Origin of the sequence: Pseudomonas sp. SCPG-7 (assembly GCF_002156405.1) — a bacterium.
GTDB classification, from domain to species: Bacteria; Pseudomonadota; Gammaproteobacteria; order Pseudomonadales; family Pseudomonadaceae; genus Aquipseudomonas; species Aquipseudomonas parakoreensis.
Genome location: NZ_MVOO01000025.1, coordinates 1 through 44,443 on the forward strand (window position 1 = coordinate 1; position 44,443 = coordinate 44,443).

Annotated in this window: 16 protein-coding genes; 10 read left to right on the forward strand and 6 right to left on the reverse strand. The window is 62.9% G+C overall.

The genetic code is table 11. The features are described 5' to 3' along the window. Window positions 1-125: 125 nt before the first annotated feature. From B1722_RS26810 to B1722_RS26825, 4 genes are all read right to left on the reverse strand, one after another. Window positions 126-1,085: an alpha/beta hydrolase gene (locus B1722_RS26810; protein WP_086794919.1), complete on the reverse strand. Its 960-nt coding sequence runs from the start codon at window positions 1,083-1,085 to the stop codon at window positions 126-128. A 67-nt stretch (window positions 1,086-1,152) separates the two neighbouring features. Further along, window positions 1,153-16,149 carry a non-ribosomal peptide synthetase gene (locus B1722_RS26815; protein ID WP_086794920.1) on the reverse strand — a complete coding sequence of 4,999 codons (14,997 nt, stop codon included), beginning with the start codon at window positions 16,147-16,149 and terminating at the stop codon, window positions 1,153-1,155. Next, window positions 16,149-28,469 carry a non-ribosomal peptide synthetase gene (locus tag B1722_RS26820; RefSeq protein WP_086794921.1) on the reverse strand — a complete coding sequence of 4,107 codons (12,321 nt, stop codon included), beginning with the start codon at window positions 28,467-28,469 and terminating at the stop codon, window positions 16,149-16,151. The genes B1722_RS26815 and B1722_RS26820 overlap by 1 nt, the downstream gene beginning before the upstream one ends. A gap of 229 nt (window positions 28,470-28,698) precedes the next feature. Further along, window positions 28,699-29,433 carry a thioesterase II family protein gene (locus tag B1722_RS26825; RefSeq protein WP_086794922.1) on the reverse strand — a complete coding sequence of 245 codons (735 nt, stop codon included), beginning with the start codon at window positions 29,431-29,433 and terminating at the stop codon, window positions 28,699-28,701. A gap of 133 nt (window positions 29,434-29,566) precedes the next feature. On the opposite strand from B1722_RS26825, the gene B1722_RS26830 reads away from it, so the two are divergent. Continuing rightward, window positions 29,567-30,700, forward strand: coding sequence for a cupin-like domain-containing protein (locus B1722_RS26830; RefSeq protein ID WP_086794923.1), 1,134 nt, complete (start codon window positions 29,567-29,569; stop codon window positions 30,698-30,700). A 183-nt stretch (window positions 30,701-30,883) separates the two neighbouring features. Here the strand turns inward: B1722_RS26830 and B1722_RS26835 are convergent, their stop codons facing one another. Beyond that, a complete protein-coding gene (locus B1722_RS26835; RefSeq protein WP_086794924.1) occupies window positions 30,884-32,056 on the reverse strand; it encodes an MFS transporter in 1,173 nt (390 codons plus the stop codon). A 334-nt stretch (window positions 32,057-32,390) separates the two neighbouring features. On the opposite strand from B1722_RS26835, the gene B1722_RS26840 reads away from it, so the two are divergent. The 5 genes from B1722_RS26840 to B1722_RS26860 all read left to right on the forward strand — a co-directional run bounded on the left by B1722_RS26840 (window position 32,391) and on the right by B1722_RS26860 (window position 38,485). Beyond that, window positions 32,391-33,938 (forward strand): family 2 encapsulin nanocompartment cargo protein terpene cyclase, encoded by a 1,548-nt coding sequence (locus B1722_RS26840; protein WP_086794925.1) that lies wholly within the window; start codon window positions 32,391-32,393, stop codon window positions 33,936-33,938. 87 nt (window positions 33,939-34,025) lie between these two features. Beyond that, window positions 34,026-34,826 (forward strand): glucose 1-dehydrogenase, encoded by an 801-nt coding sequence (locus tag B1722_RS26845; RefSeq protein ID WP_041068237.1) that lies wholly within the window; start codon window positions 34,026-34,028, stop codon window positions 34,824-34,826. Continuing rightward, the gene (locus tag B1722_RS26850; RefSeq protein ID WP_086794926.1) at window positions 34,819-36,645 is read left to right on the forward strand and encodes a glycoside hydrolase family 15 protein; all 1,827 of its coding nucleotides are present in this window, start codon (window positions 34,819-34,821) and stop codon (window positions 36,643-36,645) included. The genes B1722_RS26845 and B1722_RS26850 overlap by 8 nt, the downstream gene beginning before the upstream one ends. Window positions 36,646-37,036: 391 nt before the next feature. Further along, window positions 37,037-37,426, forward strand: a complete 390-nt coding sequence (locus B1722_RS26855) for a hypothetical protein (RefSeq protein WP_086794927.1) — start codon at window positions 37,037-37,039, stop codon at window positions 37,424-37,426. A gap of 165 nt (window positions 37,427-37,591) precedes the next feature. Then, window positions 37,592-38,485 carry an alpha/beta fold hydrolase gene (locus B1722_RS26860; RefSeq protein WP_086794928.1) on the forward strand — a complete coding sequence of 298 codons (894 nt, stop codon included), beginning with the start codon at window positions 37,592-37,594 and terminating at the stop codon, window positions 38,483-38,485. Here the strand turns inward: B1722_RS26860 and B1722_RS26865 are convergent. Continuing rightward, window positions 38,454-39,437, reverse strand: coding sequence for a GlxA family transcriptional regulator (locus B1722_RS26865; RefSeq protein WP_041068229.1), 984 nt, complete (start codon window positions 39,435-39,437; stop codon window positions 38,454-38,456). The two genes, B1722_RS26860 and B1722_RS26865, sit on opposite strands and share 32 nt — an antisense overlap. 89 nt (window positions 39,438-39,526) lie before the next feature. On the opposite strand from B1722_RS26865, the gene inhA reads away from it, so the two are divergent. The 4 genes from inhA to B1722_RS26885 all read left to right on the forward strand — a co-directional run bounded on the left by inhA (window position 39,527) and on the right by B1722_RS26885 (window position 43,593). After that, window positions 39,527-40,213: an isonitrile hydratase gene (inhA, locus tag B1722_RS26870; RefSeq protein ID WP_041068227.1), complete on the forward strand. Its 687-nt coding sequence runs from the start codon at window positions 39,527-39,529 to the stop codon at window positions 40,211-40,213. A 231-nt stretch (window positions 40,214-40,444) separates the two neighbouring features. Then, window positions 40,445-41,236, forward strand: coding sequence for a CPBP family intramembrane glutamic endopeptidase (locus B1722_RS26875; RefSeq protein ID WP_041068225.1), 792 nt, complete (start codon window positions 40,445-40,447; stop codon window positions 41,234-41,236). Window positions 41,237-41,338: 102 nt separating this feature from the next. After that, on the forward strand, window positions 41,339-42,904 hold the full coding sequence (locus tag B1722_RS26880) for a PAS domain-containing methyl-accepting chemotaxis protein (protein WP_003223402.1): 1,566 nt from the start codon (window positions 41,339-41,341) through the stop codon (window positions 42,902-42,904). A 176-nt stretch (window positions 42,905-43,080) separates the two neighbouring features. Further along, the gene (locus tag B1722_RS26885) at window positions 43,081-43,593 is read left to right on the forward strand and encodes a hypothetical protein (protein ID WP_041068223.1); all 513 of its coding nucleotides are present in this window, start codon (window positions 43,081-43,083) and stop codon (window positions 43,591-43,593) included. Window positions 43,594-44,443: the final 850 nt, after the last annotated feature.

Genomic DNA, 44,443 nt, shown 5'->3' on the forward strand with positions numbered 1-44,443 from the left:
GCGAGGGCCGAACGTCAGGGTAAAGCCCTTTGGTTACTTTGGGGCGTTTGCCAAAAGTGACCCGCCGTCAGGGCGGAACCCTAGGTGGCCGTTACCGCAGCAACGGATATTCCCCCCCACCCCGGTCAAGCCAAAGCAAACACCTCCACCAAGCGCCCAGCAATCAACCCCAGCGCCTCTTCAGCCTCATCAACAATCGCCCCCATCCGCATAAAGTCATGGGTCATGCCGGCGTAAACCTGCAAATCCACAGCAACCCCCGCCGCCTGCAAATGCCGGGCATACGCCACCCCCTCATCATGCAACGGATCACACTCGGCCAACACCATCAGCACCGGTGCGACATCGGCCGGAACTTCACCGAGCAACGGCGAGAAACGCGGATCGAAACGATCACTGGCATCACGCTGATAGTGCGCGTAGAACCACTGCAGCGAAGCCTTCTCCAGCAGATAGCCTTCGGCAAAACGCTCGATCGACGGCGTGCTGCGACTGGCATCTGCAACGGGATAAATCAACACCTGCAAACGCGGCTGCACAGCGGCAGCCGTCAGTTGCGCAGCCAGCACCGTGGCCAGGCTGCCACCGACGCTGTCACCAGCAATCGCCAGCCGCGCCGTGTCGATGCCCAGATCAGCCGCACTCGCCAGCAGCCAGTCCCAGGCATCGCGGGCATCATCGGCCGCTGTCGGAAAGCGATGTTCCGGCGCCAGTCGGTACGCCACCGACAGCACCACGCAATCAGCCAACGAAGCCAACGCGCGGCACAGCGAATCATGCGAATCGAGGCTGCCGACCACATAGCCGCCGCCATGGAAATACAACAATGCCGGACGACCGGCGCCCGCCTGCAACGGATGATTGCTGTAGATCCGCGCGTGCAACAGTGCGCCGTCACGCACCGGCAATTGCAGCTCATCCACCACGGCCAGTTCTTCACCGCCGGCGTCCATCAGCAACGAAGACTGATCAAATTGTTCGCGGGCCTCGCTCGGGGTCAGCTCATGCATGCCGACGCGTTTGCCACTGGCCCGGCCGTTGCCGACCAGTTGCAGAAATGCGGCGATATCAGGATTCAATGACATTCAAATCTCCAAACCGATCGGGCGCCATCAGCGCCCGATCGGTTTTACTTGGGTTTCACAGCAGGTTTCAGGACATGACTACTGATTCAACGATCTGGCCGAGCATTTCTTCAGCCTCGGACAGGAAAGTTTCATCGCGCGGGATCTGGAAGTGCCCGCAATCCAGCCATTCACAGCCCATGCCCGGCTGGTCGAGTTGCGCCGCCAGCTCCAGTGCCTCGGCTTCGCGACCCAAGGTCCACCAGCACGTCGGGTTGACGGTCAGCGGCGCACAGCGCTCAAGCTTGAGCGACAACTGCTTGAGCCGGCGCGCCACGCTGAACACCTGCGCCAGTTCTTCGGCGCCCAGCGCCACATAGGTCGACGCCCCGCGCTCGGCGCTGATGGCACGCTGGAACAGCGCACGCAGGTTGTGCGGCGTTTCTTCACCGTCGATGGACAGGCCCGGTGCGGCGTCCGGCAGCGTCACCTGCAGGAAGTCGCGCAGGTCGGTTTGCCAGTCATCGACAGCCCCGGCGTCAATCGCCGCCGACGGCACGAAGCTGTCGACCAGCCCGACAAACTTGACCTGTTGCCCGGCCTGCTCCAGTTGCGCGGCGATCAACATCGCCAGCGTACCGCCCAGTGACCAGCCCAGCAGGTGGTAAGGCCCCTGCGGCTGTTTCTGACGAATCTGCGCCAGGTAATCACTGGCCATCTCCTGCAGCGAGGTGTCGTTGAAAGCCGGATCCAGCAGCATCCGCGACTGAATCGCCAACACCTGGCGTTGACCGCTCAAGCGCCGCGCCAGCGGCTCGTAGTCGAACACCGTGCCGAAACCGGCGTGCAGGCAGAACAGCGGCGCCACGCCCGCGACCTCGGCGTTCATCGCCAGCAACCCGGAGGCTTTTTCCGCCGTGCCCTGAACACTCGCTACCAGTTCGCCGATGCTCGGCTTCTGCATCAGATCGCGCAGTTTCAGGCTCAGGCCCTGAGCCTTGAGCACGCGGCTGCGGGCCACCACTTGCAGGCTGAGGATCGAGTCGCCACCCAGTTCGAAGAAGTTGTCGCTGAGCCCGACCCGTTCGATTTTCAGCACCTCCTGCCAGATCTTCGCCAGGGCTTTTTCCAGCTCGGTGCGCGGCTCGACGTAGGCCAGACGCTGTTCGGCGTCCGGATTCGGCAGGGCCTTGCGGTCGAGTTTGCCGTTCGGCGTCAGCGGCATGCGCTCAAGCACCATCAGGTGTGCCGGCACCATGTAATCCGGCAGACTCGCCTTGAGTTGCTCGCGCAGACGTTCGCCCAAGCCGTCGGCTGGCGTCTCGGCAGTGGCCAGTACATAGCCAAGCAGCTGTTTGCCGCTGAGACCCTCGCGGGCCACCACGGCGGCGTCACGCACGCCCGGCTGCTGTTTGAGGCGCGCTTCGATTTCACCCAGCTCGATGCGGAAACCACGGATTTTCACCTGATGGTCGATCCGCCCGAGATAGTCGACAGTGCCGTCGGCACGCTGGCGCACCAGGTCGCCGGTGCGGTACAGGCGACTGCCGTCGGCGCTGAACGGGTTGGCAACGAAACGTTCGGCGGTGCCACCGGCACGCCCCAGATAACCGCGAGCCAACGCGCCACCCAAGTACAACTCACCGGCAATGCCGGCCGGCAGCGGGTTGAGATCGCTATCGAGCACATAACCGCTGCGCTCGCCGACCACGCTGCCGATCGGCGCATAGGCCGCGCCGCATTGATCGTCGACCGCGGCCTTCCAGATCAGCGGCGTGACCACCGTTTCAGTCGGGCCATAGCCGTTGATGATGTACTGCGGTTGCAGCGCGCGTTTGGCCAGTTCGAAACTCGCCACCGGCACCGCATCCCCGCCGAAGCAGTAGATCCGTACCGGCGGCGGATTGCCGTGCTGTTCGGCGTGTTCGGCCAGTTGCTGCAGGTACACCGGCGGGAACGCGGCCACGGTCACACCATGCTGATGCAGGGCGTCGTAGGTCTGTTCGGCCGTCCACAGGCTGTCGTCGCGAATCAGCAAACGGGCGCCGTGCGTCAGGGTGGTCAGCCAGCGCTCATGCGCGCCGTCGAAGGCGAACGACATGAAGTGCAACTCGCAATCGGCTGCGCTCATTTCGTAACGCTGACCGATCGCCTGGCAGTGCATCGCCAGCGGCCCGTGCGCCACGCCGACACCTTTCGGCTGACCGGTGGAGCCGGAGGTGTAGATCACGTAAGCCAGGTTGCCCGGCTGCACCGCGACCTGCGGCGCCGAATCCGGCTGAGCGCGCAGATCCAGCTGATCGAGTTCCAGCACCTGCAGGTTGGCCTGGGTCGGCAGCACCTGACGCAGACTCGAATCGCTGAGCAGCAAAGCGATGCCCGAATCGTGCATCAAATAGCTCAAGCGTTCGCGCGGATAGGTCGCGTCCAGCGGCACGTAGGCACCACCGGCCTTGAGCACCGCCAACAGCGCGACGATCATGTTTTCGCTGCGTGGCAGGGCCACACCGACCCGCACTTCCGGACCGACACCTTCGGCGATCAGCGCATGCGCCAGACGATTGGCCCGCGCGTCGATCTGCGCGTAGCTGAAGGCTTGCTCATTGAAGATCACGGCGGTTTGTTCGGCACGCTGTGCGGCCCAACCGGCAATGCGCTGGTGCACCAGCGTGGTCTGCGTTTGCGCGACAAGATCCTGCGCAGGCGCGACCTGTCCGGTCGGCAGACCGATGCGTCCCAGCGCCTGCCCGGCGTCCTGAACCAGTGCGGTGAGCAGGCCTTCCATGTTGCTGCGAATGCCTTCCACGGTCGCCAGATCAAAATGTTCGCGCAGGAACATGTACTCGGTCACCAGCCCGTCTTCGAGGGTGACCATCAGGTCCATCGGGAAGTTGGTCAGGCCCGAGTTGTTGATCTCGCCAAACTTCAGCGAATCATCGCGCCACTCGCGCAGCGCCTGATCGATCGGGTGGTTCTCGAACACGATGATGCTGTCGAACAGCGACTGCCCGGCACGTCCGCCCCAACGCTGGACGTCGGTCAACGGGGTGTACTCGCGCTCGCGCAGTTCCAGGTTGAAATCCTGCAACTCGCGCAACCAGGCGCCCACGGCCTGCTCGGCCGGCACGTCCTTGATCACCGGCAAGGTGTTGATGAACAGGCCGAGGATCGATTCCGAGGCCGGCAAGCTCGCCGGACGCCCCGCCACCGTGGCGCCGAACGCCACGCAACGCTGGCCGCTGTACCGGCTGAGCAGCACCAGCCACGCGCCCTGCACCAAGGTATTGAGGGTGACCTGCTGCGACTGGGCAAAGGCTTTCAACTGTTCGGTGCGGGCCTCGCCGAGACGGCTGTACAGCGCCTGGTGACCGCGACCGCTGCCGGTACGCGTCACCGCGTCTGCCAGATAGGTCGGCTCATCGAGCCGGCTCAGGTGCTGACGCCAGAAACTTTCGCTGGCGTTCGCGTCCTGCTGTTGCAGCCAGTTGATGTAACCGCGATACGGCACCGCTTCCGCCAGTGGTCGCCCGGAATACTGGCTCAGCACCTCACCGATCAACTGCGAACTGCTCCAGCCGTCGATCAGAATGTGATGGTAGGTCCAGATCAGTTGATAGCTGTGCTCGCCGACTTGCACCAGCGTCAGCCGTTGCAGCGGTGGCCGATCGAGATCGAAACCCTTGGCCCGCTCGGCATCAGCCAGACCTTGCAAGGCTTCGGCCGAATGATCCTGCTCACGCCAGTCAAGCAGACTGAACGGCAACTGCGGATCGGCGAGTACGAATTGCAGCGGCTCGGCCATGTCCTGCCAGAGGAAGCCGGTGCGCAGAATGTCGTGGCGACGGCTGACGGTTTCCCACGCGGCTTGCAGACGCAGCGGCTCAAGGCCCTGCACCGGAACGCTCAACTGGTTGACGTACAGGTCCGATTCCGGCGAATTCAGGCCGAGGAACAGCATGCCCTGCTGCATCGGCGACAAGCGATAGAGCCCGTCGAGCTGCCCGTCCGGCAATGGCAGTTGCGCCACTTGCGCCTCGCTCAAGCCGTGCAGCGGCAGGTCGATCAGCGCCGGCTCCGGCGCCTCACGCCCTTCGGCAGTCTGCACGCACAAGGCCAGTTGCTGAATGGTCGGTTGCTGGAACAGGTCTTTCGGGCTCAGCTCCAGCCCTTGCTGACGGGCGCGACTGACCACCTGAATCGAGATGATCGAGTCGCCACCCAAGGCAAAGAAACTGTCGTGGGTGCTGACCTGTTCAAGGCCCAATACCTCTTTCCAGATCTCCACCAGCACCTGCTCGGTAGCATTCGCCGGTTCGACATGCAGCTGCGCGGCGCTCAGCTCCAGTGCTGGCAGGCGCTTGCGATCGATCTTGCCGTTGGGAGTCAGCGGCAGCTGCGCCAGCCACAGGCGATGGCTCGGCACCATGTAATCCGGCAGGGTTGCGCCCAGCCAGTTGCCGAGGGTTTGCTGCAGTGCGGCCTGTTGCTCGGCGCTGGCGTCGATAATCGCCGGATCGCTCGGCACCAGATAGGCAATCAGTTGCTGACTGCCCGACACTTCGCTGGCGACGACCACCGCTTCACGCACGTCGGCATGCGCCTGCAGACGCGCTTCGATTTCGCCCAGTTCGATACGCAAGCCGCGAATTTTCACCTGATGGTCGATCCGGCCCATGTACTCCAGCTCGCCCTCCTCGCGCTGACGAATCAGGTCGCCGGTGCGGTACAGGCGCTCGCCGTTGCCGCCGAAAGGATTCGGCACGAAGCGCTCGGCGGTCATTGCCGCACGCCCCAGATAACCGCGCGTGATGCCGGCGCCGGACAGGTAAAGCTCCGCCGACACGCCTTGTGGCACCGCGTGCAAATCGGCATCCAGCAGATGACTGGCGCTGTAATCGAGCGCACGCCCAATCCGCGCCTGACCGCCAGCACTGCGGCGGGTCCAGGTCGAATAAGTGGTGTCTTCCGACGGGCCGTACAGGTCGTAGACGTGCTCGACCGTCGACTGCTGATACAACGCCTCCACCAGCGCTTGCTTCAGCGGTTCACCCGCCAGATTGATGATGCGCACGCTCGGCGGAATCTGCCCGGCACGCTGCAGCGCGGCAATCGCCGACGGCACGGTGTTGATCAGGCGCACCTGATCGCGGGCCGGCAGGTGCGGCAGCTCCAAGGCATTACGCGCGATGATCAGCGAACCACCGTTGGCGAGAGTGACAAACAGCTCCCAGACCGACAGGTCGAAGCACACCGACGTCGAGGCCAACACGCCTTGAATGTCCTCGCGGCGGTAGACCTTGGCCGACCAGTCGATCAGCGCCATGACGTTGCGATGGGCAATCGCCACGCCTTTTGGTTTGCCGGTGGAACCGGAGGTGTAGATCACGTAGGCGAGGTTATCTGGAGCGACCGATGTTTCAGGCGCGCAGCTCGGATAATCGCTCAAGGAAACCTGATCCAACAGCAGCAACTGCGTATCGCCCGGTACGCTCAGCGTCGCGGCAACGGCCTGCTCGGTGAGCAACACCCGCGCCCGACTGTCTTCGAGCATGTAAGCCACGCGATCCGCCGGGTAGTCCGGGTCCAGCGGCACGTAAGCGCCACCAGCCTTGAGCACCGCGAGCAAGGCGACCAGCAACTGCTCGGAACGCGGCATTGCCACGCCCACGCGCACTTCCGGGCCGACACCCAACTCAAGCAGTTTATGCGCCAGGCGATTGGCCTGCGCGTCCAGCTCGGCGTAGGTCAGTTGCGTATGGGCGAAGGTCACCGCCAAGGCATCCGGGGTCGCCGCCACCTGACGGGCGATGGCTTGATGGATGCACAGATCGGTGGAGAAGTCGGTATTCACCTGCGGGCTGTGCTCGATAAGGTTCAGCTCGCTGAGCGAACGCTGCCCCGACTCGCTCATCTGCCCGAGCAAGCGCTGCAGATACCCGGCCAGCTGCACCACGCTGTGCGCGGCAAAGCTTTCGCACTGGTAGCTGAAGTGCATCGACAATTCGTCGCTCAAGTGCACCAACAGCGTCAGCGGATAGTTGGTCTGCTCATGATTGTGGATTTCACCGAAGCGCAGTTCTTGCGGTGCGCCCTGCGCCAGCGCCTCGGACACCGGGTAGTTCTCGAACACCAGAATGTTGTCGAACAGCGCCTCACCGTTGCGCTCGGCCCAGCGCTGAATGTCGAACAGCGGGGTGTGCTCATGCTCGCGCAAGGCCAGGTTCTGCGCCTGCACGCTCTGCAACCATTCGCCAACGCTCGAGGGCGACTGCGGACTGGCGATGACCGGCAAGGTGTTGATGAACAGACCGATCTGCTGCTCGACCCCTTTGAGCTCGGCCGGACGCCCCGCCACCGTGGCGCCGAACGCCACACACGGCTGGCCGGTCAGGCGCTGCAACAGCAGCAGCCATGCCGCCTGAATGAGCGTGTTGAGGGTGACTTTCTGCTGGCGCGCAAACTCGCCCAGACGCCGCGTCTGCTCAGCGTCGAGCACGCAGAAATGTTCGCCGTGGCCGTCGCGCGGTGCATCGCCGTGCTGCGCCTGCAACGCTTGCGCGAGCAAGGTCGGCGCTTGCAGGTCAGCCAGTTGCGCGGTCCAGTAACGTTCGCTGGCCTGCACGTCCTGGCGCTGCAGCCATTCGATGTAATCGCGGTAACGCCCGGCCAGTGCCGGTTGGGCAACCCCGCTGTAGCGTTGCAGGACTTCGCCGAGCAACTGCGAGTTGCTCCAGCCGTCCATCAGGATGTGGTGGTTGGTGTAGATCAAATGGCAACGCTGCTCGTCCAGACGCACCACGAGCATGCGCAACAGCGGCCCTTGGCTCAGGTCGAAACCTTGCGCCTGTTCGGCAGCCGCCAGTGCATTCAGATCGCTGTGGCAAGCGTCACGATCACGCCAGTCGAGGACGCGGAACGGCATGTCCAGTTGCTTGTGCACCACTTGCACCGGACGCGCCAGTTCACCCTGCCAGACAAAGCTGCTGCGCAGGATGTCGTGGTTGTCCACCGCCGCTTGCCAGGCCTGCTGAAAGCGTTGCGGATCGAGGCCTTCGACATCGAGCCGAACCTGGTTGATGTAATCGCCGGTGGCCTGCTCGTAGAGGCTGTGGAACAACATGCCCTGCTGCATCGCCGACAGCGGATACACATCGGCGACCTGGCGTGGCGCCAGCGGGAACTGATCGAGCTGCGCCTGCGTCAGGCCGGCCAATGGGAAGTCCGACGGGGTCAGGCCTTCGACACCCGGGGTCAGGCAATGGCCGATCAACGCTGCGAGTTCTGCGGCGTAATCTGCGGCCAGGGCTTCGATCACCGCGCTGTCGAAGCGCTCACTACTGAACGTCCAGCCCACCCGCAGCTCGCCGCCATACACCTGACCGTTGAGGGTCAACCAGTTGCCCAGCGGCGCCTCCGGGCTCTGATCGAGGCCGGCGTTGTCCGGCGACGGCACGAACAGCGCAGCCTCGTCGCCGGCGAAACTGCCGTCGAACTGCCCAAGGTAGTTGAAGGTGATGCGCGGGCTCGGCAAGGCCTGCAAGCTCTGCTGCGCGCGGGCATCACCGAGGTAACGCAAGGCGCCGAAACCGATGCCCTTGTTGGGGATCGAGCGCAGTTGTTCCTTGATCTGCTTGATCGACTCGTCAAGCGTGTCTGCCGGCGTCAGGCGCACCGGGAACAGGCTGGTGAACCAGCCCACCGTGCGGGTCAGATCGACACCGTCGAACAGTTCTTCGCGGCCATGGCCTTCGAGCTGGATCAGCGTCGACGCCTGCCCGCTCCAGCGTCCAATGACTCGCGCCAGCGCCGTCAGCAACAGGTCGTTGACCTGAGTGCGGTATGCCGCCGGGGCCTCTTGCAACAGTTGCCGTGTCAGCTCGGTGCCGAGCCGGGTCTGCACGGTCTGGGCCAGACGATTGTCCTGACTGGCGTCAACGCGTTTGCACAGCAGATCGGTACTCACATCGCTCAGGCAGGCCTGCCACCAAGCCAGCTCTGCCTGCAACGCCGGGCTGTTGGCGTAGCGCTGCAAGTGCTCGCCCCAGTCCTTGAAGGCACTGGTTCGGGACGGCAGGCTCAACGGCTGATCGTTGAGCAGTTGCTGATAAGCGTTCTGCAGGTCTTCCAGCAGAATCCGCCACGACACGCCGTCCACCGCCAGGTGATGAATCACCAACTGCAGACGCTGCGTGCCATCGGCCAGATTCGCCAGCACCGCACGCAGCAACGGCCCGTGTTGCAGATCGAGGCTGCGCTGGGCGCGATTACCCAAGGCTTCAAGGGCGGCGGCATCAGCAACGTCTTCTTGCCAGAGCAGGTTCTTCGGCAGCGCTTCGACCGCGCGGTGCTCGGCCTGCCACACGCCATCGCGCTGGGTGAAGCTCAGGCGCAAGGCATCGTGATGAGCCACCAGTGCGCGCAACACTTGCTCGAGTTTTTCAGCGTCCAGCGCCTGCCGCGGTTGCAGCAGCACCGACTGGTTCCAGTGATGACGTTGCGGAATCTCGTCGGCGAAGAATTGCTGCTGGATCGGCAGCAGCAACGCTGCACCGCTCGCGGCTTGCTGATCAATGCTCGACTCGTCGCCACCCCACTGCGCGACCAACGCCAGACGCTGTACGGTCTGGTGCTGGAACAGGTCTTTGGGATTGAGGCGAATGCCGGCCTGACGGGCGCGACTGACCACCTGGATCGAGATGATCGAGTCGCCGCCCAGTTCGAAGAAGTTGTCGTGGATGCCGACTTGCGGCAGCTTCAGTACGTCCTGCCAGATCGCCGCCAGACCCTGCTCCATCGCGCTTTGCGGCGCCTGATAGGCCTGCTGCGCCTGGCTGGCGTCCGGCGACGGCAAGGCGTTGCGGTTGAGTTTGCCGTTGGCGGTCAACGGCAATTGCGCCAGCAGCAACAGGTGCGCCGGGACCATGTGATCCGGCAGATGGGCCTTGAGTTCGGCACGCACGCTGTCGCGCCACCGCGCCTGTTCGGCCGGGCTCGCGTCGAGCAGCGCGGCGTCGCCTGGCACCAGATAGGCCACCAGTTGCTGACCACTGAGGCCCGGCTGCGCCAGCACCACGGCCTGGCGCACCGCAGCCTGTTCCAGCAGTTGCGCTTCGATCTCGCCGAGTTCGATACGGAAGCCGCGAATTTTCACCTGATGGTCGATCCGCCCGATGTATTCGATCACGCCGTCGGCGCGATAGCGCGCCAGGTCACCGGTACGGTAAAGACGCCCGCCATCGGCGGCGAACGGGTCGGGAATGAAGCGCAGGCTGGTCAGATCCGCGCGGTTCAGGTAACCGCGACCCAGGCCGGCGCGACCGACGTACAGCTCACCGATGCAGCCTTTGGCGACCGGATTCAGATCACCGTCGAGCAAGTACCAGGACAGGTCCGGGATCGGCTCGCCGATCGGACTGCTGGCATCACGCTGCAAGTCGGCCAGCGAAATCGGCCGGTAGGTCACGTGCACGGTGGTTTCGGTGATGCCGTACATGTTGATCAGCTGCGGTGCCTGATCGCCGAAACGCTCGAACCACGGACGTAGGCTCTTGACCTCCAGCGCCTCGCCGCCGAACACCACGTAACGCAGCGCCAGTGCTTGCGCCGCGTGTTCGGGGGCGCAGGCCACTTGCATCAATTGCTTGAACGCCGACGGCGTCTGATTGAGCACGGTGATGCCTTCGCGGCAGAGCAAGGCGAAGAAATCTTCCGGCGAGCGGCTGACCTCGTAAGGCACCACCAGCAGTTTGCCGCCGTACAGCAGCGCCCCGAAAATCTCCCACACCGAGAAATCGAAGGCGTAGGAATGGAACAGGCTCCAGACATCCGTGGCGCCGAAATCGAACCACGCATCAGTGGCCTCAAACAGACGCAGCACGTTGCGATGGGCCAGCAACGTGCCCTTCGGCTGCCCGGTGGAGCCGGAGGTGTAGATCACGTAAGCCAGGTTGTCCGGGCTCATGCGCACCTGCGGATTGCTGTCGCTGTAGCCTTCCAGACCGTCACGCTCCTGATCGAGCATCAGGCTGCGCAGCGAATCCGGCACCGGCAGACGCCCCAGCAGATGGCTCTGGGTCAGCAGCAAGGCGATGCCACTGTCGCCGATCATGTAGCTCAGGCGTTCTTCCGGATACGTCGGGTCCAACGGCACATAGGCGCCGCCGGCCTTGAGGATCGCCAGCAGACCGACCAGCATGTCGAGGCTGCGCTCCACCGCCAGACCGACGCGCACGTCCGGGCCGACACCGCTGGCAATCAGCTTGTGGGCCAACTGGTTGGCGCGACTGTTGAGCTCGCCGTAGCTCAAGGACTGCCCGGCACAGCTCACGGCAATCGCTTGCGAGGCGCGGGCGGCTTGTTGTTCGATCCGTTGATGCAGGCACTGCTCGCTCGGGAAATCGCGGATGGCCGGGTTCCACTGCTGCAAGGTCGCCGCACGTTCGGCGGCGTCATGCAGCGGCAGTTCGGCGATGCGCTGAGCGCTGTCGGCGACGATGCCTTGCAGCAGATGGGTCCAGTGTTGCGCCAGGCGTTCGATGGTCTCGACGTCGAACAGGTCGGTGGCATAGGTCAGCTCGGCCCAGACGTTGTCGCTCGATTCAAAAGTGTTCAGGGTCAGGTCGAACTGCGCGGTACTGGACGCCCACGGCAAGCCTTCAATCGCCAGTTTTGGCAGACGCGTGGCGCCCTGCGCCTGACGCACCTGGCTCTGGTGGTTGTGCATCACCTGGAACAGCGGGCTGTGGCTGAGGCTGCGCTCCGGTTGCAGCGCGTCGACCAGTTGTTCGAACGGCAGATCCTGATGCGCCTGGGCGCCGAGCACCGTATTTTTCACTTGCTGCAGCAGGCTGCGGAACGTCTGCTGACTGTCGAACTTGGCCTTGAGTACCTGGGTGTTGACGAAGAAACCGATCAGGCCTTCGGTCTCGACCCGGTTGCGGTTGGCCACCGGCACGCCGACGCGGATATCGGCTTGACCGCTGTAGCGATGCAGCAAGGTCTGGAACGACGCCAGCAACAGCGCAAACAGCGTGACGTTTTCGCGCTGCGCCAGTTGCTTGAGCGCGGTGGCCAGTTCGCGGCTCAGCGGGATATCGCGACGGGCGCCACGATAGCTCTGCTCGGCTGGACGCGGACGGTCGGTCGGCAACTCCAGCAGCGGTTGATCGCCAGCGCCGAGTTGTGCGGTCCAGTAGCTCAATTGACGCTCGCGTTCACCGGCGTCCATCCACTGTTTCTGCCATACGGCGTAGTCGGCGTATTGCACCGGCAGCGCCGGCAATTGCACGCTCTGGCCCTGGCTGTAGGCGGCATACAACGCCACCAGCTCATCGACCATGACATTCATCGACCAGCCATCGGCGACGATGTGATGCAGGGTGATGACCAGCGCGTGGTCATCGGCGGCCAGACGCAGCAGTTTGACCCGCAGCAACGGGCCTTGCTGCAGATTGAACAGGTGCAGGGTTTCGGCGGCGACCCGCGCTTGCAGAGCCGCCTCGTCGAGATCCGCCACCACGTCCTGCACCTGCAGGTCGAGCGTGCCGTGGGCATGGATCACTTGCAGGGTCTGCCCCTGTTGTTCGACGAAGCAGGTGCGCAGTGATTCGTGGCGCTCGATCAGCGCGTCGAAGCTGCGCTGCAACGCCGGCAGATCCAGCTCACCGCGCAGACGCAACGCCGCCGGCACGTGATAAGCGGTGCTGTTCGGCTCCAGTTGCCAGAGGAACCATTGACGTTCCTGAGCATAGGACAGCGCCAGCGGTTGCTGGCGGGGCAACGCAACAATCGGCGGTTGCTGATGCGCCTGATCGACACCCAGCGCGGCGACAAAATCTTTCAGCGTGCTGTGTTCGAACAACGTGCGCAGCGGCACCTGCACGTTCAGCGCCTGACGTACGCGCGAGACCACTTGCGTGACCAGCAACGAGTGGCCGCCCAGTTCGAAGAAGTTGTCGCTCAGGCCTACGCGATCAAGCTTGAGCACCGCTTGCCAGATCTCGGCGACGCTGTGTTGAGTGGCGGTTTGCGGGGCGATGTAAGTCGATTGCAGTTGGCTGGCGTCAGGTGCTGGCAAGGCTTTGCGGTCGACTTTGCCGTTCGGCGTCAGTGGCAGTTGCGCGAGGAACAACAGGTGCGCCGGCACCATGTAATCCGGCAGTTCGGCCTTGAGGCTGGCTTTCAATGCGGCGCGCAGTTCGCCTTCATCAAAAGCGTCGGCGGTCGGCACCACATAGCCGACCAGTTGCGGTCCGGTCGGGCCGTCCTGAGCGACTACCACGGTTTCGCGCACGCTATCGAGGGCGAGCAAACGCGCTTCGATCTCGCCGAGTTCAATCCGGAAACCACGGATTTTCACCTGATGGTCGATCCGCCCGATGTACTCGATCACGCCTTCGGCGCGGTAACGGGTCAGGTCGCCGGTGCGGTACAGACGCGCGCCGGTTGTCGAAAAGGGATCCGGGACAAAGCGTTCGGCAGTCAGGCTCGGGCGCTGGAAGTAACCACGAGCGAGGCCGTCGCCGCCGATCAGCAGCTCACCCGGGGCGCCGAGCGGATTGAGCTCAAGGTCGCTGCCGAGGATGTACAACGCGGTGTTGTCGATCGGCGTGCCGAGGAATGGACGGCTGCTGTCCGCACTCAAGGCGTGCTGCGCCGACCAGATAGTGGTTTCGGTCGGGCCGTAGAGGTTCCACACGCTCGGCGTCAGTGCGAGCATGCGTTGCGCCAGTTCCTGCGACAGCGCTTCACCACCACAGAGGAACGTGCGGCCCGCCAGGATTGGCGCCTGTTCATTGTCCAGCAGCATGCGCCAGGTCGAGGGCGTGGCTTGCAGCGCCGTCACGCCATGACGCGCGATCAGTTCGAGCACCGCTTGCGGGTCTTGATGCACGTCCTTGCCGGTCAGCACCACACAGGCACCGGCCAGCAATGGGCCGTAGATTTCCAGGCCGAAAATATCGAACGAAAAGGTGGTCAGCGACAACATGCGATCGGCGGCACAGATGCCCGGCTGCTTGATCATGCTCGCGACAAAATTGCTCAGCGCCGCGTGGCGCACCATCACGCCTTTCGGTTTGCCGGTGGAACCGGAGGTGTAGATCGTGTAGGCCAGATGCTCGCCATTGACTGCCACGTCCGGCGCGGTCTGTGGATAAGCCGCCAGCCACTCGCGCGGTTGATCCAGCAGCAGCGCTTGCACGCCCGGCGGGATCGGCAGCTGCGTCTGCAAATGGCTTTGGGTCAGCAGCAATTGCAGGCCGCTGTCCTCGATCATGTAGGCCAGACGATCCTGCGGATACGCCGGGTCCAGCGGCACATAAGCACCGCCGGCCTTGAGGATCGCCAGCAGGCCGACGATCATTTCCACACTGCGCTCGACGGCGATGCCGACCAGCTGCTCCGGGCCGACACCGGCTTCGATCAGCTTGTGCGCCAGTTGACTCGAGCGGGCATCCAGCTCGCCGTAGCTCAGCACGTCTTCGCCGATGATCAGTGCAGTGGCCTGCGGCGTTTGCTGTGCACGCCGGGAGAAATCCTGCTGCACGCATTCGGCTTGCGCGCTGCGGTCGGCGATGCGCAACCAGTCCTGCAACAGCACGCCGTGTTCGGCGCTTTCCAGCAACGGCAATTCGCCGACGCGCTGGCTCGGTGCGGCGACAATGCCGCGCAGCAGATTCTGCCAATGACGTGCCAGACGCTCGACGGTTTCAGCTTTGAACAGGTCAGTGGCGTAGATCAGCTCGGCGGCAAAGCCGTCGCTGGCTTCGTAGGTATTCAGCGTCAGGTCGAACTGCGCGGTGCGCCCTTCCCACTGCACGTCCTCGACACTCAGTTGCGGTAACTGCGCGGCGCTGCGGCCCTGATCGCGACTGGTCTGGTGGTTGAACATCACCTGGAACACCGGGCTGTGGCTCAGGCTGCGCTCCGGTTGCAGCGCTTCGATCAGTTGCTCGAACGGCAGATCCTGATGCGCCTGCGCATCCATCGCCGCCTGCTTGACCTGAGCCAGCAACTGGTTGAACGGCAATTGCCCGCTGACTTCGGCATTCAGCACTTGCGTGTTGACGAAGAAGCCGATCAGGCCTTCGGTCTCGACCCGGTTACGGTTGGCGGTCGGCACCCCGACGCGAATCTGCGCCTGACCGCTGTAGCGATGCAGCAGCGCCTGAAACGACGCCAGCAGCAGCATGAACAGGCTCGCACCTTCGCGCTGCGCCAGCTGTTTGAGGGCGTCGCCGAGGTCTGCCGGCAGGTTCAGTTCCAGCCGCGCACCGCGCAGGCTTTGCACGGCCGGACGCGGGAAATCGATCGGCAGTTCCAGCACCGGCTGCTCGCCGCCCAGGGTCTTGACCCAGTAGGCCAACTGGCGCTCACGCTCGCCCGCTTCCAGCCAGTGGCGCTGCCAGATCGCGTAGTCGGCGTACTGTATTTCCAGTTCCAGCAGACTCAGCGGCTGCCCGGCGGTGTCGGCGGCGTAATGCTGGATCAGCTCGTTGACCAGGACTTTTATCGACCAGCCATCGGCGATGATGTGGTGCTGGATCAGCACCAGCACATGGTCGTCTTCCGCCACTTTCAGCAGCGCCACCCGCAGCAGCGGGCCCTGCTGCAAATTGAACGGGCGTGCGGTTTCGCTCTCGGCGAAGGCCTTGATCGCCGCGTCTTCCCCGGCGGCATCGAGGCCCTCCGGCAATGGCGTCAGGCTGATGCTCAGCGGCAGCTGCGGATGAATCACCTGGCAAAAACTTTCACCCTGTTCGGCGAAAGTGGTGCGCAGGCTTTCATGGCGCGCCGCCACGGCGTTGAAGCTGCGTTGCAGCGCTGCCACATCCAGCCGCCCCTTGAGGCGCAGGGCGCTGGGGATGTGATACGCGGTGCTGTGCGGGTCCATTTGCCAGAGGAACAGTTGACGTTCCTGAGCGTACGACAGAGGGATCGCCGCAAACCCGGAACGTGTTTCCGGGATCGGCAGGTTGGCCGGAGAGACGCCCTCTTCGAGCATCTTTTCCAGGTACAGCTTACGTTTGTCCAGCGGCAGAGTGATAAAGCGCTTGGCTACCCTCAAAGCAACACTCTTGTCCATCAGACTTCCTCCATATCGTCAAGCAGGGCTTCCAGCTTGCTCAGTTTCTGTTCGTTGATTGCCCCGCCTCCTGTATCGAGTCGAGCGACAAAATCGCTCAGGACGGGGTGCTGGAATAACAGTTGCGGGGTCAGCGTCAGGCCCAGTTCCAGAGCCATGCGCGACACCACGTTGACCGCCAGCAGCGAGTGCCCGCCGAGTTCGAAGAAGTGATCGTTCAGACCGATGCGTTGCACTTCGAGCACTTGCTGCCAGATCGCCGCGACCTGTTGCTCAAGCTCACTGTGCGGCGCGACATACGCGGCCTGCATCTGGCTGGCATCGACCGCCGGCAGGGCCTTGCGGTCGAGTTTGCCGTTGGGGGTCAGTGGCAACTGCTCAAGGAACAGCAGGTGCGCGGGAATCATGTAGTCAGGTAACGAAGACTTGAGGCCAGTCTTTAGTCCCTCGCGCAGTTGCCGCTGCGCGTCGCCGTCGTGCATCTCCAGTTGCGGGGCGACCACATACGCCACCAGTTGCGCCCCGCTGTCGCTGTCGACGGCCAGTACCGCCGCTTCGCTGACTGCCGGTTGTGCGAGCAATCGCGCCTCGATCTCCCCCAGTTCGATGCGGAATCCGCGAATTTTCACCTGATGGTCGATTCGACCCATGTACTCCAGCTCGCCCTCCTCGCGCTGACGAATCAGGTCGCCGGTGCGGTACAGGCGCTCGCCGTTGCCGCCGAAAGGATTCGGCACGAAGCGCTCGGCGGTCATTGCCGCTCGCCCCAGATAACCGCGCGTGATGCCGGCGCCGGACAGGTACAGCTCCGCCGAAACGCCCTGCGGCACCGGGTGCAGATCGGCATCCAGCAGATGACTGGCGCTGTAATCGAGCGCACGCCCAATCCGCGCCTGACCGCCAGCACTGCGGCGGGTCCAGGTCGAATAAGTGGTGTCTTCCGACGGGCCGTACAGGTCGTAGACGTGTTCGACCGTCGACTGCTGATACAACGCCTCCACCAGCGCTTGTTTCAGCGGCTCACCCGCCAGATTGATGATGCGCACGCTCGACGGAATCTGCCCCGCGCGGTGCAGTGCGGCAATCGCCGACGGCACGGTGTTGATCAGGCGCACCTGATCACGGGCCGGCAGGTGCGGCAGCTCCAAGGCATTACGGGCGATGATCAGCGAGCCGCCGTTGGCCAGGGTGACAAACAGTTCCCACACCGACAGGTCGAAGCACACCGACGTCGAGGCCAGTACGCCTTGAATGTCGTCGCGGCTATAGACCTTGGCCGACCAGTCGATCAGCGCCATGACGTTGCGATGGGCAATCGCCACGCCTTTCGGTTTGCCGGTGGAGCCGGAGGTGTAGATCACGTAGGCGAGGTTATCCGGCTGCACCGCCGTCTGTGGTGCAACCGTCGAATAGCCGCTCAGCGACAACTGATCCAACAGCAGCACTTGGGTATCGACCGGCACACTCAGAGTCGCGGCAACGGCCTGCTCGGTGAGCAACACCCGCGCCCGACTGTCTTCGAGCATGTAAGCCACGCGATCCGCCGGGTAGTCCGGGTCCAGCGGGACATACGCACCGCCAGCCTTGAGCACCGCCAGCAAGGCAATCAGCAACTGCTCGGAACGCGGCATGGCCACGCCCACGCGCACTTCCGGGCCGACGCCCAACTCAAGCAGTTTGTGCGCCAGCCGATTGGCCTGGGCGTCCAGTTCGGCGTAGGTCAGTTGCGTATGGGCGAAGGTCACCGCCAAGGCATCCGGGGTCGCCGCCACCTGACGGGCGATGGCTTGATGGATGCACTGCTCGGTGGCGAAATCGCTGTTCACCGGCGGGCGGTGTTCGATCAGGTTCAGTTCGCTGAGCGTGCGTTCGCCGCCATCCGCCATCTGGCTCAGCAGACGCTGCAGATGCGCGCCCAACTGCGCCACGCTGGCTGCCGCGAAGCTGTCGCGCTGGTAACTGAAATGCACCGACAGTTGCGCACCCATGTTCACCAGCAGGGTCAGCGGATAGTTGGTCTGCTCCTGATTGGCCACCGCGCCGAAGCGCAGACCTTGCGGCGCCCCGCGTTCCAGCGCCTCGCCGATCGGGTAGTTCTCGAACACCATCAGGCTGTCGAACAGCGCGTCGCCGCCCTGCCCGGCCCAGCGCTGAATGTCCGCCAGCGGCGTGTGTTCGAACTCGCGCGAGGCGAGGTTCTGCGCCTGCACCGCTTGCAGCCAGGCGATCACGCTCTGCTGCGCGGACGGCGCAGCGATCACCGGCAGCGTGTTGATGAACAGGCCGATCTGCGCTTCGGCCCCCGGCAGCTCCGCCGGACGCCCGGCGACGGTGGCGCCGAACGCCACGCAATCCTTGCCGGTGTAGCGCTGCAACAGCAGCAGCCACGCCGCTTGCACCACGGTGTTGACGGTGACTTTCGCGGCCCGGGCAAACTCGCCCAGGCGCTGGCTCAGCTCAGCGTCCAGCACCTGGTAATGATCGCCATAACCCACGCTCGGCAAACCGGCGTGCGGCCGCGCGATGGCATTGGCCAGGCGCGTCGGTTCCTGCAGATTGCCCAGCGTCGCCCGCCAGTAGGCTTGCGCCGCTGCGCCATCCTGACGTTGCAGCCAGGCGATGTAATCGCGGTAGCGACCTGCGCCACGGGCGACCGCTACGCCGCTGTAGTGCTGCAACACTTCGCCGAGCAACTGCGCGCTGCTCCAGCCGTCCATCAGGATGTGATGGTTGGTGTAGATCAAGTGATAACGCTCGGCTGCAGTGCGCACCAGCACCAGACGCATCAGCGGTGCGCAACTCAGGTCCAGACCCAGTGCGCGCTCCTCATCGGCGAGGGTTTGCAGCGCTGCCTCCAGATCAGTTCTGTCGTGCCAGTCGAGCACGCTGAACGGCACCTCGACCTGACGCTGCACCACTTGCACCGGTTGCGGCAGATCGCCTTGCCAGAAGAAGCCGCTGCGCAGGATGTCATGCGCATCCACCGCCGCCTGCCACGCTGCGCGGAAGCGTTGCGGATCGACGCCGTCGACGTCCAGGCGCATCTGGTTGATGTAGTCGCCATTGCCGTGTTCGAGCAAGGTGTGGAACAGCATGCCCTGCTGCATCGGCGACAGCGGATAGATGTCGTCAATGCCTTGCGGCTCCAGCACCAGCGCGTCCAGTTGCGCTTGCGACAGTTGCGCCAGCGGGAAGTCCGACGGCGTCACGCCACGGTTGGTACTGTCGCAGCAGTGGCCGATCAGTGCAGTCAGTTCCTGCACATAGTCGTCGGCCAGACGCTGGATGGTGGCGGTGTCGAACATCGCGCCGCTGTAGGTCCAGCTCAGGTCCAGCTCACCGCCGAACACCTTGCTGTTGAGCGCCAGCGGATTGCCCAGCGGCCCTTGCAGGTTGACCTCTGCGCCGCCGGACTCGCTGGTCGGCACGAACAGGGCATCGCTGGCAGCGTCGAAGCTGCCATCGAACTGGCCAAGATAGTTGAAGGTCAGGCGCGGCGTCGGCAAGGCTTGCAGGGTGGCACGCGCCAGCTCATCACCGAGGTGCGCGAGTGCGCCGAAGCCGATGCCTTTGTGGGGAATCGCCCGCAGCTGTTCCTTGATCTGCTTGAGCGACGCGCCGAGTTCCGCAGCCGGTGCCAGGCGTGCCGGGAATACGCTGGTGAACCAGCCCACGGTGCGGGTCAGATCGATGTGTTCGAACAGGTCTTCGCGACCATGGCCCTCAAGCAATACCAACGCATTGTCGTCCCCGGTCCAGCGCACCAGCACCCGCGCCAACGCGGTCAGCAACAGGTCGTTGACCTGGGTGCGATAAGCCGCCGGAGCTTCCTGCAACAGCTGACGGGTCAGGGTCTGATCCAGTTTGCTGCGCAGGGTCAGCGCCTGATCGTGTTGCTGACCACCCTGCGGACGGTCGTAAGGCAAAGCCGCCGAAGCGCCCTGCAACTGCTGCTGCCAGAAGCCCAGTTCGGCCTGCAACGCAGGCGTTGTGGCGTAGTCCTGCAACGCTGCCGCCCAGGCTTTGACTGCACTGGTCTTGGCCGGCAATTGCACAGGCTTACCTGCGAGGAGCTGGCGATAAGCGTTTTGCAGGTCTTCAAACAGAATCCGCCACGACACGCCATCGACCACCAGGTGATGGACGATCAGCAGCAGGCGCTGACTGCCATCAGCCAGGTTCGCCAGCACCGCGCGGATCAGCGAACCGCCGCTCAGTTGCAGACTGCGCTGGGCCTTGTTGCCCAGTGCTTCAAGGGCGGCGAGATCAGCGACCTCGACTTGCCAGAGAATGGTTTCCCCCGCTTGCGTGGCGACGTCGCGGTAGTGCGCCGACCAACCCGCGGCCTGCTCGACAAACTCCAGACGCAAACTGTCGTGCTGAACGACCAACGCATCCAGCGCCTGCTCCAGTACCTGAGCATCCAACGCCTGCGTCGGCTTGAGCATCACCGACTGGTTCCAGTGGTGACGGTCGGGAATCGCTTCGGCGAAGAATGCCTGATGAATCGGCAGCAGCGCGGTTTCGCCGGTTTGCGCGTGCTGATCGATGGGCTGCACCGCCTCGCCGGTCTGCGCGACCGTGGCCAGGGCCTGAATGGTCTGGTGCTGGAACAGGTCTTTGGGGCTGAAGCGAATCCCGGCCTGCCGCGCCCGGCTAACCACCTGAATCGAGATGATCGAGTCGCCACCCAGTTCGAAAAAGTTGTCGCTGACGCCGACCTGCTCAAGCTTGAGCACGTCTTGCCAGATCGCCGCCAGTTGCTGCTCCAGCGCGCTCTGTGGGGCGAGGTAGGCCTGTTGCAGTTGGCTGACGTCCGGTTTTGGCAGGTTCTTGCGATCGAGCTTGCCGTTCGGCGTCAGCGGCATGCGCTCAAGACGCACGACATACGCCGGCACCATGTGCGCCGGCAGGCTGGCCTTGAGCTGCGCGCGCAGGTGGTCGGTGAACTCGGCACTCGCTGAATCACCGACCACGTAGGCCACCAGACGCTTGCCACTGCCGGCGCTGCCTTCCTGCGCCACGACCACCGCTTCACGCACGCCGTCGAGGGCTTGCAGCGCCGCTTCGACTTCGCCCAGTTCGATACGGAACCCGCGAATCTTCACCTGATTGTCGATGCGATCCAGATAGTCAAAGGTGCCGTCGACACGCTGGCGCACCAGGTCACCGGTGCGATACAGCAAGCCGCCATGGGCGCTGAACGGATCGGCGACAAAACGCTCGGCGGTCAGCCCCGGACGGTTCAGATAACCCCGCGCCAAACCGGTGCCACCGAGGTACAACTCCCCGGCCATGCCTTGCGGCAACAGGTTCAGATCGGCGTCGAGCACGTAGGCGCTGCGGTCGCCGATCCGGCTGCCGATCGGTGCGTAAGCGGCGCCGCATGGCTCTTCACGGCCAGCCTTCCAGATCAATGGGGTGACCACGGTTTCGGTCGGGCCGTAGCCGTTGATGATGCAGTCCGGATCGAGCGCGCGTTTGACCCGCTCGAAACTGGCGTTCGGCACCGCATCGCCGCCGAAGCAATAGATCCGCACCTTCGGCGGATTGCCGACACGCTCGGCGTGTTCGGCCAGTTGTTGCAGGTACACCGGCGGGAACGCAACCACGCTCACGCCGTGTTCGATCATCGCGTTGTAGGTCTGCTCCGGCGTCCACAGCGTGTCGTCGCGAATCAGCAGCGAAGCCCCGTGGGTCAGGCTGGTCAGCCAGCGTTCGTGGGCGCCGTCGAAGGCGAACGACATGAAGTGGAATTCGCAGTCGCTGTCGCGCATTTCGTAGCGCTGACCGATGGCCTGGCAATGCATCGCCAGTGGGCCGTGGGCAACGCTGACGCCTTTCGGATTGCCGGTGGAACCGGAGGTGTAGATCACGTACGCGAGGTTATGCGGATCGACTGCCACCTGAGGCGCCGTGCTCGGCAACTCGCGCAGGTCGAGACGATCCAGTTCCAGCAACGGCACCGACTCGTCGACCGGCAATTGCGCCGACACCGACGAATCGCTGAGCAACAGCGCCAGCCCTGAATCCTCGATCAGATAGGCCAGGCGTTCACGCGGGTAACTGGTGTCCAGCGGCACATAGGCACCGCCGGCCTTGAGCACCGCCAGCAGCGCGACGATCACCGCCTCGCTGCGTGGCAGGGCCACGCCGACCCGGGTCTCGGCGCCGACACCACGGGCGATCAGCGCGTGAGCCAGTTGATTGGCACGCTGCTCGATCTCGCCATAACTGAAGTGCTGACCGTTGAAGATCACCGCGGTGCGCTGCGGACGCTCGGCCGCCAGCGCAGCAATGCGCTGATGCACAGCGATCTCCACCGGGTAAGGCTGCGGCTGGTTCTCGGCTTGCTGGCGGGCATGCTCGTCAGCGCTGGCCAGAGCGATTTCGCCAAGGTTGCGTTCGGCCGACAGCGCAAACTGCTCAAGCAATTGCAGCAGGTGGGCACTGATGCCTTCGATCACTTCACCGGCAAACTGGCTGCGGTCGAAGCTGTAGTGCAGCGCCAGTTGCTGACCGAGGGTGACCGCCACGCTCAGGGCGTAGTGGGTCTGCTCCAGGTTGCCGACCTCACCGAACTGCAGGCCCTGCCCGGCCTGGCTCAGCGCCTGGGCGACCGGGTAGTTTTCGAACACCAGAATGTTGTCGAACAGCGCCTCACCGCCCTGCCCGGCCCAGCGCTGGATATCCGCCAGCGGCGTGTGTTCGAAGTCGCGCAGGCTGAGGTTTTGCGCCTGCACCGCTTGCAGCCATTGGCCAACGTTTTGGTCCGGACGCGGCGCGCCGATCACCGGCAGAGTGTTGATGAACAGGCCGACCTGCTGCTCGATGCCCGGCAAATCCGCCGGACGCCCGGCCACGGTCGCACCGAACGCCACCGCCTCATGACCGGTGTAGCGCTGCAACAACAGCAGCCACGCAGCTTGCACGAGGGTGTTGACGGTGACTTTCTGCTGCCGGGCAAACGCTTCCAGCGCCTGGGTGCGCGGCACGTCCAGCGTCAGGTAATGGTCGCCGTGGCCGCTGGCGCGCTCGCCGCCGGTAGTGGCGCGGGCCAGTCGGGTCGGCTCTTGCAGCGCGGCCAATTGGCCGCTCCAGAAGTCCTGGCTCAGCTGCGCGTCCTGACGCTGCAGCCAGGCGATGTAATCGCGATACCGTCCGCCGCCATAGGCCGGGGTGCGACCGCTGTAGCGCTGCAACACTTCGCCGAGCAACTGCGAGTTGCTCCAGCCGTCCATCAGGATGTGGTGATGGGTGTAGATCAGGTGCCATTGCTCGGCAGCGGTCTGCACCAGCACCAGACGCAGCAACGGTGCATGGCTCAGATCGAACCCTTGCTGACGCTCGGCATCGGCGAGCGCCGCAAGGGCTGCCGACTGATCGTCGCGCTCGCGCCAGTCGAGAATGCTGAACGGCAACTGCACCTGTTTGTGCACGATCTGCAGCGGTTGCGCCAGTTCGCCCTGCCAGACGAAACCGCTGCGCAGAATGTCCTGCGCAGCGACGGTGGCCTGCCACGCGGCGCGGAAACGCTCAGGGTCAAGGCCCTGCACGTCAACGCGCAATTGGTTGATGTACTCACCCGCCGCTTGCTCGTAAAGGGTATGGAACAGCAAACCCTGCTGCATCGGCGACAGCGGATAGACATCATCGAGCTGAACGGCCGGCACCGGCAGCGCATCCAGTTGCGCTTGGGTCACCCGAGCCAGCGGGAAGTCCGACGGCGTCGCTTGCGCGGTGGGCAGTGTGCAGCAGTGTTCGATCAGCGCCTGCAATTCGCTGGCGTATTGATCGACCAGGTGCTGCACCGTGGCGCTGTCGAACATCTCGCGGCTGAAGCCCCAGCTCATCGACAGTTCGCCGCCATACACCTGACCTTCCACGGTCAGCCAGTTGCCCAGCGGCGCCGACGGATCCTGCGCCACGCCGCTGGTTTCAACCGACGGCACGAACAGCGCCGCCTCGTCGAACTGACGGTCGAACTGGCCCAGGTAATTGAAGGTGATGCGCGGTTGCGGCAACCCGGCCAATTCAGCACGCACCGACGGCGCGGCCAGATGCCGTAGCACGCCGTAACCCAGCCCCTTGTCCGGCACCGCGCGCAGTTGCTCCTTGATCGCCTTGATCGAACCGTCGAGATCCTCGCTCGCAGTCAGGTTGACCGCGAACAGGCTGGTGAACCAGCCCACGGTGCGGGTCAGGTCAATGTCATCGAACAGGTCTTCGCGGCCATGCCCTTCCAGTTCGATCAGCGTGCCCGGCTGCTGGCTCCAGCGACTGATGGTGCGCGCCAGTGCGGTGAGCAACAGATCGTTGACTTGGGTGCGATAGGCGGCCGGCGCCCGTTGCAGCAACTGGCGGGTGCGCTCGGCGTCGAGGTGCCATTCAATTTTCTCGCCATGCAAATTGTGCAGGCTGCCATCCGGGCGGTCGCACGGCAGATCCTCGGCGCCCTGATGCTGGGCTTTCCAATAGCTCAATTGGTCATCGAAGCGCGATGCGTCCTGCGCCAGACGCGCGGTCCAACTCTGGAACGCGCTGGTCTTCGCCGGTAACTGAATGCCGCCGCCCGCCGCGAGCTGCTCGTAGGCCTGCTGCAGATCTTCCAGCAGCACCCGCCAGGAAACGCCATCGACCGCGAGGTGATGAATAATCAGTGCCAGTCGTTGCGAGCCGTCAGCCATGGTCACCAACAACGCACGCAACAGCGGGCCGTTTTGCAGGTCGAGGCTGCGCTGCGCTTCGTTGCACAGTGCCTGCAACTGTTCGGCAGATTCGGCATCGCGTTGCCACAGCTCAGCGCCGGTCAGCAGCGGGCCGTGGCTTTGTTGCCAGCCTTCAGTGCCTTCGACAAAACGCAGGCGCAAGGCGTCGTGGTGATTGATCAGGTGGGTCAGCGCCGCATCGAGCCATTGCGCGTTCAATGCCTCACGCGGGGTCAGCAGCAACGACTGGTTCCAGTGCTCGCGCACCGGCATCGCCCGGCTGAAGAAATCCTGCTGAATCGGCCCGAGCACGGCGTCACCGGTCACCGGCCCCTGATCCACCGAAGACAGATGATCGTGGCTCGCGACCAGCGCCAGACTGCGCACGGTCTGATACTGGAACAGGTCACGCGGGCTGATACGGATCCCGGCCTGCCGCGCACGGCTGACCACTTGAATCGAGATGATCGAATCGCCGCCCAGCTCGAAGAAGTTGTCGTCGAGGCCAACGCGGTCGAGGCCGAGCACAGCTTCCCAGATCGCCGCGAGGGCTTTCTGCATGGCGTCCTGTGGCGCCACGAATGCCTGTTGTGGCGCGGCATCCGGTTGCGGCAAGGCCTTGCGGTCGAGTTTGCCGTTGGCGGTGACCGGCAATTTGTCGAGGGTGATCAGGTAGGTCGGCACCATGAACTCCGGCAGACTGCCGAGCAGCCACGCCTTGACCTCTTGCTGCCATTGCTCGTCTGCCTGCGGGTTTTCCAGCACCAGATAAGCAACCAGATGCTTGCCGCCCTGCACCAGCACCACCGCCTCACGCACCAGCGAGTGCTGCATCAGGCGGGTCTCGATTTCACCCAACTCAATGCGCAAACCGCGCAACTTTACCTGGTGGTCGAGACGCCCGAGGTATTCGATCACGCCGTCGGCACGCTGCCGCACACGGTCGCCGGTGCGGTACAGGCGCGCACCGTCATGGAACGGGCACGGTACAAAACGTTCGGCCGTCAGCGCCGGGCGCTGGTGATAACTGCGCGCCAGCCCGGCGCCGCCCAGATACAGCTCACCGGCGACACCGCTCGGCACCGGCAGCAATTCGGCATCGAGGACATGGGTGCGCAGGTTGGCGATCGGCCGGCCGATCGGCACGCTGTCCGCGCCTTCATCGACACAGGTCCAGTGAGTGACGTCGATGGCCGCTTCGGTCGGGCCATACAAGTTGTAGAGGCTGGCGTTCGGCAGTTTTGCGAAGACTTGCAGCTGCGCATCCAGCGGCAACGCTTCACCGCTGCAGACAATCCGCTTGAGACCGCTGCAGCTTTCCACGCCCGCCTCGTGGATGAACGCCTGCAACATCGACGGCACAAAGTGCAGCGTGCTGATGCCGTGACGGTTGATGCTATCGATCAGTTGCAGCGGATCACGGTGCGCACCCGGCGCGGCCACCACCAGCCGCGCGCCGGTCAGCAGCGGCCAGAAAAACTCCCACACCGACACGTCGAAACTGAACGGGGTTTTCTGCAGCACCGAATCACTGGCGTCCAGCGCATAGGCCTCCTGCATCCAGCACAAACGGTTGACCAGCGCCGCGTGGCTGTTGCCGGCGCCCTTCGGTTTGCCGGTGGAACCCGAGGTGTAAATCACATACGCCAGGTTCAGCGGATCGACGCTGACCTCCGGACGGCTATCGCTGTAACGGTCGAGCAGCCCCGGCTGATCCAGGGTGATGACGTTTACGCCGTCAGTCGGCAGCGCTGCCAGCAGCGCCTGTTGCGTCAGCAGCAAAGTAATGCCGCTGTCCTCGATCATGTAGGCCAGACGCTCCTGCGGGTATTCCGGATCCAGCGGCACGTAAGCGCCGCCGGCCTTGAGAATCGCCAGCAGCGCGACGACCATTTCCACCGAACGCAGGGCGCAGACGCCAACCAGACTGTCCGCCTGCACGCCCTGTTCGCGCAGCAGATGCGCCAGACGATTGGCCCGCGCATCCAGCTCGGCGTAGCTCAGCGTCTGTTCGCCGAACAGCAGTGCCGGGGCCTGCGGCGTACGCGCGACCTGCGCTTCGATCAGTTGGTGAATCGGCGTGTCGCTCGGGTACTGCGCGTGGACGTTGTTCCAGTCGTGCACCAGCGTGCGCTGCTCGTCAGCCTCCAGCAGCGGCAACTCACCAATGCGCTGCGACGGATCAGCGACCATCGCCGTCAACAAGCGCAGCCAGTGCCGCGCCATGCGTTCGATGGTCGGTGCAGCGAACAGGTCGCTGGCGTAGGTCAGCGCGGCATGCAGCTTGCCGCCCTGCTCCCAGGTGTCCAGCGTCAGGTCGAACTGGGTGGTGCGGCTCTGCCAGTCGAGGCTGTCGAGTTGCAGGCCGGATGCGGTGCGGAGGGTGGCGATATCGGCCACGTGCGGCTGGTGGTTGTACATCACCTGGAACAGCGGCGTGTGGCTGAGGCTGCGTTCCAGCTTCAGCGCTTCGACCAGTTGCTCGAACGGCAGATCCTGATGCGCCTGCGCACCCAGCGCGGTTTCCTTGACCGCCCGCAACAGTTCGTCGACCCGGGTCTGACCGTGCAGTTGCGTGCGCAGCACCTGGGTATTGACGAAGAAGCCGATCAGGCCTTCGATCTCGCCGCGATTGCGGTTGGCGATCGGCACGCCGACCCGCAGGTCGGTCTGCCCGGTGTAACGGTGCAGCAGCGCATTGAAGGCGCCGAGCAGGAACATGAACACGGTGACCTGATGCTGTTGCGCCGCGCTGCGCAGTTGCTCGGCGAGTTGGCCGTCGACCGCGAATTCGTAACGAGCGCCGCGATAGCTCGGCATCGCCGGGCGCGAATGATCCAGTGGCAGCTCCAGCACCGGGTGTTCGTCGCCCAGTTGCGCCTGCCAATAGTCGAGCTGACGCGCCTGCTCACCGGCCTCCAGCCAGCGGCGTTGCCACAGCGCATAGTCGCTGTACTGGATCGGCAGTGGCGGCAATTGCGGCGCCTGACCGGCGTCGAACGCGTCGTAGCAACGGATGAACTCGTCGATCAACACGTTCATCGACCAGCCATCGGACACGATGTGGTGCAGGGTCAGCAGCAGCACGTGTTCCTGCTCGGCCAGCTTGAGCAAGGTCACGCGCAGCAACGGGCCGACCGCCAGATCGAATGGCAGCAGCGACTGCTGTTCGGCGGCATCGATCACCGCCTGTTCACGCCCACTGGCCGACAGAGCGCTGAAGTCTTCCCGGGTAATCAGTAGCGGCGCCGAAGCCGGCACTTGCAGCAGGCTGTCATCGGCCTGACGCTGGAACACCGTGCGCAGGGTTTCGTGACGCTCCACCAGACTGGCGAAGGCTTGCTCCAGTGCGGTCAGGTTCAGCCGCCCGTTGAGCCGCACCGCACCGGGCAGGTTGTAGGCGCCGCTCTGCGGGTCGAGTTGCCACAGGAACCACATGCGTCGCTGCGCGTAGGACAGCGCTTGACGATCCTCGGCTGCGATGCCGGCGGGTATCGGGAACCGCGCGAAATCCACGCCCTCCTTGTGCAGGGCCGCGAGGAACATCTGGCGCTTTTCCAGGGGCAACCCGATAAACCGGCGAGCAAGTTTCAAGGAGTCTTCAGCATTCATTTCTCAGCATCCGGATCAGTAGGCAGGAAGCACAAAGGCACGTCGTCCCTATAAAACGAATGCAGACCGGAAAAATTAGCGAATGAGAACAAGTGTCAGGCGGGAGGTAGAGCGGGGAATTTCTGTCGTATCGCACAACCCTGTAGGAGCTGCGGCACGCTGCGATCTTTTGATTTTAAAGATCAGGATCAAAAGATCGCAGCGTGCCGCAGCTCCTACAGGGAGCGGATCAGGCGGTGATGGCCAGGCTGTGCCGGCGATGATGTCCTTCCAGTTGATCCTTGATCACCTTGAGCACTTTGGCTTCATGCTCATGAATGAAAAAGTGCCCGCCGGCGAGCATGTCCACTGAAAAGCTGCCACGGGTTTCCTTGCTCCAGCCGATCAGTTGTTCGGTGGTCGCGCGATCCGCCTTGCCGCCCAGCACGTGCACCGGGCAGTTGAGCAACGGCCGCGACAACGGCTCGAATTTGCCGCAGAGCAGAAAGTCGGCGCGCAATATCGGCAGGGTCAGGCTCATCAGCTCGGCATTAGCCAGCACTTCTTCGCTGGTGCCGTTGAGTGTGCGCAATTGATCGATCAGTTCGGCGTCGGTTTTCGGCTCGGCAAAACCGCGATCGTAATCGGCGCGCATCGTCGGCGCCGCCGTGCCCGAGGCAAACAGCGCCACCGGTTCCGGACAGCCCAATGCGCGCAGCGCGTGAGCGATTTCGCAGGCCAGCAGCGCGCCCAGGCTATGGCCGAACACCGCATACGGCGCTTTGAGATTGGGCCGCAATTCCTTGGCCAGTTGCATCGCCAGCGCCCGCATATCCGTGTGCAGCGGCTCGTCGAAACGTGCACCGCGCCCCGGCAGTTCCACCGGTTGCAGTTGCAGCCATTGCGGCAGTTTTGGCCGCCAGCGGCTATAGACCATGGCGCTGGCCCCGGAGTACGGCAGGCACAGCAGGGTCAGCTTGTTCACCCGGCTTTTCCTCGAAAAATTTGTCTGTAGAGAGAAACGGATTACGCCCCCGGCAAATTAGTCGCGCGCCGGTAAATTGCGTCAACAGGCGCTCGTTAACTGTTCAGGCCAAAACCAATAACGAGGATTCACCGTGGACCTGCAGAGCATCCTGGGCAAGTTGTTCGCCAACGCCGGTGCCGTCGGCATCGAAGGCGTTTTCCAATTCGTGTTTGGCCCGCAGCAGGCCTACTGGTCGGAGGTCAAGGCCAGCAGTCGCACCGCGCCCGGTCGCCACCCCAGCCCCGACGTGACCATTGAAGTCGCCGAGAGTGATTTTCTCGGGATCATGGGCGGCCGGGTCAATGTCGAAGAACTGTTCGCCAGCGGACGCCTGAAAATCGGCGGCAACATGGGCCTGGCGACGCTGCTGCCGCAGATCATCGAGCATGCGATGCACGGTGGAGCCGTGGCGCAAAAGGTCGACATGAACAAGCGCTACCCGACCCCGCCACGCTTCAGCGAACAACTCACCGCCGGGCTGCCGGTGCAGACCCGCATCGAGCGCCATGCGCGCAATGATTTGTCGGTCAGCGAATTCAAAAGCAAGTATTTGCCCAACGGCATCCCGGTGGTGATCAGCAATGCACTGCAGGACTGGCCGCTGTTCAAGCTCAGTCGCGAAGAATCGCTGGTGCATTTCGCTGAACTGCAGGGAATCACCCGCCACGGCGATTACGTGAAGAAGACCTTTTCCACCGAACGTGATTTCCGCTCGACGTCCATGGCCGAGTTCATTGCCTCACTCGACCAACCGGCAGTCAAAAGGGCTGACGGCGAACCACCGGCCTACATGGGCAACAACATCCTGCCGGCGCAATTGCTGCAGCAGATCAAGTACCCGCCCTACTTCGATGCCTCGCTGTTCATCCCGCCACGCATCTGGATCGGCCCCAAAGGCACGCTGACGCCGCTGCACCGCGACGACACCGATAATTTGTTCGCGCAGGTCTGGGGCCAGAAGCAGTTCACCCTCGCCGCCCCGCATCACCGCGAAGCGCTGGGCACCTGGTCGACCGCGCCAAAGGGTGGCCTGGATGGCTGCGACTTCAACCCCGACGCGCCGGACTACCAGCGCTTTCCTGCAGCACGCGATGTGACGTTCCTGCGCGTGACGCTGGAAGCCGGGGATCTGCTGTTTCTGCCGGAGGGCTGGTTCCATCAGGTGGAATCGGTGTCGACGTCACTGTCGGTGAATTTCTGGGTGAATTCGGGACGGGGTTGGTAACCGACACCACCAAACGCCTGAAGGTATCGATAACTGTGGCGAGGGAGCTTGCTCCCGCTGGACTGCGAAGCGGTCCCAAGCTCTGAGTCTCAATGATTTCTGAAATCGGGACGACTGGTTTGCGATTGCTGCGCAATCGAGCGGGAGCAAGCTCCCTCACCACAACAGCCCGCGATGGCCGGCTTATTTCAGGTGCCGATAACTCTGAAATGCCGAGGCCAACACCACCGCCCCCGCCGCAATCGCCAGCCAGAATCCGCTGCGTGCGCCAAACGCATCCACCAGCGCGCCGGAGCCGGCGGCGCCAATCGCCACGCCGATGCTCAATCCGGTCACCAGCCAGGTCAGGCCTTCAGTCAGCTTGGCCGGCGGCACGATGCGCTCGATCAACGCCATCGCCACAATCAGCGTCGGCGAGAAGAACAATCCCGCGACAAACACCGCCAGCGACAAGCTGACAATATTGCTCGCCAGCAACAACGGCAGCGTGGTCACCGCCGTCGCCACGCCGCCATACAGGAACAGACGCGGCAACGGTAGTTTCGAACGCATCGCGCCGAAGGCGATACCGGCCAGACACGAACCGATGGCGTACACCGACAACACGATGCTCGCCGCCGCCGGCTGACCCTGCTGCTGGGCGAAGGCGACGCTGACCACATCGACCACACCGACGATGACGCCCATGGCGAGCATCAACGCCAGCAGCCATTGCACGTCGGTCGAGCGAATGATCGAACCCTGATGCTGCGACTCCTGCGGGTGCACCGCCGGTTCGGTGCTGCGCTGGGCGACAAACGCCGTCACCCCGATCGCCAGCGCCAACAGCGCGGCCAACGGCCCGGCCTCGGGAAACGCCACCACGCATAAACCCACCGACAGCGGCGGGCCGACGATGAAACAGACTTCATCGAGTACCGATTCCAGCGCATAGGCGGTCTGCAATTGCGGCTGGCCACGATAGATCTCGGTCCAGCGCGCACGCACCATCGCTGACATGCTCGGCATGCACCCGGCCAGCGCGGCGAAGATGAACAGCGTCCAGGTCGGCGCCTGCAAACGCGTGCACAACAGCAACATCAACAGCGCCCCGCCACCGATCAACGCCGACAACGGCAGCACGTTGCCCTGGCCGTAACGATCCACCAGCCGCGACACCTGCGGTGCACAAAACGCCGTGGCCAGGGCAAACGTCGCCGCCACTGCACCGGCCAGTGCGTACCCGCCCTTGAGTTGCGAGAGCATGGTGATCACGCCGATGCCGGTCATGGAAATCGGCATGCGCGCGATCATCCCGGCCAGAACAAAGGCACGGGCGCCGGGGGCGGTGAATAATTCGCGGTAGGGGTTTGCCATGGGTACAGCCTCATCAGGGGCCGCCAAGTTGCCATAAAGGTTGATGAGCGTGGAAGCGGGGAATTGTTGGTGGAATGTGAAGGCGCGAAACTCAACACCTTGCGATTCCAGGCACTCTCCCAGGATCTCTTCCCAAGACCAATGGCATTGCCGCCGACGTCAGGAATCACATAACCAATAGTCGAAAATCGCGCACACCTGTCAGGTTTTACAGGTGCCTTTTCATGCGATTGCAGTTCTCATGAGGCTTTGACTCAATGGCGTACCGCTCCTGAATGAACGGGCAACTGCTCTTGAGCACTATCCCATAGCGCACGCGCCAAGGAGCCTTGCCATGGAAGAACAGCTTATTCTGGTATCGCCCAAGGATCGCCAGACCGGTGTAGCCTCAAAGATGAAGGTGCATCATCAGGGACTGCGCCATCGCGCATTTTCGATTCTGCTCTTTGACTCACAAGGTCGGATGCTGATGCAGCAACGCGCGTTGGGCAAATATCATTCCGGCGGATTATGGACCAACACGTGCTGCGGGCATCCTCGCCCCGGCGAACGCACGGCCGCCGCTGCCCTGCGTCGACTGCAGGAGGAAATGGGCACGACGTGCAAACTGAAGAAAGTCGCCTCGATGCTCTATTACGAGCAAATGTCCAATCAACTGATCGAGCATGAATTTGACCATGTGTTTGCCGGCCTCAGCCAGCTCGATCCGGTAGCCAATCCCGAGGAAGTCGAAAGTTGGGAGTGGCTGTCGCTGGAGGAGATCACCGAACGGATCGAACAGGCACCCGAGCAGTTCACGATCTGGTTTCGCCGGATGTTCGAGCAGTTCGGGACAGGGGGTGTAAGGCAATGGTTCGAGGCCGCCCGCGATGCGTCAGCGGCACGATCAATGCCTGATGCTTTTGGGAAAAAGGCAAGATCACCCTGGGCCGTCCCGCCGTTGTATTGTCCGGCGCCGTTTCGGGTTGATACGGCGCTGGCCGAGGCTGTCGAGGATCGGCTCATGCCATGGATCAAGGAGGTCGGCATATTTGCCGGACAACTCGAAAAGGTCCGTGCCATGGGGTTCGGTCGCTTCGCCATGCTTTGCCATACCGACACTCACGATCCCGATCGCCTGCTGCTTTCGGCACAGTGCATCGCCGCCCTGTTTGCCGTGGATGATTACTACTGTGATGACGAGCGAACCGGCTCCGAACCGCGCCTGGTAGGGCCCCGACTTTCGCTGGCGCTGGCCGCACTGGAGCCGGCGCACCTGCCCTCTCGCTTTCGTTGCGGTCTTGATCAGGCACTGAACAGTGACCCGGTACTGGTTGCGCTTCGCGCCTATATGGACCGCGTTCAGGCATTCGCATCTTCCGTACAAGTGGCCAGGGTACGCCACGAAATCATCGCCATGTTTGTCACCATGACTGCCGAAGCGGCCTGGCGTCTGGAAGGATTGACCCCACCCATCTGGGAATACCTCGCTCAACGCCAGACCAACAGTTTTTTACCCTGCATGTCATTGATCGACGTGATCGGCGGATACGAACTGCCAGCACACATCTACAGCGCCCCTGCCGTGCGGCGCGTGACCACGCTGGCCGCCAGCGCCACGATCGTCGCCAACGATCTGTATTCCGCACACAAGGAAAATCAGGCCGCAATCGGCGATTTCAATCTGCCGCTGTTACTGGCTCGCGAACACAATTGCACGCCCCGACAAGCGATGATCAAGTGCGCGCACGTTCATGACGAAATCGTGCACCTGTATGAAGCGGCGGAACAAGCCGTGCTGCCGGATGCATCGCCGCTGCTGCAGCGTTTTCTGACCGGCATAAAAAGCTGGGTCTCCGGCAGTCTTGAATGGCACCGGCACAGCGGCCGCTATCACGTCTGAACGTGTCGATCTTTTCATGCATGCGGATGAACTCTCGCAGCTCGCCATGGGTCAGCTGACTGAGCCCTTAACCCAGGCATTTCGAGCATGCAGATTTCCCTCGCCCGCCAAGTAGCACTGGTCACCGGCGCCAGTTCCGGCATCGGCCATGCCGCCGCCAAAGCGCTGGCCGCTGCCGGCGCCGCCGTCGTCATCAATTACCACCGTCAGGCCGAACCTGCTGAAGCGCTGGCGCAGCAAATCATCGCCGACGGCGGTCAGGCGCTGGCCATCGGCGCCGATATTTCCAAGGAAGACCAAGTCGAACGGCTGTTCGCCGAGACCCTCGAAGCCTTTGGTGCGCTGGACATTCTGGTGGCCAATTCCGGTCTGCAAAAGGATGCCGCTGCGGTGGACATGACTCTGGAAGACTGGAACACGGTGATCGGCGTCAACCTCACCGGCCAGTTTCTCTGCGCCCGCGCCGCGTTGCGGATTTTCAACCGTCAGGGCGTGCGTGAAGGCGTGTCCCGCGCCGCCGGCAAGATCATTCACATGAGTTCGGTGCATCAGCGCATCCCTTGGGCCGGGCACGTCAACTATGCGGCGTCCAAGGGCGGCGTCGATCAGTTGATGCAGACCCTCGCCCAGGAAGTCAGCCAGCAGCGCATCCGTATCAACGGCATCGCGCCGGGGGCGATTCGCACGGCAATCAACAAAGAAGCCACCGAAGGCGCCGCCGGTGAAAAGCTGCTGGAGCTGATCCCCTACGGTCGCGTTGGCGATGTCGAGGACATCGCCAACGCGGTGGTGTTTCTCGCTTCCGACGCCGCCGACTACATCGTCGGCACCACCCTGTTCATCGACGGCGGCATGAGTCTTTATCCGGAGTTTCGTGGCAATGGCTGAGCATCATCCTGAACGACAAAGCCCGATCGACGCCCACGGCATCATCGGCGACCTGCGCAGTGCCGCACTGGTCAACGACAAGGGCAGCGTGGATTTTTTCTGCTGGCCGGAATTCGACAGCCCGTCGATCTTCTGTTCGCTGCTCGACACGCCCGAGGCGGGGATTTTCCAGCTCGCCCCGGACTTGCCCGATGCCCGGCGCGAGCAGATCTACCTGCCCGACACCAACGTGCTGCAGACGCGCTGGCTCAGCGAACAGGCCGTAGTGGAAATCACCGATCTGCTGCCGATCGGCGACAGTGTCGATGACCTGCCGCTGCTGATGCGCCGGGTGCGGGTGGTCAGCGGTGAAGCGACCTTTCACATGCGCTGCGCGGTGCGCCATGACTACGCGCGTGCCAACACCCGCGCGCAGATGGATCAACAATCGGTGATTTTCAGCGCCGAGGGTCAGCCCTCACTGCGGCTGGTGGCGGATCAGGCGTTGCACATCGATGGCGAGTCGGCCGTTGCCTCCTTCAGTTTGAAACAGGATCAGCACGCCGAATTTGTTCTCGGTGGCGCCGACGATCCGCGTTTCAAGGATGACGGCGCGAAAATGTGCCTGGAGCGCACGTTGAAGTTCTGGCGTGACTGGATCGGCCAGTCCAACTACCGCGGGCGTTGGCGGGAGATGGTCAATCGTTCGGCACTGGCGCTGAAGTTGCTGACCTCGCGCAAGCACGGCGCGATCCTCGCCGCCGCCACCTTTGGCCTGCCGGAAACCCCCGGCGGCGAGCGCAACTGGGATTATCGCTACACCTGGATCCGCGACGCCTCCTTCACCGTCTACGCGTTCATGCGCCTGGGCTTTGTCGACGAGGCCAACGCCTACATGGGCTGGCTGCGTGGGCGGGTCAGCGATTGTCAGGGTCATTCGACCAAACTCAACATCCTCTATGCGATCGACGGTCGCCAGGAGCTGCCGGAAACCGAACTCACGCACCTTTCCGGTCATGGTGGCGCGCAACCGGTGCGCATCGGCAATGGCGCGTACGATCAGATTCAGCTCGATATCTTTGGCGAACTGATGGACGCGGTGTACCTGGTCAACAAGTACGGCGACGCGATTTCCCACCAGGGCTGGAAACACGTGCGCGAAGTAGTCGATCAGGTGTGTGAGACCTGGCAGACAACCGATGTAGGTATTTGGGAAATGCGCGGTGAGCAGCATCACTTCTTGCACTCGCGACTGATGTGTTGGGTGGCGCTTGACCGGGCCATCCGCCTGGCCTCGAAACGCTCGCTGCCGGCGCCGTTCGTCCAGTGGGATCAGACCCGGCAGGCGATCTACGCCGACATCTGGGACAACTTCTGGAATGAGGAGCGCGGGCATTTCGTCCAGTACAAGGGCGGCACCGCGCTCGACGGTTCGATGCTGCTGATGCCGCTGGTGCGCTTCGTCAGCGCCAAGGACCCGCGCTGGCTGTCGACCCTTGAAGCGATCGAAAAGACGCTGGTGCGCGACGGCATGGTTTATCGCTATCGCAACGATGACGCCAACATTGACGGTTTGACCGGCACCGAAGGCGCCTTTGCCGCCTGCTCGTTCTGGTACGTCGAATGCCTGGCCCGGGCCGGTCAGGTGGAAAAGGCCCATCTGGAATTCGAGCAATTGCTGCGTTATGCGAACCCGCTAGGGTTATACGCCGAAGAGTTCGACAGCCATGGCCGGCACCTGGGCAACACCCCGCAGGCGCTGACGCATCTGGCGTTGATCAGTGCGGCGAGTTTTCTCGATCGGCGTTTGAGTGGGGAAAAGAGTGAGTGGCAGCCGTAAAGCTCGCCACTTTCTGTAGGACATATTCCACAAAACTGTGCTTTACCAGGCCAGGTCCTACGCAGCCATCAGCAGAATAATTCCCTTTGTGGCGAGGGAGCTTGCTCCCGCCGGGTCGCGAAGCGGCCCCAAACCCCGCGCCCCATTTGTCCTGAGGGACCGCATTGCCTGACTTTGCGACTGCTGCGCAGCCGAGCGGGAGCAAGCTCCCTCGCCACAGGTTGCCTACCTCGATGCCTACATCCACTCAACGATTCCTACACATTCCCTCCCCCGCAACTTGCACTTACACCCCGAAATACCTTGTTGCCAGCTGTTACATCCACCCCTACCATCCACCGCAACGGGCACAGCGGAGCTGTCCAATAAAACCCGAATTCAAGGAACCAGAATGACCCAGCACGTCCACCGTCCTATCGCCACGCCCCTGCGCAGCGGCCTGACCCGCACCCAACTGTGGGAAGCCGCCGACAAAGGCCTGATCAAATGCTGGGAAATCGGCCGCCAGCGCGCCAGCCGCTTCCCCGACCTCGCGCAACAATGCCTCGCCGGTGAACTGCCAGTACTCGGCTGGAAAGGTGGCGTCAGCCGCAGCCTGAAGAAAAACGAAAAATACGGCTCGCTGAAATACCTGGCGCAGTGGCAAGGATTGCGTGGCGAAGACCTGGATATTGATCTGAGTGAAGAACGCTCGATGACCTGCTCGCGGACGAAGATGCGGGTGACGTTTACCCCGGATCGGACGAAGTATTTCAATCAGGTGGCGGAAGCCGAGGCTTAAGGAGAAGCAACCCCGGCAAGTGACGCTTCACCTGTGGCGAGGGAGCTTGCTCCCGCCGGGTTGCGAAGCGACCCCATACCTGCTGCGCAGGCCTGCGGGAGCAAGCTCCCTCGCCACAACGGAATGGTCTAGTGTTGCCTGACGCCCATTGCTGTGGAGTCTGCCGTGTCTGACATTCAATGCGTATTGACACCGAGCCTGACCGTTGCCTTTGAACAGCACGGCCCGTCCACTGGCGACGCGGTCATCTTGCTGCATGGCTTCCCCTACTCGCCTCGGGCGTACGATGAAATCGCCCCCGCCCTCGCGGCCCACGGTTATCGGGTGATCGTCCCGTATCTGCGCGGTTACGGGCCGACTCGCTTCAACCACCCCGAAACACTGCGCTCCGGCCAGCAAGCGGCCCTCGCTCAGGATTTGCTGGAGTTGATGAACGCACTGGGTATCGAACGTGCAACGCTTTGCGGTTACGACTGGGGCGGTCGTGCAGCGTGCATCGTTGCGGCGCTGTTTCCCGAGCGGGTACTCGGGTTGGTGACGGGGGATGGTTATAACGTGCAGGACATCGCCAATTCGACCCGGCCGCTGGATCCCGAGTCCGAGCATCGCTATTGGTACCAGTACTATTTCCACACGCCTCGAGGCGTCGCGGGCCTGACGCAAAACCGGCGGGCGCTCTGTGAACTGCTCTGGAGCTTGTGGTCACCGACCTGGGCACGCAACGCCGAACGTTATCCGCTGAGCGCTCCGGCCTTCGACAACCCTGACTTCGTGGACGTGGTGATTCATTCCTACCGTCATCGCTTCATTTATGCCGCAGGCGATCCGGCACTGCAATGGATGGAAGACGCGTTGATCAAACAACCGCCGATCAGCGTGCCGACTATCTCCCTGTGCGGTGCCGATGACGGGGTCGGTCCGGCACCGGCAGAAGATCAAGACATTGCACACTTCACCGGCCCGTATGAAAGGCGCGTGCTGCACGGCGTCGGCCACAACATCCCCGAAGAGGCGCCCCAGCAAACCCTCAAGGCGTTACTTGATCTGCTGCAGCACTGACCGAAAACCGTTCCCGATACGCCTGCGGCGTCACGCCCATGGTCCGCAGAAAACTGCGGCGCAAGGTTTCTTCACTGCCAAACCCGCAGTTGGCCGCAATGCGTTTCACCGGCAGCCCGGTGTCACTGAGCAGGCGCCGGGCGGTTTCGACGCGGATCAGTTCGATGGCGCGGGCGGGGGTCTGGCCGGTGTCGGCGCGGTAGTGGCGGATGAAACTGCGTTCGCTCATCCCGGCCTGTTCGGCCAGGGTCGGGACGCCGAGGTCGCAGGTGAGGTTTTCGGCGATCCAGGCGTGCAAATCATCGAAACGGTTGCCTTGTTTTTGCAGTGACAACGTCACGCTGAATTGCGACTGCCCGCCCGGGCGCTTGAGGAACACCACCAATTGTCGGGCGACGTCCAGGGCCATGTCGCGACCGAGGTCGTCTTCGACCATGGCCAGCGCGAGGTCGATGCCGGCGGTGACGCCCGCCGAGGTCCAGACCGGGCCGTCGTTGATGAAGATCGGATTGGGCTCGACCTGCAATTGCGGGTGCTGCCGCGCCAGTTGTTCGCAGCGCGTCCAGTGGGTGACGACCCGGCGACCGTCGAGCCAGCCGCTGGCCGCCAGCAGAAACGCGCCGGTGCAAACCGAGGCAACACGCCGGCATCCACCGGCATGTTCACGCACCCAGCTCACCAATTCAGCGTCTTCGGCAGCCGCGTAAACGCCCCAGCCACCGGCGATGATCAGGGTATCGCTGGGCTGATTCGGCAGCGGCTCGGCCAGCATCGCCAACCCGGCGGAAGCGTTCACCGCCCCGCCGCCGCTGGCGATGACCGTTGGCGCGTAAGGCGCAGGCAAACCCTGCTGGCGGGCGATATCGTTGGCCGAAGCGAATACTTGCAACGGGCCCGTGACATCGAGCAATTGCACATTGGCGAACGCGAGAACGTGGATGGTTTTCGACATTTGGCGTAATTCGTGGGCTGATTGGCGTATGCGCCAAAACCTACGCGCCTACAGTGAAGCCGTCCAGCCCTTTTCACGGAGATGAATTCATGACGTTGCAGATCGGTTTTCTGTTGTTTCCGCAGGTGCAGCAACTCGACCTGACCGGTCCCTATGACGTACTGGCCTCGCTGCCGGACGTGCAGGTGCATCTGATCTGGAAAGATCTGGTGCCGATCACCGCCAGCACCGGCCTGCTGTTGAAACCGACCACCACCTTCGAGGACTGCCCGAATCTGGATGTGATCTGCATACCCGGCGGCGCCGGGGTCGGGCCGCTGATGGAAGATGAGCAGACGTTGGAGTTCATCAGGCGTCAGGCGGCGCAGGCCAGGTATGTAACGTCGGTTTGCACCGGTTCGCTGGTGCTGGGCGCGGCGGGACTGCTGAAAGGCAAACGTGCGACCACCCACTGGGCCTATCACGAACTGCTGCCGAAACTCGGCGCGATTGCGGTGCAGGACCGGGTGGTACGCGACGGCAATCTGTTTACCGGTGGCGGCATTACCGCAGGCATCGACTTTGCGTTGGTGCTGGCGGCTGAACTGGTAGGGGCCGAGGCGGCGCAGTTGATTCAGTTGCAACTGGAATATGCGCCGGCGCCGCCGTTCAATTCGGGCAGTCCTGATACGGCGCCGAGTGCGGTTGTTGAAGAAGCCCGCAAGCGTGCAGCTCCGTCGTTGAAGTTGCGCACTGAAATCACCGAGCGCGCGGCGGTGAAATTGAACCTGCACTGATCTTTCAGCCTTGCACGAATCCCTGTGGGAGCTGGCTTGCCAGCGATGGCGGTACATCAGGCGATGAAGATGTCGGCTGTACAAGCCTCATCGCTGGCAAGCCAGCTCCCACATTTTTTTGCGTCAGCCAAAGGTCTGCATGTTGTCCCGGTTTCTCGCCTCAACTTCACTTGTACCCTCGTCCCCACCCGTGTAGAAAGCCTGTCCACAAATCGTGCACAAGGACTTTCCATGACAGCTTTGCCATGGCTCTATCTCGGGCTTCTCAGCCTTGGTTACGGACTGGCGTTGAGCTTTGGCCAACTCGGCTGGCTTGCGCTGATCTCCTTCGGACTGTTGCTGGTGGCCGGTTTCGCCGTGCGCCAACAGCTGGTGCCGGTGGCGCGGTTGCTGGGCCACGCTGTGTTTGTTTTCCTCGCCCTGTCACTGGCGCTGCACTGGTTGCCGGGGTTCGACAACGGTCGGGCCATCGCGAAGATGCGTTTCACCGATGACGCCGTGCCGTTCGCGATGTACCTGAATCTGGACAAACCGCTGATCGGCTTCTGGCTGCTTTTGGCCTGCCCGTGGATCGTCGCCGCCCGCTCGCTGCGTCTGACGGTATTCGCCAGCGTCCTCGGCCTGATGTTGAGCGCAACCCTGGCCCTGGGTGGCGCACTGTTATTCGGGATGATTGCCTGGGCACCGAAGTGGCCTGATCAGGCGTGGCTGTGGCTGCTGAACAATCTGCTGTTGGTGACGCTGGTCGAGGAGGCGCTGTTTCGCGGCTATATACAGGGCGGTTTGAGCCGCCTGTTCAAGCACCTGCCGCACGGCGACAACCTCGCCCTGCTGCTGGCGTCGCTGATCTTTGCCCTGGCGCATCTGGGCGCGGGATGGCACTGGGTGTTGCTGGCGGGACTGGCGGGTGTCGGCTATGGTCTGGCCTACCGCTTTGGTGGGCTTGCGGCGGCGATCGCCACGCACTTTGGGCTGAACCTGCTGCATTTTGCGCTGTTCACCTATCCGATGCTCGCCGGTTGAAGCAAGCGCGGTTTTGCGACGCCGTGCTGATATCTGAAAAAAAACTTCAATAATTTCCTGACAGCGCCGACAACCTTTCAAAGCCTTGCGGATTGAAAAACCATGCGTAACAACCAGCCCATTACACAACGCGAACGGACTTTCCCGGCTCAGCAGCGGTTGATTTCCACAACCGACGCCAAGGGCGTGATCACCTACTGCAACGACGCTTTCGTCGAAATCAGCGGGTTTTCGCGTGAAGAACTGATCCGTGCGCCGCACAACCTGGTCCGTCACCCCGACGTGCCGGCGGCGGTGTTTTCGCACATGTGGGGCACACTGAAACAAGGCTTGCCATGGATGGGCATTGTCAAGAACCGCTGTAAATCCGGTGACCACTACTGGGTGAACGCCTACGTGACACCGGTGTTCGACGGCAATCAGGTGGTCGGTTACGAGTCGGTGCGGATCAAACCCACCGCCGAACAGATCCGCCGTGCCGAAGCGCTCTACCAACGCATCAACCAGGGCAAGTCGGCGATCCCTTCCAGCGACAAATGGCTGCCGGTGCTGCAGGACTGGTTGCCGTTCATTCTGGTCAGCCAGCTGAGCTTCGTGATCGGCGCGACGCTGAACTCGCACTGGGGCTTTGCCCTCGCGGCCGGTTTGTCGGTACCACTGGGCCTGATGGGCCTGCAATGGCAGCAACGCGGACTCAAGCGCCTGCTGCGCCTGGCCGAACAGACCACCTCCGACCCGCTGATCGCGCAGATGTACACCGACAGCCGTGGCGCGCAGGCGCGTCTGGAAATGTCGATCCTCAGCCAGGAAGCGCGCCTGAAAACCTGCCTGACCCGTCTGCAGGACACCGCCGAGCACCTGACCGATCAGGCCAAACAGTCCGACGCCCTGGCGCACAACAGCTCCAGCGGTCTGGAACGTCAGCGCGTGGAAACCGAACAGGTCGCCACCGCCGTCAACCAGATGGCCGCCACCACCCAGGAAGTGGCCAGCCACGTACAGCGCACTGCTGACGCGACACAAGAAGCCAACCGCCTGACCGGTCGCGGTCGCGACATCGCCGGGGAAACCCGCGAAGCCATCCAGCGCCTGTCGGTCGTCGTCGGGGAAACCGGCCTGACCGTCACGCAACTGGCCAAGGACAGCGACGAAATCGGCGGCGTGGTCGACGTGATCAAAGGCATCGCCGACCAGACCAACCTGCTCGCGCTCAACGCTGCGATTGAAGCCGCACGTGCCGGCGAGATGGGCCGTGGTTTTGCCGTGGTCGCCGACGAAGTCCGCCAACTGGCACAACGCACCAGCGAATCCACCGGCCAGATCCACGCCCTGATCGCCAAGCTGCAACAGACCGCTTCGAGTGCCGTACAGACCATGGAAGCCGGGCATCGTCAGGCGGAAGAAGGTGTAGCGCGGGTACTGGAAGCGGATCAGGCCCTGGTCGGCATCAGCGAAGCGGTGGCCAACATCACCGACATGACCACCCAGATCGCCGCCGCGACCGAAGAGCAAAGTGCAGTGGCTGAGGAGATCAGCCGCAACATCAGCAACATTTCGGAACTGGCGGACCAGACCTCGGAACAGGCGCATAACTCGGCGCTGCTGAGTGAAGAGCTGACCAAGACGGCGAATACGCAGTATTCGTTGGTGGAGCGGTTTAACCGCTAAAGGCAAGATCACCGCTTCATCTGAAAACCCGGACAGCGAAAGCTTCCGGGTTTTTTATTGCTGTGCTACCTGTCAGATCTGACAGTAGACGCCTACCTGTTCGAGCGGGTATCAAGAGAAACCGTAATTGCAGTCGGTTGTAACACCTCCTCTTACTCGAAAAGGCAGGTTTAACAATGACCACTCACGCTATTTTTCTTCCGAAAACGCCACCGGTGCGCGATGACCAGTTTCAATGGAGATTGGGCGACAAACAGAAAACAGCGGAATTCAGCTCCTTCTATCTAGGCGAGTTTTTGGGGGAGTTTTATTGGGCCATAAGCGGTGGAACAGGGAATTTCGACGATGAAAACTATTTTGCTTTCTCCATGACTCTGCCCTACCAATCCGATGAGACTCTCACAGGTGTTTATCACCTCGACCAAGGGCTGACATGTGTACACAGCCATTGGATCCCTGCGCCACCGGGATTCATCGGAATGGCTACGATAGACGCCGACTCGGCGACCCTCAGCATCAAATATGACCCTGAAACGGACATCGCTACCGGATCATTCGAGGCCTTGTTCAAAAGTAATCGCTATCGTCTGAAGCCCAAGGGGACTTTCACCATGACCCGGGTGAGACCGACTGAAGCCGGCTCACTGCAATTCCGGGCAAGCCCACCTCAACATCCGTTGAAAGAATGACTTCGTGCAGGCGCGGCCGCAGGATGCGATCCTTTGACTTTTAAAGCCCGGACGGCGAAAGCGTCCGGGCTTTTTATTGCCAGCCTGAAACTCATGGTGCCTGGCAGACTGCTTTTGCGAGCAAGCATGCTCCCACAGTGAGATCAGGTCTCATCAGTTAGAGATTGGTCGGCTGTCAGACCGTCATCGCTGGCAAGCCAGCTCCCACAGTGGGATCGGGTGCCATCCGTTAGAAATTGGTCGGCTGCCAGGCCGCCATCGCTGGCAAGCCAGCTCCCACAGTGGAATCGGGTACCATCAGTTTAGAAACTGGTCGGCTGTCAGGCCGCCATCGCTGGCAAGCCAGCTCCCACAGTGGAATCGGGTGCCATCAGTTTAGAAACTGGTCGGCTGTCAGGCCGCCATCGCTGGCAAGCATGCTCCCACAGTGGAATCGGGTGCCATCAGTTTAGAAATTGGTCGGCTGTCAGGCCGCCATCGCCAGCAGGCTGGCTCCCACACAAGAGCAAGAGCAGAACCCGCACCGCNTCCCACACAAGAGCAAGAGCAGAACCCGCACCGCTCTTGCTCCTCACCACTCAACACGATGAACGTTAGCTCGAGTACCGCTTTTGATCTTGATCCACGGGCGACATCGGAAGGCTGAGTGGAGGGATTGAGCCGGGGGTGGGAGCGCAGCGACCGTTTGGCGCAGCCAAACACAGCGAGAGGAGGTGCAGCGAAGCAAACCGTAGGCGCTGCCCCCCGGATCGATCCCGCAGCGAAGGAACCCCGAGCCTCAGCGAGCGGGCCGGACGTAGGAGCATGAAGGGATCAACCACATAGGTAACAGAAGAGTTCAGACACATAG

Excerpts from the sequence above, each read along its gene's own strand:
- B1722_RS26815 (WP_086794920.1), bottom strand. The coding sequence starts at position 16,149 with ATGGACAAGAGTGTTGCTTTGAGGGTAGCCAAGCGCTTTATCACTCTG.
- B1722_RS26875 (WP_041068225.1), top strand. The coding sequence starts at position 40,445 with ATGACAGCTTTGCCATGGCTCTATCTCGGGCTTCTCAGCCTTGGTTAC.
- B1722_RS26845 (WP_041068237.1), top strand. The coding sequence starts at position 34,026 with ATGCAGATTTCCCTCGCCCGCCAAGTAGCACTGGTCACCGGCGCCAGT.
- B1722_RS26855 (WP_086794927.1), top strand. The coding sequence starts at position 37,037 with ATGACCCAGCACGTCCACCGTCCTATCGCCACGCCCCTGCGCAGCGGC.
- B1722_RS26885 (WP_041068223.1), top strand. The coding sequence starts at position 43,081 with ATGACCACTCACGCTATTTTTCTTCCGAAAACGCCACCGGTGCGCGAT.
- B1722_RS26810 (WP_086794919.1), bottom strand. The coding sequence starts at position 1,085 with ATGTCATTGAATCCTGATATCGCCGCATTTCTGCAACTGGTCGGCAAC.
- B1722_RS26820 (WP_086794921.1), bottom strand. The coding sequence starts at position 28,469 with ATGAATGCTGAAGACTCCTTGAAACTTGCTCGCCGGTTTATCGGGTTG.
- B1722_RS26880 (WP_003223402.1), top strand. The coding sequence starts at position 41,339 with ATGCGTAACAACCAGCCCATTACACAACGCGAACGGACTTTCCCGGCT.
- B1722_RS26865 (WP_041068229.1), bottom strand. The coding sequence starts at position 39,437 with ATGTCGAAAACCATCCACGTTCTCGCGTTCGCCAATGTGCAATTGCTC.
- inhA (WP_041068227.1), top strand. The coding sequence starts at position 39,527 with ATGACGTTGCAGATCGGTTTTCTGTTGTTTCCGCAGGTGCAGCAACTC.
- B1722_RS26835 (WP_086794924.1), bottom strand. The coding sequence starts at position 32,056 with ATGGCAAACCCCTACCGCGAATTATTCACCGCCCCCGGCGCCCGTGCC.
- B1722_RS26850 (WP_086794926.1), top strand. The coding sequence starts at position 34,819 with ATGGCTGAGCATCATCCTGAACGACAAAGCCCGATCGACGCCCACGGC.
- B1722_RS26840 (WP_086794925.1), top strand. The coding sequence starts at position 32,391 with ATGGAAGAACAGCTTATTCTGGTATCGCCCAAGGATCGCCAGACCGGT.